The organism is Serratia sp. LSHTC3, assembly GCF_057197125.1.
The window spans coordinates 1130051-1186553 of the sequence record NZ_JBXUNP010000001.1; the positions used below are offsets into that span (position 1 = coordinate 1130051).

Below are 56503 nucleotides of genomic sequence, written 5' to 3' on the forward strand. Positions count from 1 at the left end.
AGCATGTCGCCACGGCTGACGCGGCCCGGGTTATAACGGGTCAGCAGCAGGTGTTCCTTGATAGGCGATTCGCCTTTCTCAGCGCGGCGTGATTTAGAAGAGAGAATGCCCAGGATACGGTCGGAGTCGCGTACCGAAGAGACTTCCGGGTTGGTGGTGATGATAGCTTCGTCGGCGAAATACAGCGCCATCAGCGCACCGGTTTCGATACCGGCCGGTGAGTCGCAGACCACGAAGTCAAAATCCATCTCGCCGAGATCGTTGAGGACTTTTTCAACGCCTTCACGGGTTAACGCGTCTTTGTCGCGCGTCTGCGAAGCCGGCAGGATATAGAGGTTTTCAGTGCGTTTGTCTTTGATCAACGCCTGATTCAGCGTGGCATCGCCCTGAATCACGTTCACGAAATCATAAACTACCCGACGTTCGCAGCCCATGATCAGGTCAAGATTACGCAGACCGATATCGAAATCGATCACGACGGTTTTCTTGCCTTTCTGGGCCAGGCCGGTAGCGATGGCCGCGCTCGAAGTGGTCTTGCCAACGCCCCCTTTACCCGATGTAACAACAATAATGCGTGCCATGAAATGGATTCCTTGTCAAAAGGGCTTAATTTAAAGGTTGTATGGTTAAAGCGTTATCCAACAGGCTGAGTCGTACGGCCTGCCCGACGTAATCGGACGGGATTTGGTCGCTCAACCAGTACTGCCCTGCGATAGAGACTAGCTCAGCCGCCAGGTGGGTGCAAAAAATCTGACATTGCGTGTCGCCTGACGCGCCTGCCAGTGCGCGACCGCGCATCATGCCGTAGACATGAATATTGCCGTCGGCAATCAACTCGGCGCCGGCGCTGACGCTGCTGGTCACGATTAGATCGCTGTTGCGGGCGTAAATCTGTTGGCCGGAGCGGACAGGCGTACTGATGATGCGCGTTTTGGCGGGGGCGTTATCCGCCACCACGGGCGCTGGTGCAGGCTCCGGCGCCGCCATTTTCTGGCCTTTGCCTTCGCTCAGCAGCGGCAGCCCGGCGCGGGCTATCGCGCGCTTTTGACGCTCATCTCTGCAACCGCTGATACCCACAACGCGCAGACCTGCTGCCGCGACAGCCTGTTGAAGTTCTTTCCAGTTCGCATCGCCTTCCAGCGTTGCGACGTTGATAACAACAGGGGCGTTTTTCAGAAAAGCGGGCGCTTGCTCAACTTTTTCCTGTAACGCCTGGCGTATTACCTCGGGCTGCGAATTATGCAAATGAACAACCGATAGGGTAAAACTGCTGCCTTTTAGCTCAATTGGCGATTGTGACATCTATCCTGACTCAGTCTCAGCAACTTTAAATCCCCGGAATACCACTCGGGGTGCGATATTCCGATGTACTATAAGCATGTTATAGTCAGAGTTATATCCAGGCAAGACGCTCCCTCAATTAAATAGAGTTAAAAAAATGCTTTGTGTGATCTATAGAAGCCCGAAACGCGATCAAACTTATCTTTATGTCGAAAAAAAAGACGATTTCTCTCGTGTGCCGGAAGAGCTGATGAAAAGTTTCGGCGTGCCGCAATTCGCCATGATGCTGTCGCTCGATGAGCGCAAAAAATTGGCCTCGGCGGATATCGAAAAGGTGAAGCAGGCGTTGAAAGACGAAGGCTATTATCTGCAGTTCCCGCCGCCGGTTGAAAACCTGCTCAATCAGCATCTGGCGGGCGATAAGGCCTGAGACAGTCGCCACGGCCAGGGGAGGCGCGATGACACGTTCGGCGAGAAAGACCGTATTGGCCGCCTGGTTGGCGCTGGGCGGGGTGCTGATGCCCGGCGCATCGCAGGCGGCGCAGGCGGCGCAGGAGACGACGCTGGCGGCGAGCGGCCGCGATCCGGCGCAGTTCCCGGCGTATGTCGATCAACTTAAGCGCCGGGCGCGGGAACAGGGCATCAGTCAGGCCACCCTTGATCGCGCGTTTGCGCAAATCCATTTCGTCGATCGGGTGATCAAGGCCGATCGCAATCAGCCGGAGCAGAAGGTAACCCTGGACGACTATCTACGGCGGGTGATGTCGCCCGCCAAGGTGCGCCAGGGGCGCGAACTGTATCGGCTGCGCCATGCGCAATGGTCGCGGGCCAGCGAGCGCTATCGGGTGCCAGGGCGTTATATCATCGCGCTGTGGGGGATGGAGAGCGCCTACGGCAAGATTCAGGGGCGGGAAGACGTGGTGTCTGCGCTGGCGACCTTGGCGTTTGAAGGGCGCCGTGAAGCTTTTTTCAGCCAGGAACTGATGGCGGCGCTGCAGATAGTTGAGCAGGGGCATGTCGGCGATACGCCGCTGAAAGGCTCCTGGGCCGGCGCGATGGGGCAATGCCAGTTTATGCCGAGCTCCTTCTTGCGCTATGCGGCGGATGGCGACGGCGATGGGCGCATCGATATCTGGAATAACATTGACGACGTTTTCGCGTCTACAGCCAGCTATTTGTCCAAAGAGGGTTGGCAGCCCGGCATCGGTTGGGGGCGCGAGGTCAAATTGCCCGCCGGTTTCAACCGGGCCGAACTGGGCCTGAAAGACGCGCAGGCGCGCAGCGTCAACGACTGGCAAAAACGCGGCGTGCGCCGCGCGGATGGCAGTGCGTTGCCGCATGCCGTGCAGCGCGGCTGGATTATCGCGCCGGATGATCTGCAGGGGCGGACGTTCCTGGTCTATGATAATTTCCGCACCCTTATGCACTGGAATCGCTCTTACTATTTCGCTCTCGCCGTGGGTATGATGGCAGACGCGATCGGGCATTGATCCGGCACACCAATAATCGGCTTGGCGCGCCAAGCCTCTACAGTTTGGGAGAAGCGGTATGTATCAACATAGAGACTGGCAGGGTTCGTTGCTCGATTTCCCGGTGAACAAGGTAGTCTGCGTCGGCAGCAACTATGCCGATCACATCAAGGAAATGGGCAGCGCGGTTTCCGTCGAGCCGGTGGTGTTTATCAAACCGGAAACGGCGTTGTGTGATATTCGCCAGCCGGTGGCCATCCCCAAAGAGTTCGGTGCGGTGCATCATGAGGTGGAGCTGGCGGTATTGATCGGCACACCGTTGAAACAGGCCAACGAAGATCGCGTTGCGCGGGCGATCGCCGGTTACGGTGTGGCGCTCGATCTGACGCTGCGCGATCTGCAAGCGGGCTTTAAAAAGGCCGGCCAGCCGTGGGAAAAGGCCAAGGCCTTCGACGGTTCCTGCCCGATGTCGGGATTTATCCCGGTGGCGGAATTCGGCGATCCGCAAAACGCCGAGCTGTCGTTGACCGTCAACGATCAATTGCGCCAGCAGGGCAATACGCGCGACATGATCACGCCAATCCTGCCGCTTATCAGCTACATGAGCCGCTTCTTCACGCTGCGCGCCGGTGACATCATCCTGACCGGCACGCCGCAGGGCGTGGGCCCGATGGCTTCCGGCGACATGCTGAAAATCAGCCTGAACGGCAAAACGCTCAGCACCCGGGTGATCTGATTTCTCCTTGCCGCCGGCATCGTCGGCGGCAAAGCTTGCATCTTGTGGCTAAAATGTCTATATAGTCCCCCCTCGAACCTGCTCGCAGGTGACTTATCCATTTACCGAAACCGGACGCTAACATGTCACAACTCGCTTTTTGGCAACAGAAAACGCTGGCGGAAATGTCAGAACAAGAGTGGGAATCGCTGTGCGACGGGTGCGGGCAATGCTGTTTGAATAAGCTGATCGACGAAGATACCGACGAGATTTATTTTACCAACGTAGCCTGCAACCAGCTCAACATCAAATCCTGCCAATGCCGCAACTACGAGCGGCGCTTCGAGCTGGAAGAAGACTGCATCAAACTGACGCGCGAAAATCTCACCACCTTCGATTGGCTGCCGCCGACCTGCGCCTATCGTCTGATTGGCGAAGGAAAGCCGCTGTTCCCCTGGCACCCGCTGATCAGCGGCTCCAAAGCGGCGATGCACGGCGAGCGCATCACGGTGCGGCATATCGCAGTGCGCGAGAGTGAAGTGGTGGACTGGCAGGATCATATCCTCAACAAGCCGGACTGGGCCAGATAACGCGGATACCTTGACAGATGTTGCTCGGCAACACGAGTTTTAATGCCAGAGGGCGGCGTGTTAAGACATTCCGCCCTCTTGGCTATTGAGCTTACGCGCGTGAGACTCTTGCTTCACGCTTTTTTATCTCGGCGATGCCAGTTGGCCAGATTTTTCAGCGGCTGCTTCACATACGGGCTGGCTTTGATCAGGCTGAACAGCAGTTTATTCACCGCCGTGCCCACTTTGTCCATTGGCCGGTCGATATCGAGAAACAACACCGCGCGCAGCTCGTCGGTATCATTGCGGACCTCGTGTTCATAAGAATCATCAAACAAAATCACCTTGCCTTCATCCCAGTGCAGGATCTGATCGTCGACGCGGATCCAGAGCTTGTCCCGATCCTTTGGCACGATCAATCCCAGATGCGCGCGCACCACGGCTCGCGTCGGGCCCTTGTGGGGCACGATGTGATAGTGCGGTTTGAGGATTGAAAACATGGCGGTGCGCATGCCCGGGATCTCGCTGACCGCCTCTGCTGTGCGCGGGCAGATGGCGCAGTTTTCATCAACCCGTTGCCCGTAGACAAACAGCCCGAAGGTTTTCCAGTTATCTCCTTTAGAGATGCGTTTCTGATCCGGTGATATTTGATGGAACGCGGGGATGTCCTCCGGGTGCTCCAGTAACCGATCCAACTCCTGGCGAATGGCTGGCCAACGGGCTTCCAGCGCCGTCACCCAATGGAATTCATGATTGCCGATCCGCGGCGTGGTGGAGATGAGCGAATGGCGAGTCTGAAATTCGCCGTTCCAGCGCAGGAATTTTTTCCCGGCTTTGAGCAGCATGCGCCGCAGGAAGGGGCGCTGAGACGAAGGGGGCAATGTGGTATCCGGCATAAATCGTGTCCTTGATGTCATTGGCCTACTGCTTTCAGCATAAGGAAAGAATCACGAACGATTTTAATCATTAGTGCGCGAGCGATGGCCGATGAGTGATACCGCGCAGAGTTAAATTTGAATGATTTATTTAAAGGCAGCGGGGACTGACGGTTGGGGGAGAAGGAAAAAAGCCCCTGCAAAGATGAGGGGCAAGACACACAACAACACCAGGGAAATCGGTAGTACTCACTTTGCCGATACTATAAGGATTTTATGGGTAAACTTCACCAAAATATTGTGCTCTGAATGTGACAAAGGTGCAGTCGTTCATAAGTAACGGTAATTTATTGATGCTCGAAGGCTGAAAGGAATGAGCCAGAGCGGCCAGTTTTTAGTCGCCGATATCGCAGAAGTTTAATGTTATGTAAATTACGCGCTTAATTGTGCCGGGATGCTTCTTTTTAAACGATAAGTTGGGTAATTTGGCCGTTCTCCCGCAAGTTCGAGAGTATAACAATGAAAATGATCCGCCTGTTTGCCGTAGCTGGAGCGCTGATCGTGCTCGTTTACTTCCTTACACATACCTGAGGTGGCTTTATCTCGGAATGTGGCAGCAATACCTAAAAAAACGGCGCCTTCCGGCGCCGTTTTTTGTTTGTCTGCCGATCAGCGGCCGAACAGGTCGCGGCGGCGTGGGCGAACAAACTGCGCGATCAGCACAATCAGCGCCACCAGCAGATAGGCGCCGAAGATGCCGACCAACCATTGCGGCATTTCCAACGTCAGGAATTGCCATTGACGCACGGAGCAGTCACCGGAAGCGTGGAACACCGCCGGCAGCCATTTGTCCAGCGGCAGCCAGGACGGGAAGCTGACGAAGAAATCGCAGGTATTGAATGGCGAAGGATGCAACTGGATCATGGTGTGCTTCCACGCCAGCTGTACGCCTTCCCAGGCGCTGTAGATCCACAGCAAGATCGCCGCGTAGCGCAGCGGCGTTTTCGGCGCGATGGCGCCCACCAGCGAGGCGCCGAGGATACCGAACAGCGCGCAACGCTCGTAAATGCACATCACGCACGGCTGCAGCAGCATAACGTGCTGGAAATAGAGCGCGACCAGTTCCAACACCAACGCTGTCAGGGCCATCAGCAGCCAGGCGCCGCGTCCTTGTGAACAGCGGTTAAAGAATTGCAACATATCTAGATTCTTCCATGCAGTAAGCAATTGAACCGGCAGTGTAAACCAATTCCTCTTCGCTGCCAGCCACCTGGGCCGGATTCAGCGTAAAAATAGTCGGTTCACCCTGCCGGCGCCGTCTCAGTGGCCGACGGCGTCGATGGACGGCAGCGTCAGCCAATGCCACTGCGTCAACAGTTCGGTCGCTGGCTCCAGCGTGAACTGTACGCACAGCAGGCCGACCACGGTTAATACGATCGTATAAGGCAGGGCCATCCACACCATGCGGCCATACGACAGACGCACCAGCGGCGCCAAGGCCGACGTCAACAGGAACAGGAACGCCGCCTGGCCGTTAGGGGTCGCGACCGAAGGCAGGTTGGTGCCGGTATTGATGGCGACCGCCAGCAGTTCGAACTGTTTCAGCGCAATGGCGCCGGTTTCCAGCGCGGTGCGCGCCTCGTTGATGTAAACCGTGCCGACGAACACGTTGTCGGAAACCGACGACAGCAGGCCGTTGAACAGGTAGAACAGCGAAAGCTGAGAAGCGGGCTCGGCGCGCAGCACAAACTGGATCACCGGGCTGAACAGGTGCTGCTCGATGATGACCGCGACCACGGTGAAAAACACCGTCAGCAGCGCGGTGAACGGCAGCGCTTCCTGGAACGCTTTGCCGATGGCGTGCTCGTCGTTCACGCCGCACAGGGAGGTGGCGAGAACGATGACCGACAGGCCAATCAGCCCCACTTCAGCCAGGTGGAAGGCCAGCGCCAGCACCAGCCAAACGCCGATCAGCGCTTGCATCAACAGTTTGAGCCGTTCTTGTTTGCTACGGCCCGCAGTGGCCTTGCGGTCATACTCTTTCAGCACGTCGCGTACCGCTTCCGGTAGCTGCGCGCCGTAGCCAAACAGGCGAAAACGTTCTACCAGCCAACAAACCAGCAGACCGCACACCAACACCGGCAGCGTGACCGGCGCCATTCGCAGGAAGAAATCGATAAAACCCCAGCCCGCGTTTTTGGCGATGATCAGGTTTTGCGGCTCGCCCACCATGGTCATGACCCCGCCGAGCGCAGTGCCGACGCCGGCGTGCATCAGCAGGCTGCGCAGAAAGGCGCGGAATTGCTCCAGCGTCTGTTTGCGCTCTTCGCCGGTAAAATCGCTGTCATCGCCGATGTCGCCGTCGGGGCGATTCGATGTCACGTTGTGATAGATGGAATAGAAGCCGGTGGCCACGCTGATCACCACCGCCACGACCGTCAGCGCGTCGAGGAAGGCGGAAAGAAAGGCAGCGGCCAGGCAGAACGCCAGCGACAGCAGCGTTTTCGAGCGGATGTTGAGCAGCAGCTTGGTGAACACGAACAGCAGCAGTTGCTTCATAAAGTAGATGCCGGCCACCATAAAGATCAGCAGCAGCAACACGTCCAGATTATGTTCGATTTCCTGCGAGACCTGCGCCGGGCTGGTCATGCCGATGGCCACGGCCTCGAGCGCCAGCAGGCCGCCAGGCAGCAACGGGTAACATTTCAACGCCATCGCCAGGGTAAAGATGAACTCGACCACCAGCAGCCAACCCGCGATAAACGGGCTGGCGAAAAAGAACACCAGGGGGTTGATCGCCAGAAAAATGAGAATGGTCAGTTTGTACCAGTCGGGAGATTGCCCCAGAAAATTTTTGAGCAGGGCGCTACGCAGGGTTGTTTCCATTGTGCTCTATGCATCCTTCAATCAGTCGTAGCACGTACCCTAACAACGCGGCGGGGGCGGGCGCAACCGGAGCTTGTTTTACGGCGGCAAATTTCTCAGGGCCGGTGTTTTTGCGCGTTTTTTGCCACGTTATGCACACTTTCGTTTATTGTTTTTCGCTCACGCTATGTCATGTCAGCACGATCTGGTATGATGAGCTGATTACTTTTACTGATTTTATCGTCGCAACGGAACGTCAAACACATGGTCATAAAGGCGCAGAGTCCTGCCGGTTTCGCGGAAGAGTACATTATTGAGAGTATTTGGAATAATCGCTTCCCCCCTGGCTCTATTTTGCCCGCGGAGCGTGAGCTTTCGGAGTTGATTGGCGTCACGCGCACCACGTTACGTGAAGTGTTGCAACGTCTGGCCCGCGATGGCTGGTTGACCATTCAGCATGGTAAACCGACCAAAGTGAACAATTTTTGGGAAACGTCCGGCCTCAATATCCTTGAGACGGTGGCCCGTCTCGATCACAAAAGCGTCCCTCAGCTGATCGATAACCTGCTGTCCGTGCGCACCAATATCGCGTCGATCTTTATTCGCGCTGCGGTGCGCAATCATCCTGAGCAGGCGCAGGAAGTGCTGGCGAAAGCCGCCGAGGTGGAAGATCAGGCGGATGCCTTCAATGTCCTGGACTATGAGATCTTCCGTGGTCTGGCGTTCGCTTCCGGCAACCCGATCTATGGCCTGATCTTCAACGGTCTGAAAGGGCTGTACACCCGCGTGGGCCGTTACTACTTCTCCAATCCGGAAGCGCGCAAGCTGGCGCTGGCCTTCTACAGCAAGCTGTCCACGCTGTGCCATGAGAAGCTGTACGACCAGGTGATGGATACCGTGCGCAGCTACGGTAAAGACAGCGGAGCGATTTGGCAGAGCATGCAGGGCACCATGCCGAGCGATCTGACCGAAGCGCGTCGCTGATTGCGGCTCTCATAGCAATTATTTAATAGATATTAACTCACAGTGTAATTTTTACACTGTGAGTTTTTTTTCTAATTTTCCAGGATGTCTTTATTATCAGGAGATGATGTGGTGGTTTTTAGATGAACTATTTGTTCTTTCATTACAGCTTGTTAAAGCTTTAGCTTAAAATAGGCCAGTGAAATTCATGTTAGTGGTTTTTAGGAGGTTTATTAAATTATCATGAAGGGCACCGGAAGAACCGGTGCCAAGGGTGGTTTTAAACTTCGTTATAGCCCGTGCAGAGCATATATACTGCCTAACGTAGTTAAATGCTGGTTGTCATAATAAAACGGACGATCTTTTGACTTAAACTTGCAGCCGGTATTATCGCATAAGTTATCAGCAGGGTTGAATTTTCTAATGCCTTTTTCTTGTGCAATAGAAGTCAATAAGTCGTTTACGTCCGAGTGTGGCAGTTGATAGCGATCGGTAAATTCACCTGCTGTTTTTTCTCTTGAAAGTAAACTGTTTATTAATTTGCGTAAGGGTATTTGTTGATTGTCGATGTTTTTAACTACATCGAAGTCAAGTTGGGGGACATCACTGACTATTATAACCTCCTTGCGAGCGGCTTTTAATTGGTTTACTAACTCATTAAGGCCTGAGCTTAAAGCAGATATTCCAGTTTCTGTCGTTACAGTACTTTTGTAGCTTCCACTATTATCATAGATGGCCGAGTCCCACAAAGCGGAGATAATAACAGTTTTTATTTTTTTGTTTTCACTTATAAGGTTCAATGCATTTTTATTAAACTCATCACATTCAGCACCATGTGCTGGGTAGGTATTAATGGTTCGTGTTGCGCCAACCAGCATTGGGCATGAAGCTTTATTAAGTTGATACACGACTAAATTGTTATTTTTCGCATACTTTTCAACGCCGCCTCGTAAGGCCGCTGCATGGCTATCACCCACGAGAGCAACGGCATCCTGACTGGAGTTTGGGAGGCAGGTTTCATCTCTAGAGTAGGTTTTTGCTCCATACCCTACCAGACAACGGTCAGCAACTCTCTCTAACTTGTCCTTGTCGACTTGCACGACCTCCGGACTGAGTCTTTGTGGTATACCTTTCAAGAGATAACCGAGAGCGGTCGGTAAGAGCAATGCTGCTGAAACCAAGATGTAACCAAAAATGATCTTCGGATTGGATAGGTGAACCCTTTTTCTGAATGGAGTTTCAACAAAGAGATAGGAGAGGTAAGCAATAAATAAGGCAACGGTTGATATCAGTAAGCCGGCATGTAATGACAGTCTCTCGTCGATACCTATGCGAGCAAAAGAAAGCAGAGGCCAGTGCCACAGATACCAAGAATAAGATACTAATCCAATAAATACCATCACACGGTTGCCAAGAATGATTGAGCTTAACTTACCGTTGCTTAGAATTAAAAAAATCGAACCGAGCACGGGTAAGGTGGCGGAATAACCTGGGAACTCCGTTTTTTTGTCAAAAGTTAGCGCTGCAAATAATATCATTGCGAGCCCGGCCAAAAAAAGCCATTCTTTATGTGAAGCTTTCAAACTGTTGAATCGTCCCTCTTTATGCATTATTGAAATAATTACGCCAGCACCCAACTCCCATGCCCGAGTTGGAAGCATGAAAAACGAAAAGAGAGGTGATGTTTTTGTAAGGATAATGCAAAGAATAAAAGAGGCTATCGATAGTACAGAAATAGTCTTAACTACTTTAATATTTGCCTTGACAATAATGGAGAAAATAATTGGCAGGAAAATATAAAACTGTTCTTCAACGCCTAATGACCACGTCATTAATAACGGATTTAACTCTGCACTTGGCGAAAAATAGTTTGTTTTATGCCAAAGCATTATGTTAGGAACGGATAAGATTGTCGCACTGGAAAAAAGGCTGAAGTCTTTTAGCTCTAATGCAGATAGATAGAAAAAGGCAAAGGCAGAGCATACTATCAGCATTGCAATCAAGGCCGGTGCGATTCGTTTTATTCGACGGACATAGAATTTTGAATAAGAGAATTTATTCTGTGTTGTTTCTGTATAGATAATTCCGCCAATTAAGAAGCCTGATATAACAAAGAAAACGTCGACACCGATAAAACCACCACTGAGAAAACCGACTCCCGAGTGATAGAGAACAACCAGAATTATTGCAATGGCACGTAAGCCGTCAATATCACGTCTATAGTTTTTTACTGTTTCTTTTACTACATTTTCCATTAGTCCACCTGGATACTCGCTGAGCATTAAATAATCACTGAGCGCATTGGAGTAAATACGTTGGCATAATGCAAAGGTATGTCAATTTTGTAAAGTGAAAAAGGGGGATGTCACGCTTTAGGAATTTTCCCTTGTGTCTATAGTCGTAGAGGCGCTCAATGTGCCCCTGCCACTCCCTGACTATGTTTATAGGTTGTGGCGGGGCAAGGGCGGTTACAGCGGCGTAGGCCGCGGCGGGCAGCGATCGAGCAACTCTACACTGCCGTCATCATTTTGCTGCTCGAGGATCACGTCGAAGCCCCACAGGCGATGCAGGTGCTTCAACACGTCGCGGCGGCTCTTATCCAGTGGCGCGCGTTCCTGCGGGATGTAGCGCAATGTCAGCGAGCGGTCACCGCGCAGATCCACGTTCCAGATCTGAATGTTCGGCTCATGGTTGCTCAAGTTGTATTGCGCTGACAGCTCCTGGCGGATCGCCCGGTAACCGGCTTCGTTATGGATTGCGGCAATCTCCAGATAGTTGTTGCGATCGTCGTCCAGCACGGTGAACAACCGGAAATCGCGCATCACTTTGGGTGACAGGAACTGGCTGATAAAGCTCTCGTCCTTGAAGTCGCGCATGGCGAAGTGCAATGTCTCCAGCCAGTCTTTTCCGGCGATGTCCGGGAACCAGTAGCGGTCTTCTTCGGTCGGCGACTGGCAGATGCGCTTGATGTCCTGGAACATGGCGAAGCCCAGCGCATAAGGGTTGATGCCGTTATAGTACGGGCTGTTGTACGGCGGCTGATACACCACGTTGGTGTGGCTGTGCAAAAACTCCAGCATAAACCGCTCGGTCACTCGGCCCTCGTCGTACAGATGGTTGAGGATGGTGTAATGCCAGAAGGTGGCCCAACCCTCGTTCATCACCTGAGTCTGCTTTTGCGGGTAGAAATACTGGCTGACTTTGCGCACGATGCGCAACACCTCACGCTGCCAGGGTTCCAGCAGCGGTGCATTCTTTTCGATAAAATAGAGGATATTTTCCTGCGGTTCGCTCGGATACCGGCGCGCCTGCTCCGGCGACTCTTCGCGTTCAACGCGTGGCAGGGTCTTCCATAACGTATTCACCTGGCTTTGCAGATACTCTTCGCGGCTTTTCTGGCGCGCTTTCTCTTCCACCAGGGAGATTTTCTGCGGGCGCTTGTACCTGTCGACCCCATAGTTCATCAGCGCATGGCAAGAGTCCAGCAGTCGCTCCACTTCATCGACGCCGTAGCGCTCTTCGCACTGGCTGATGTAGTGGCGGGCGAACAGCAGATAATCGACGATGGAGCTGGCGTCGGTCCAGCTGCGGAACAGATAGTTATTCTTGAAGAACGAGTTGTGGCCATAGCAGGCGTGCGCCATCACCAGCGCCTGCATGGTGATGGTGTTCTCCTCCATCAGGTAGGCGATGCAGGGATTGGAGTTGATGACGATTTCATACGCCAGCCCTTGCTGGCCCTGTTTGTAGCGCTGTTCGGTTTCGATGAACTTCTTGCCGAAGGACCAATGGGTATAGTTGATCGGCATGCCGACGCTCGAATAGGCGTCCATCATCTGCTCGGAGGTGATCACCTCGATTTGATGGGGGTAGGTGTCGAGTCGGTAATGCTTGGCGACGCGGTCGATCTGCTCCAAATACACCTGCAGCAGTTCGAACGTCCAGTCCGGTCCATCGCTCAGACGTTTATCATCCTTAACCTTTTCATGTGTTGAAGTAGTCATCAGCGCACCCTCATTATTCACGGGTCTTGCTCAAACGGCAGACCCTGTAACAAGCATAGTTCAAGTCATAATTAACCATTGCAAATCAGTGAAATAAAAATGCCGGTACGCACAGGAGCGAACGGCGGTCAATCCGGCGCCTGTCCCGGCAGAAGGCGGTGCGGCACCGCACTTCCTCTTCGAGTATAACCCTGCGGCAGGGGGGCGCAACACAATGCCTGATGCACGACAAGGATTGAAAATTGTTATGTTATATTGTAACTTTTAATTTTTCTCGATAACGGACAAGGAGCGCATTTTGGCGAGGCATTTTGGCAAACTGGCGGTGGCGCTGGCCGCGTTGTTTATCAGCGGGCAGGCATGCGCCCACGGGCATCATTCACATGGCAAGCCGCTGACGGAGGCGGAAAAAAAGGCGGAGGGAGGCGTGTTCGACGATAAGGACGTCAAAGATCGCGATCTGGCCGACTGGGAGGGCGTATGGCAATCCGTGTATCCCTATCTGCTCAATGGGGATCTTGACCCGGTGTTCAAGAAGAAAGCGGCGCAGGATAAGAGCAAAACCTTCGCAGAGGTGAAGGCGTATTACCGCAAAGGGTATGCCACCGATGTGGATACCATCGGCATTGAAAACGGCATCATGGAATTTCACCGCGGTGACCAATCCAGCGCCTGTCAGTATAAGTACGCCGGGCATAAGATCCTGACGTATGTTTCCGGTAAAAAGGGCGTGCGTTATCTGTTTGAATGCCAGGATGCCGGCAGCCTGGCGCCGAAATTCGTGCAGTTCAGCGATCACATTATCGGCCCGCGCAAATCGGCGCATTTCCATATCTTTATGGGCAACACGTCGCAGGAAGCGTTGCTGAAAGAGATGGATAACTGGCCGACTTACTACCCATTCCAACTGCAAACCAAAGAAGTCGTGGATGAGATGCTGCATCATTAATGCTGCTCGTTCCCGCAACCACAAGCCCGCCTGTGTGGGCTTGTGCTCAGTCAAACGGTCTGATTTGCAGGTAATCGTCCGTCACTTCCATTTCAAATAGCGTTTTATCTGCCAACAAGGTCGCACGCATTCGTTCCCGGGCTTGCAGGTAGCGTTCATCCAACTGAATATCACCGGCGCTTTCCCATGCGACTCGGCTTGGCCATTGCGCATAGCCGATAAACTGCCCGCCCACATCCCGATGCAGGCGCGAGCCAAGGCTGCCGCGCTGCAGATAGATACCTTGGGTCAACGCCAGCCAAGCCTGGCGAAAGTCGTGCTCGTGTCCGGGTTTGACTGAAAACTGGTAGATGGCGATGAACATAAGACGTTCTCCACAATAGCGACAGTGTGAACTTTAGGCGCTGCTTCTGGCTTTAACGTTCATATCGTGCTGCAGCGTTCAACATAAACGGCGGGCCAAGGGCTCGGGTGTTTTATTCCGGCACTGAAGGCAAGGTTAACGGCAGCTGAAATTTTGCGCGATTTTTCTGCTGCGGAGGGAGGGGGCTCTCTTTGTTTGTTATGTTGGTATTTTTTATTTTATTAGATTTTTATTCTACTTAAGTGTTGGCTGGTATTTTTATATTCTGTTAAATCAATGTTGCTTATTACGCCTTTTTTGAGTGCTATCATTGATAGCGTTGATGTCAATTCAGTGGCGGTATGACGCCATAATCCCTTCTAAACCGCATCTTATCGCTATTTGCAGACGGCTATTGCAAATACATGGCCCATCGACGATAAATTAATTGTGAATATTGTCACGTTTGATGACGAAGTTGTTGGACGGATTTTTTCACTGAGTTAATTTCCTGTAAGCAGAAGATTATGCTTTGTGAAGCCTTGGGCTGGAGTCAGCGATGCGAGTGGTAATTTTAGGTAGTGGAGTGGTGGGCGTAGCCAGTGCCTGGTATTTGGCGAAGGCGGGGCATGAGGTGACGGTGATCGATCGTCAGCCAGGCCCCGCACTGGAAACCAGCGCGGCGAACGCCGGGCAGATTTCACCGGGTTATGCTGCCCCCTGGGCGGCGCCGGGCGTGCCGCTGAAGGCCATCAAGTGGATGTTCCAGCGCCATGCGCCGTTGGCCATCCGCCTCGACGGCAGCAGCTTCCAGCTGAGCTGGATGTGGCAGATGTTGAAAAACTGCAACACCGAACACTACATGACCAACAAAGGCCGCATGGTGCGCCTGGCGGAATACAGCCGCGATTGTATCAAGGCGCTGCGTCAGGAAACCGGCATCCAGTACGAAGGTCGTCAGGGCGGCACGCTGCAGCTGTTTCGCACTCAACAACAGTTCGAAAACGCCGCGAAAGACATTGCGGTATTGGAAGATGCCGGTGTGCCTTACAGATTGCTGGAAGCCGGCCAGCTCGGCAGCGTCGAGCCGGCGCTGGCGCAGGTGGCGCACAAGCTGACCGGTGGCCTGCAGTTGCCGAACGACGAAACCGGCGATTGCCAGCTGTTTACGCAACAGTTGGCGAAGATGGCAGATCAGGCGGGCGTCACCTTCCTGTTCAACCGCAGCGTCGATCGTCTGCTGGTGGAGGGCGACAAGATCGCCGGCGTGCAGTGCGGCGAGGAAGTGTTCAAGGCCGACAGCTATGTGGTGGCGTTCGGCTCATACTCCACGGCACTGCTGCGCGGCCTGGTGTCCATTCCGGTTTACCCGCTGAAGGGCTATTCGTTGACCATTCCTATCACCGACGAAGCGGCGGCGCCGTTCTCTACGGTATTGGATGAGACGTATAAAATCGCCATCACACGCTTCGACCAGCGCATTCGCGTTGGCGGCATGGCGGAGATCGTCGGTTTCAATACGCAGCTGGAGCAAAAACGGCGCGAAACGCTGGAAATGGTGGTGCGCGATCTCTACCCGAACGGCGGCCGAGTGGAAGAGGCAACGTTCTGGACCGGCCTGCGGCCGATGACGCCGGACGGTACGCCAATTGTCGGCCGCACCTCGCTGAAGAACCTGTATCTCAATACCGGGCATGGCACGTTGGGCTGGACGATGGCCTGTGGCTCCGGGCAGTTGTTGTCCGATCTGATGTCCGGCATTACGCCGGCGATCCCTTCCGATGACCTGGCGGTGGCGCGTTACAGCGCCGGGTTTCGTCAGCAACACGCGGTTCCGCTGAACGACGTGCATCCCGCACGTTAATCGTAGACTCTGTCATAGACTTTCCCGGCCACGCGCAGGCGCGCGTGGCCGCCGTACGCTGCCCCAAGGAGAAGCGATGCCCCGTCCCATAACCGCCACGATGCATCTCGGCGCGATTGAAAATAACCTGCAGGTGGTGCGCAGTTTCGCCCCCGGCGCCAAAGTCTGGGCGGTGGTCAAGGCTAACGCCTATGGCCACGGCATCAAACACGTTTGGCGCAGCATGGCGCAAACCGACGGCTTCGCCATGCTGGATCTGGCCGAAGCGGTGCTGCTGCGCGAGTCGGGTTGGCAAGGGCCTATCCTGTTGTTGGAAGGCTTCTTCCAGCCGCAGGATCTGGCGTTGCTTGACCGTTATCGCCTGACGACGGCGGTGCACAGCGACTGGCAACTGGCGGCGATCGCCGACGCCACGCTGAACTCGCCGCTCAATGTCTATCTGAAAGTGAACAGTGGCATGAATCGGCTGGGGTTCACACCCGAGCGGCTGCATGAGGTGTGGCGCAGGGCGCAGGCGGTAGCCAACATTGCCGAGCTTACGCTGATGAGCCATTTCGCCACCGCCGACGGCCCCGAAGGCGTGACGCAGCAGATGGCCACCATCGAGGCGGCGGCTAACGATATACCGTTGCCGCGCTGCTTGGCCAACTCGGCCGCCACGCTGTGGCACCCTTCGACCCACGGCAGTTGGATCCGTCCTGGGATCGTTCTCTATGGCGCTTCGCCGAGCGGTTGCTGGAATGACATTGCGGCGACGGGGCTGCAGCCCGCGATGACGCTGAGCAGTGAAATCATCGGCATTCAGCAGCTGAAGTCTGGCGATCGTGTGGGTTACGGTGGCCGTTACAGCGCCGCAGGCGCACAGCGTATCGGTGTGGTGGCCTGCGGTTACGCCGACGGCTATCCGCGTCATGCGCCGACCGGTACGCCGGTATGGGTTGGCGGCGTGCTGACGCGCACCCTGGGAACGGTATCGATGGATATGCTGGCGGTGGATCTGACGCCCTGTCCGCAAGTCGAACTGGGCGCCGAAGTCGAGCTGTGGGGGAAACGCCTGCCGGTGGATGAGGTGGCCACGGCGGCAGGGACGTTAGGCTATGAACTGCTGTCGGCGTTAGCGGCGCGAGTGCCGGTCGCCATCGAAGCCTGAGCCGGGGCTCAGGCGACTTTTCTGATCTGCCCTTTAATCTGCTTGCTGAGCCGCCGCGCGTGCAGCGCCAGCAGGCAGCCCGCCAGCATCACCAGCGCCAGCGACAGCTTGGGTTGCAGCGGCAACGCCATCGCCACCAGACCCAGCGCGGCGCCGCCCGCCATCTGCACGAAACCGACCAGCGCGGACGCGACGCCGGCCTCATTGGAGTAGGGTTCCAACGCGTAGCTGGTGGCCGGGCCCATCACGAATGCCAACCCGGCGCAGGCGCTGGCGACTGGCAGCATATACGTCAGCCAGTGCGTTTGCGCCGTCGCGGGCAGCAGCATGACGCCCAGCAGCAGGCCCAGACAGCCCAGTCCCATCAACATGCCGCCGGTCGCCAGACAAACCGGGCGGCCGACCTTGTGGATGATGCGGTTGGCGAAGAAGCTGACCAGCATGATCCAGAAACCGTTGGCGCCGAACACCAGCGAGAATTGCAGCGGCGTCAGGCCGGCGGTGCCCATCAGCACGTTCGGTGCCAGAGAAACGTAGGTCAGCGCCATGCCCATCGCCCCGGAGTTCACCACCGCAAAAGAGAGGAAACGCCGTTCGCTGAGGATGCGCGCGTATTGACGCACCGGCAACCCCTTGACCGGCACGGTGTCGGCGGGGCGAGTTTCCGGCAGGCGCAGCGCGATGAGCGCCAACACCAGCAGCGCGTAGCCGACCAGGAACCAGAAGGGCGCGCGCCAGCCGAAGGCTTCGGCGAGCAGGCCGCCGAGCAGCGGCGCCAGCGCCGGGATGATGTTCAGCGTGCCGTTAAGAAAGCCGAAAGCGCGGGCGGCGTCATCGCCATTCAGGCGATCGCGCACGCCGCTGAAGGCGACGACGGCGGTGCAGCAAACTGCCACCCCTTGCAGCAGACGCGAAGCGATGAAAATCGTCGGGCTGGTGGCCAGCGCCGCCATCGCGGCGCCGATCATGTAGAGGATAATGCCGGCCAGCGCCACCGGTTTGCGGCCATAGTTATCCACCAGCGGGCCGGCGATGACCTGGCCGAGGCCAAGTACCAGAATAAATAGCGATATGGTGGATTGGATCAACGCTTCGCTGCTGCCCAGACCGACGGCAATAGCGGGAATAGTCGGCAGATAAAGATCGATGCCTAATGGGCCGAGCAGCACCAGGCTGAGAAGCATAAACAGAAACTTTTGCATAACAGAAAAGGCACGTCCGAGTGACAAAGAGGGCTAGAGTAGAGACTCTGGCGGCAAATGAAAAGGGGCAAAGCGGGTCAGCGCTGCGCCCCCTGACGATAATAGAGCGCCGAGACGGTATCGGCCACATAACGGGCCTGGTGGCGAGCATCATCCAGCGCACGATGCGGCATACCTTCGAACGGGCGAGCCTTTTTCGGGTTAAAGCCATGCAGTTCCGCCAGCGTGATCACCGTGCGCACGTCCTGAGTATCCCAAAACTTCCACGGGCAGGGCATTTCCAACTGCTGGAAGGCGTGTTCGAGGATCGCGCAGTCGAACTCTTTGCCGTTCCCCCAGACCTTTACCGTATCGGTGCTGTTCATATGGATAAAGCGGCTGAGGCTGCTCAGCACGCGCTTTAGGCTCTCGGTGCCGCCGAAGGCCTGTTTGCGTGCTTCATCGGACTGTTTCGCCCACCAGGCGACCGTGTCCAGACTGATGGTACGGCCCGGTTGGTCTTTCTGACTGCTGACGGCGGCCTCGAATTCGGCGCCGAGTTCCCCGGTCCGGGGATCGAAAAACACCGCCGCAACCACCAGAATGACGGCGCTGGGTTTTATATCCAGGGTTTCAATGTCTAACATCAGATGGTGCATCGGCGTTTCCGGTGGTGGGCGTGGTGGCTTAATGTTACTACAGAACGTGCGCCGATGCGGCCGGTGCGCACATGAAATCCTTTTAAAGCGCCTCGTTCAGGTTATGATGCTCGTGATACTCTTGTCAGGTTGGTCGCTATCGGTGAGAACGCTTATCTTTATTCTGTGCATGGTCGGCTACTTGCTGTTGCTGGGCTACCTTAGCATGTTCGTCACGGACAAGATCTGTGAGAAGGCGGGTAACTACACCAAAATATGCCGCGTCGTAGACATTTCCGAACCTCATATTCCCAAATAGCCCCCAGTTTATCCCAGATAGTCGGTGGTAATCAGCGGTGTCAGGATGGCCGCCAGCGCCGTGAGTGCCCCCCATTGCCGCCAGCCCAGCCGCGCCAGCCAGTCATGCCGCTGCGGCGGCGTGGCCAGTTGCCCGACGGCTACGGCGCCGGTCAGCAGCAGCGTCAGAATCAGCAGCACCAGGCAACGGCTCACCAGCGTGAACTCAACATGCAGCACATTGGCGTAATACAGGCGCATCAGAATAAAATAGCTCAGCAAGATCCAGGCGAAAACGACGTTCTTCTTGAGCACCTGCTGCAGCATCAACGCGAGAAACAGGCTGTGAAACAGCGACAGCAGCGGGGCCTCGATCGGGTGCCGAACGCAGACGTTGTAGACCGCCATATAAATGTTGAAAACCAGCAGGATATAGATCACATAAATATACCAGCCGTAGATGACCTTGAGCTTTTTCGGGGTCGGCGGCAGGGAGAGTGCGTCCGGTTTCATTAATGCCTCCTGATGATGCCATGTAAACGCTGTGCTTGAAGACGGCGCGGCGACATCGTAATTTAAAATCCACAGGGTATATATCACCCGAGCGCTAAATGACAATTAAACGCGGGATCGGCTTTATTTCCGCGTTGGCCTGGAACTCTTTTGCGCCCGCGGGGTCGATTGGCGTACGAATGCCTGGCGGTTTTTGCACTATGATGACAGATATAATTTATTGATATGAAAGATTATAAAAACACTTCGGGCACAAAAATCCTGCTGCTGTTCAGCCTGGCGTTTTATACGCTGTTGCCACCGTTGCTGACGGCGGTCGTGTTCAACCGTTTCAATCTTAATCCGTTCGCGATCGTCAAATTTTTTCACTTCAACCCGTTTTTGGCCGATCGGGGCATACCCGGCTATCAGACTTTCTTCTACTTGCTGATGCTATGGTTGGGGTTGAACGCTTTGCTCTGGCTGCTGGTGTGGGGGGCGGGGCGATTGTATCAGCGCTGGCGATCGCCGCGCGGCTGATAGTTTCTCAAGGGGGAAAGTTGCCTGGGGAAATGACTTTGTATTCAATAATGAGACGTATTATCATTTTATTCACCAGTGAGGGGAAAAGGGTTGTCTCCTTCTGAGCCCCCCGATCCGGCACGACATTGCTCACATTGCTTCCCGTTTTCATGCCAGCCTTGCGCTGGCACTTTTTTATCCCACGCCAAAAACCATGACGCCGGTGGTCAGCCTCTTTTCATTAATATGACTGTTTAAAAGCCAGCGCGCGGCATTGGGGCGTTAGAACAGCGAAAACAGCAACACCACCGGCAGGCTCAACGGCCAGGTTAACCCGATGGTCAGTGCGCTGATACAGCGAATTTTGACGGTGTCCCGGCTAACCAGGTAGGTGAAAACCATAGAAACTAACAGACCAATAAAATAACAGTATTGCGTTGCGACCCACAGCGGCGACATGAAACCCGATCCCAGTTGTATTTTTACGCGCGAATTCTAGGAGCTTGGCGGGTGATAATCAATGACCAAAGGCCCTTTATTCAAACCTTTATCCATAAGTATGCATAATTTATTTCTATAAAGAACGTAGGGTTATTAGCGGCCTTATGTTTATTGCCAAAAGAAATCAACAGCATAGTTACCGGTAACATTTTGCGTCAGGCGAGCCATCCTTCTGGAGTGAACTCCGCTGAGTAGTAAAAGAGTCGGTGAAGGGGGAAACGCGGTGGGGTTATGACTCATAAAGATTAATGATGTATTTGCGGACAGCAAGGTTAAGGTGAGGTGGCGTCGGGTTTGGCGGTACGTGAACCCTTCAGGCGCCGGTTTTAGCGCATCAGTCGCGATACGCCGCTTGCCTGCCAGGGAGGGGGATGGTTGTCGTTATGGGTTTAATGAATGTTAAGACCGTAGACGAACAGCCACGAAAACAGCAGCGCTAGCAGGCATGCCATAAAAACGATGGAGATCATTTCCTTCACAACTTCATTCCTTTTCCCGGTGAGCCAAATTTACTTCTCTTTGTTTTTGCGCGAAATTTTAGATCGGTATGGGTAAAAATCCTAGTTTTAATCCTTTTTTTTCCCGGCCGTGCGGCGTAAGCCGCTTCGATAAGCCGTGGCGGCGGTGGAAAATCGGGGACGTTAACTCGTCGTAGCTATTGCTGAACGCCATGAGGCTGACTATATAAAAGGGGGACTGCGTGGCGTCGAAGGCAGCCAGGCTCGCCCCTTGCGGGGGCGTTCATCTGCCTGCGGCGCTTTCCTATGAGATGAAGGAGTCGGCAATGAGCACAAAACCAACTATCGTGCTGGTACACGGATTCTGGGGCGGCGCCGCGCACTGGAGTAAGGTCATCATCGAGTTGTCGCGCAGGGGATATACGGCGATTCATGCGGTGGAAATGCCGTTGACGTCGCTGGCTGAGGATGCGGAACGTACGCGCAAGATGGTCGCGCAGCAAGCGGGACCGGTATTGTTGGTCGGGCACTCTTACGGCGGTGCCGTGATCACGGAAATGGGCAACCAGCCTAACGTGGTTGGCCTGGTCTACATCGCCGCGTTTGCGCCGGATGCCGGTGAAAGTGCCGGCGGTATTACGCAAGCGCATCCTCCTGCGGCAGTCGAGAATCTGGCCTCGGACAGCGACGGTTATCTGTGGATTAAAACCGACAAGTTTCACGAAAGCTTTTGCCAGGATCTGACCGCCGACGAGGCATTGGTGATGGCGGTGGCGCAGAAGGCCCCGCTGGCCGAGACCTTTGGCAACACCATCGGCGAGCCCGCCTGGAAACATAAGCCGTCATGGTATCAACTTTCCAGCGACGATCGCATGATCGCGCCGGAGAATCAGCGGCGCATGGCGCAGCGGCTGCAGGCCAAGAAAGTGATGGTGCTGAATGCCAGCCATGCCTCGCTGGTTTCCCATGCCGATGAGGTGGCGGGTTTGATTGACGAAGCGGCCGGTTTGAAATAAAGCAGGGGCAGGAAGGCTCGACATTCTGCGGCAGATTATCCCTTCGCTGATATCGTTATAACAGCATCATCAACACGATGGCGACGGCAATAATGGCGTAGAGGTCTGCCTTACGCATATCGCCTTAGCGTCCGTTAACGCCGATCATTTCTATTGCCGCGCGATGCAGCCGCTGAAAATAATCATCGGGCTGCTTTTCTATCTCCTGGATAAGGCTGGCGAGCAGGTTCTGTTTGGTTATCGGCTTGTTGGCGGTCAACACCAGCAGCACGTTTTTGCCGAGCAGGCAACATATTTGCTTATGGTATTCATCAACATCGTGCTTGTTGAGGCCATAGAGGGTGTAGTCGATCATGATGTCTAACCTGCTGACAGGTAAATGCCCGCCGCAGCGGGCTGAGAAGCCATAGAAAAATAAAATGAGGCAAATTTCGCTTAGGAAGAGACTTAAGCGATGGGGTAACGATAACTGAATGGGAATATTCCTATCAAGCCGTGCGGGGGGAGCGGCGGATGTTTAGGAATAACCTCAGAAGAACAAATAATAGAGAGGACCGTTCTGGGGAATCTGACTTATTATTGTTGTTGTCATTGTTTAAAAAATAAACATGGGTTTTGCAAATATATAATGCGAAAAAGAAACAGCCGGAAAACGGTGCTTTCCGGCTGTGGTGACATTCACGCGGCGTTATTCACACGGTCTGCTTACGGAACAGTTCGCGGAATACCGGATAGATATCGTCCGGTTCGCGGATATGCTGCATGGCGAAGTTGTCGAATTTCGCCTGCAGATCCTCGTATTCGCGCCACAGCGTTTGGTGAGCGCGGCGAGTGATTTCTATGTAGCTGTAATAACGCACCATCGGCAGGATCTTTTTCGCCAACAGCTCATGACACAGCGGTGAATCGTCGGCCCAGTTGTCGCCGTCCGACGCTTGCGCGGCATAGATATTCCATTGTGCCGGGTCATAACGCTCTTCGACTACGTCATTCATTAACTTCAGCGCGCTGGAAACGATGGTGCCGCCGGTTTCCTGCGAATAGAAGAACTCCTGTTCGTCCACCTCTTTCGCCTGGGTGTGATGGCGAATGTAGACCACCTCGACGTTTTTATAGGTTCGGCTCAGGAACAAATAGAGCAGAATGTAAAAACGCTTGGCCATGTCTTTGGTCGCCTGGTCCATCGAGCCGGACACGTCCATCAGGCAGAACATCACCGCCTGGCTGGAGGGCTCCGGCCGGCGCTCATAGTTTTTGTAGCGCAGGTCGAAGGTATCGATAAACGGCACGCTTTCGATTTTCTTGCGCAGTTCGGCAATTTCCTTGCGCAGCCGCTCCTCTTCCAGCAATTGCACCGGCTCGGTATTTTCCAACTGGGTCAGCGCATCTTCCAGCTCGTGCAACGCGCGTCTTTTACCGGCGGTCATGGCGGTTCGTCGCGCCAGCGAGTTCTGCAGCGAACGCACGACGCTGATGTTGGCCGGCACGCCATTGGCGGTATAGCCGGCACGATGGGTTTTGAACTCGGTTAACTGCTTGTACTGATTCTTTTTCAGATTGGGCAGGGCGAGATCCTCGAACAAAAGATCGAGGTACTCGTCTTTGGAGATCTGGAAGACGAATTCATCCTGGCCTTCACCGTCCTGGCTGGCGTTGCCCTGGCCGCCGCCACCGCCTGCGCCGCCCTGAGGCCGCTCAACGCGATCGTTCTGTACGAAGTGGTCATTGCCTGGGTGAACGCGATGGCGTGTGCCGCCGCGCCCCTGATGAAACATCGGTTCGTTGATATCGTCAGTGGGGATGGAGACCGACTCCCCGCTGTCTACGTCGGTGACCGAACGCTTGTTGATGGCTTCGGCAATCGACTGTTTGATTTGCGACTTGTAACGGCGCAAGAAGCGCTGGCGGTTCACCATGCTCTTGTTTTTGCCGTTCAGCCGTCGGTCAATGAAATAGGCCATACTTCCCCCAAACGACGTTGCCAACTCTTCATGTCCCGGTCGCGACAGCGCAATGTGTAAGCCCCTCCTTGGGCTGCGCTGCAACGTCCATGACTGTGGACATGGCCCTGATAATGCCGCTTACCTGAGGCGTTATGAGGATTTTCTGACCCGCAGATACCATTCACACAACAGGCGCACCTGCTTGCGGGTATAGCCTTTCTCCATCATGCGGTCGACGAAGTCGTCGTGTTTTTTCTGCTCGTCCGTCGAGGTTTTGGCGTTAAACGAAATCACCGGCAACAGCTCTTCGGTATTGGAGAACATTTTCTTCTCGATCACGGTGCGCAGCTTCTCGTAGCTGGTCCAGTTCGGATTGCGGCCGTTGTTGTTGGCGCGGGCGCGCAGCACGAAGTTCACGATTTCGTTGCGGAAATCTTTCGGGTTGCTGATACCGGCCGGTTTTTCAATTTTCTCCAGTTCGGCGTTCAAAGACTCGCGGTCGAACAGCTGACCGGTGTCGGGGTCGCGATACTCCTGATCCTGGATCCAGAAGTCCGCGTAGGTCACGTAACGGTCAAAAATGTTCTGTCCGTATTCCGAGTAGGATTCCAGATAGGCGGTCTGGATCTCTTTGCCGATAAACTCGGCGTATTTCGGGATCAGATAGCCTTTCAGATGTTCGAGGTATTTCTCGGCCAAATCCTGCGGGAACTGTTCGCGTTCGATCTGCTGCTCCAGCACATAGAACAGGTGCACCGGGTTGGCTGCCACCTCGGCGTGATCGAAGTTGAATACCCGCGAGAGGATTTTAAAGGCGAAACGGGTGGAGAGGCCGTTCATGCCTTCGTCAACCCCGGCGTAGTCGCGGTACTCCTGATAGGACTTGGCTTTCGGATCGGTATCCTTGAGGCTTTCGCCGTCATACACGCGCATTTTCGAGTAAATGCTCGAGTTTTCCGGCTCTTTCAGCCGCGACAGCACGCTAAAGCGCGCCAGCGTTTCGAGGGTGCCCGGCGCGCAGGGCGCGTGAGTCAGCTCGCTGTGATCCAGCAGCTTGTCGTAAATCTTGATCTCTTCCGACACGCGCAGGCAGTAAGGCACCTTGACGATGTACACGCGGTCGAGGAACGCTTCGTTGTTCTTGTTGTTACGGAAGGTCACCCACTCGGATTCGTTGGAGTGCGCCAGAATAATACCGTTGAACGGCAGGGCGGAGATGCCCTCGGTGCCGTTGTAGTTACCTTCCTGAGTCGCCGTCAGCAACGGATGCAGCACTTTGATCGGCGCTTTGAACATCTCGACGAATTCCATAATCCCCTGGTTGGCGCGGCACAGTGCGCCGGAATAGCCGTAGGCGTCCGGATCGTTCTGCGCGTGGTTCTCCAGCTTACGGATGTCCACTTTACCGACCAGCGCCGAGATGTCCTGGTTGTTCTCATCGCCCGGTTCGGTTTTGGCGATGGCGATCTGCTCCAGGATGGAAGGGCGCACCTTCACGACTTTAAACTTGGTGATATCGCCGCCGAACTCGTGCAGGCGCTTCGCCGCCCACGGCGACATGATGGTGCCGAGATAGCGACTTGGGATGTTGAACTCTTTTTCCAGGATTGAGGCATCTTCCTGAGGGTTGAACAGGCACAGCGGATGATCGTTGACCGGGCTGCGTTCGCCGTTGGCGCTGAGGGTGTAGATGGGCACGCGCTGCATCAACGCTTTAAGGCGTTCTGCCAGCGAGGATTTACCGCCGCCCACCGGGCCCAGCAGGTAAAGGATCTGTTTCTTCTCTTCCAGGCCCTGCGCGGCGTGCTTCAGGTAAGAGACGATCTGTTCGATGGCCTCTTCCATACCGTAGAATTCTTCGAAGGCCGGATAGCGTGCGATCACGCGGTTGGAGAACAGGCGCGACAGGCGTGATTCTAGCGCAGTGTCGACCATCACAGGTTCACCGATAGCCATCAGCAGACGTTCGGCCGCGTTGGCATAGGCACTGCGATCTTGCCGGCAAATGGTAAGAAATTCCTGCAGTGTGAACTCTTCGTCCTTGGCAGCTTCGTAGCGCTGGCGATAGTGGTCAAATATGTTCATGATGCCCGTCCTTTCGTTATTAGCACAGGTTAAAGAGAGCGTGTGATAGTGTTCTGGCTCCCGAAAGATGAGAATACGCCTGAGTACAGCAACCCGTATGCCAACTTGGTGCGCTTATTATCGCGAGTTGCGCTGTATGCCACTGGGCCCAGGATAAATTCACCTTCTGATTTAAGCTTAGTTTGCTTGCCGGAAAATTTCCTGCCGCAGAAAAAGCTTTTTTTAAGTCATATCAATGACTCAGTTATTGCCGGGATAACCAAATGCCTTGTCTGGCGCGGCCTGCGGGATAAAACGTCATCGTTCCGCCATGATTAATTCATAATTCCGCTATAAGTTATTCGATCTTGGTCGTTTTCCTTTGTAAAGATTAGGCACGCAACTAAATTTTCACATAAACTATCGCGGCTATTAACCCTGTAATTTATGGAAAAAGAACCAGTGAAGATTTCAAAACTCAAAACGCTAGCAATTATCGCTTCCGCAATGGTTTGTGCGCAAAGTGCTCAGGCGGGGACCTGGTCACTCGGTGCTGCCGCGCTGGTTAGTCCGGACGCGTATCGCGGTTATCAGGACCGCGTTTATCCGGTGCCCGTCATCGACTATGAAGGTGACGACTTCTACTTCCGTACTCTGACCGCCGGTTACTACCTGTGGAAAGATCAAGAAAACCAGCTGAGCATCATGGGTTACTACACGCCATGGGGCTACCGTCCGGGCGACAGCGACGACGATCGCATGAAGCGCCTCGACAAGCGTCGCGGCACGCTGATGGCCGGCCTGGCCTATTCGCACAACGCGGAATGGGGCACCCTTCGTACCACGTTCACCGGCGACACGCTGAACAACAGCAACGGGCTGGTGGGCGATGTTGCTTATCTGTACAAGTTTGATCTGGACGCGCTGACGCTGGTCCCGGGCGTGGGCGTGATGTGGAACAGCAAGAACCAGAACAAATATTACTACGGCGTCAGCGCCAATGAATCACGTCGCAGCGGCCTGGACAGCTACACCCCTGGCGATAGCTGGGCTCCGTATCTCGAGCTGAGCGCCAATTATCAGATCAACAAAAGCTGGAACGCCTTCTTCGTCGGCCGCTATGTGAAGTTGTCGGATGAAGTGAAAGACAGCCCGATGGTGGATAAATCTTACACCGGTTTGTTGATGACAGGTGTGAGCTACACCTTCTAATCACGCATTGCACAACTATCGTGCATGTCGTGCATCAAAAAGGGGCGCTGGCGCCCCTTTTGCACATCTGTAGTGCGCTTCCGCGCACGGTTCCTCAGGCCTTCTTACGACTGCGGAAGGTGACACCCAAACGGGCGGGTTGCTCGCCGGCAGCGACCAGCGGTTTGCTGACGCGCCCGGTCTCGATGCAGACCATGGTCTTGTAACCGTCGTTCGGCATATCCCCCATGCTGCAGGAGAGTTCCACGCCGGGGTTCCAGGCGATGACGTCGCTCATATGATGGTGGTGAACCTCGATGGTGCGAGCGAGTGCCGGATCGCGGATCTGGCTGAAAGCTTCCGGGCGGGTATAGACGCGGTCGGTTTGGCCGATGAATGTCACTTCACCCGTCTGATGCGCCTCTGCGCCGCCCGCCACCTTGTCGATATAAGGCTCGCCCAGGCCCGCCACGCTGACCCGATCGATGTCGCCGACCTGGAAGTAACTGTGCAGCGCCGCCGTGGCTTGATAATCGCCGTGCGATTCCAGCTCGATCTCGCACTCTTCACCCAGCTTGAAGCGAGCAATCAGCGTGAAGGCGTGCGGCCACAGTTTGCGGGTCTGCTCATTGTCTTTCAGCGTAAAGGTCAGGATGACGCCGTTCTCATCTTCATCGTGCGCCGTCAGGCTCCAGGGCTGGTTGCGGGCAAAGCCGTGGGAGGGTTGCGCCACCGGGCCGAACCACGGCCAGCAGATCGGCACGCCACCGCGGATGGCCTTGCCTGTGGCGAAAGGCGTGTTGTTGCTGAGCCAAATCACCGGCTGCTCACCGCTGGGCTGCCAGGCCAGCAAATGCGCGCCTTGCAGCGCGACGGCCGCGCGCACTTTCGGGTGCGACACCACAACCACGCCCAGCTCATCGAGTTGCCGCTGACTGATATAAGGAGAAATTTGTTCGGAAACGGGCAGGGTGAAAATTTTCTCGTTCATTTCATGACCTATTGTTTGCCGGAGATACAAATAAAAAAGGGCGACAAAAATGTCGCCCTCATTATCAGCTTAACATCATGCCATTACTTGGAGATGTGAGCGATCAGATCCAGAACCTTGTTAGAGTAGCCGGTTTCGTTGTCGTACCAGGAAACCAGTTTCACGAAGTTGTCGTTCAGTGCGATACCGGCTTTGGCATCGAACACGGAAGTCAGCACTTCGCCGTTGAAGTCGGTGGAAACCACGTCGTCTTCAACATAGCCCAGAACGCCTTTCATAGAGCCTTCAGCGGCGTCTTTGATGGCTTTCTTGATTTCTTCGTAGGTAGCCGCTTTTTCCAGACGCACGGTCAGGTCAACAACGGACACGTTAGGGGTCGGTACGCGGAACGCCATGCCGGTCAGTTTGCCTTTCAGCTCTGGCAGAACCACGCCAACCGCTTTCGCTGCGCCGGTAGAAGAAGGGATGATGTTCTGGGATGCGCCGCGGCCGCCGCGCCAGTCTTTGTGAGACGGGCCATCAACGGTTTTTTGAGTAGCGGTGGTGGCGTGAACGGTGGTCATCAGGCCTTCAACGATACCGAAGTTGTCGTTGATGACTTTAGCCAGTGGCGCCAGGCAGTTGGTGGTGCAAGAGGCGTTGGACACGATGTCCTGGCCGGCATATTTGTCAAAGTTGGCGCCGCGAACGAACATTGGGGTCGCATCTTTGGATGGGCCAGTCAGAACCACTTTTTTAGCGCCGGCGGTGATGTGTTTACGCGCGGTTTCGTCGGTCAGGAAGATACCGGTCGCTTCAGCAACCACATCAACACCCACTTCGTTCCACTTCAGGTTAGCCGGGTCTTTCTCTGCGGTAACACGGATGGTTTTGCCATTAACAACCAGGTGGCCGTCTTTAACTTCTACCGTACCGTTGAAACGGCCGTGAGTAGAGTCATACTTCAGCATGTAAGCCATGTACTCTGCGTCCAACAGGTCGTTGATTGCAACGATCTCGATGTCAGAACGCTCTTGAGCAGCACGGAAAACAATGCGACCGATACGGCCAAAACCGTTGATACCTACTTTGATAGTCATATATTCCACCAGCTATTTGTTAGTGAATAAAAGGTTGGTTGTAAAATTACAAAAACCTTACCCAGCGTCAAGCGGAATCGTGTCAATACTTGCGGCAAGTCAAACCGGAAGGGTGGTTTTGCACGCTTATTGCACAGTCCATTTGCGCTCGGCCTCATCCGTTATATGGGGACAAGCCGCCAAGTATAAAGTCAGCATACGCAAGATGTGTGATCGTTATCACATATCATCGTGACGTGGCCTTTATGGGCTACAGTTTAGGCCAAAAACCCCTGCAGCGGTGTTAATTTTTTGTTATTATTAATCATTGTTTTCGTTGACATTATCCACATTCAGAGATAAGCACAAATGGCTAAAGAGACAACCCCCGGTCATCCGGTCACGGAACTGAATGAAATCCAACGTTATGTGACGCAACAGCGTGGCACCGAAGCGCCGTTCAGCGGCAAATTGCTGCACAACAAGCGCGAGGGCGTGTACCATTGCCTGTGCTGTAACCAGCCGCTGTTCTATTCCGAAACCAAATACGATTCCGGCTGCGGCTGGCCGAGCTTTTATGAGCCGGTTTCCGCCGATGCAATCCGTTATCTTGATGATAATTCACATAATATGCATCGTGTTGAAATCCGCTGCGGCCACTGCGACGCGCATCTGGGGCACGTTTTCCCTGATGGCCCGCAGCCGACTGGCGACCGCTACTGCGTCAACTCCGCCTCGCTGAGTTTCACCGATGGCGAAAATGGCGACCAAACGGCTGGTTAAGTGGTAATTTAATCAACAAAATCGATTCAGCTAATTATTCATCTGTAAGCGAGAAGGGCTCTGATGGACGTGAAAGATCTGATTGCGGCGATGACGCCCGAGATATACCAGCGCCTGGTGCAGGCGGTTGAGCTGGGCAAGTGGCCGGATGGCGTGGCGCTGACGCCTGAGCAGAAGGAAAACAGCCTGCAGGCGGTGATGCTGTGGCAGTCGATGAACAACGTCGATCCGCAGCACATGAGCATCGGCACCGACGGGCAGATCGTGATGAAGAGCAAGCAAGAACTGAAGCAGCAGTTTGTTGCCGAGCCGCTGGTCAAACTTAAACCGCAGTAAGCTGTCCCTAAAGCGGGGCGATGTCGCCATCGCCCCCCGTCGATTTACCGTTTCTCGCCTTTTATTCCCAGCGACTCCGCCAGCTGTTGCGCCAGCCGGTTATTGTCGTCCGCGCCGTACTCCCAGAACATCGCTCCCCCCAATCCCTGGCTTTTGATGTACTCGGCTTTGATAGCCACCGAACGCGGGTTCTCGTAGGAGATGGCGAACAGCGGTTTGCCTTCGGCGGATTGCAGCGTCAGGTATGGCACTTTGGCGTCGTCATCCCAGTGTTCGCGAAAACGCTGCTGCGGATCGTTGAGCAATTTGCTGACGATATCGTGGTATTTAAAGTAAGTGTCTTTGCTGAGATCCAACCCCAGCGTGCGGAACAGAGCGGTTTCTCGCGCACTGAAATAAGGCTGCGTCACCGGATGTTTGGCGGCGTCCGGCTTGTCCCAGTCGATGCCCGGCTCGGTCGCTCGTTTCGGCACCCGGCCGTAGAAACCGATACCCAGGTTCATCTGCGCCGGTTTTAATCCGGCGGCCAGATAATGTTTTACCACGGAATCGGCGCTGTAGCGGTCGGCGGCGGCTACGGTTGGCCAGCGCTTTGAATCGTACAGGTTGGCATTGAAGTACTGCGTGCCGTAAGCCATGTCGTAGGTCATCAGATTGATGTAGTTGAGGTAAGGGGCAATGCTTTTCACATCGACCCATTCCTGCGGGCTTTTGACGTTGGCCCCGACGGCGATGGTTAACAGCTTGCCTTTACCCAGCGCCTGATGAAGCTCTCTCAGCAGCAGGGTGAAGTTGTCGCGGTCTGCCGGTTGGCTTTCCACCAAACCCCAGGCGCCGTTTACCGGGTATTCCCAGTCCAGATCGATCCCATCCAGCCCGTACTGCTCGATCACCTGCACCGCGGAGCGAATGAAAATCGCCCGGTTTCCCGCGGTGGCGGCAGCGCCGGAGAAACCGCGTGCGCCCCAGCCGCCGATCGACAATAGCACTTTCAGCTCGGGGTTCTGTTTGCGCAGCACCGGCAGCCGTTGCAAATCGGCCGTGACTTTCGGCGACAGGTAGATCTGGTGGCGGCGAGCGGGGTCTTTCAGCGCCGCATTGGTTTCGTCTTTCTCGTCGTTGTAGATCAGGCCAAACGAATAGTTGAGATGGGTGATTTGCGTCACGTCCAGCTTGTCGATGTCACCACCGGGGCCGGCGGTAACGTCGCCGCCGCCGTTGAAGTAGCCGACGGAGAGATAGGCCGCCTGGGCCGTGCTTGCGCCGGCCATAGCCAATTGCACCGCCGCCAGCAAAGGCAGCAGTTTTCGGGTTATTTTCATGTCTGTCTCCTTGTGGTCGGCAAGGCCGACCGTACCGCCAGGGGCGGGCACAATAAAGCCGGGCTCAGTGGGCCCCGGATGCGTATAACCGATTGACGCCAAACGCGTCGCAGTCATAACAGCAAAAGCGCCTGCCGGTCACAAGCCGTTGGGGAAGAAGAAAGGTGGTATTGTGAGCGGCGTCGATAATTTCGCCGCTGCGTAGAGAGGGCGCCGGTGGCGCCCGAGAGGATTTAGTTGGCGAGAAACTGTGACAGGGTAACTAGCTGTGCGCCGGCGCGCGCCATGTCCTGCAGCGCTTGCTCACTGTCGCCCGGCTGCAGATTCACGCCGCGGCAGCCGTCGACGATCACCTGCGTCGGATAGCCGGCAGCCAGTGCATCCAGCACGCTGAACTTCACGCAGTAGTCGGTCGCCAGGCCCATGATCGCCAGCCGCCGGACGCCCTGCGATTGCAGCCAATCGTGCAGTTCGGTCTGCGCCCGGTGGCCGTTATCGAAGAACGCGCTGTAGCTGTCGATGCTCGTATCCTGCCCTTTGCGAAAAACGGCATCGATGTGTTGCCGCTGCAATTGAGAATGAAAATCGGCGCCGTGGCTCCCTTGCACGCAGTGCACCGGCCACCACACCTGCGGCAGACCTTCCAGCTCGCCGAGGGTGCCGACCTGCGCATGGGAGTTCACCGCAAAGCTGCGGTGATTGGCGGGATGCCAGTCCTGGCTGGCCACCACCGGCTCGCCCCGCGCCAGGCAGGCGGCGATCGCCTGATTGGCGACCGGAATGACGGCGTCGCCCTCCGTGACCGCCAGCGCGCCGCCGGGGCAGAAATCGTTTTGCAGATCGATCAACAACAGGGCCGTTTTCATCGCCGCTCCAGAGTTCAGTAGGTTAACCGTTGATGCTCAGCTCGCCGCGCAGATCTTGCTGCATCAGGGCGCGGATTTGTTCCGGCGTCAGCGGCTGGCTCAACAGATAGTGCAGCTTGGTCAGGGCGGCTTCCACCGTCATGTCGAAACCGCTGATCACCCCGGCATGCGCCAGCGCGTTGCCGGTGGCGTAGCCTTCCATATTGACGCGCCCGGAGATGCACTGCGTCAGGTTGACCACCACGATGCCGCGTTCAGAGGCCGCACGCAACTCGTCGATCAGCTCGGCCTTTTGCGGCGCGTTACCGACGCCGTAGGAGCGCAGGATCAGCGCCTTGACCGGCTGCAACAGGAAATTACGCACCACCGCGCCGGAAATGCCCGGATAGATGGTGACCACGCCGATCGGCTGCGGCGTGATGTCATGCACCTGCAACGCGCCGTTGCAAGCCGGGCTGTCGATGCCTTGCTGGCGGCGAATATGGATGCCGGCTTCCAGCAGCGGCGGCAGATTGGGGGAAGCGAAGGCGTCGAAGCCGTCGGCGTGCGCTTTGGTGGTGCGGTTGCCGCGGAACAGCTTGTTGTTGAAGAACAGGCTGACTTCATTCACCGGATGGTTGGCCGCCAGAAACAGCGCGTTGAGCAGGTTGGTTTGGCCATCGGAGCGCAGCTCCGCCAGCGGGATCTGCGAGCCGGTGACGATCACCGGTTTGGCCAGGTTTTCCAGCATGAAGGAAAGCGCCGAGGCGGTGAACGCCATGGTGTCGGTGCCGTGCAGGATCACGAAGCCGTCGTAGCGATCGTAGTTCTGCTTGATGTCGTCGGCGATGTGCTGCCAGTCTTCCGGCGTCATGTCTGAAGAGTCAATCAATGGCGCGTATTCATGAATGGTGAAATCCGGCATCTCCGGCCGATGGAATTCGGGCATCAGCGCCAGCTGGCGCTGCAGGTGGCCGGAAACCGGGATGTAGCCGTGATCGGAACGCTGCATGCCGATGGTGCCGCCGGTGTAGGCGACGTAAATGGATTTCTTTTGCATGGTTATGATTTTAACAAAGATAAGATGGGCTGAATTATAGGGACATGGCGGCAGAAAAAAAGCCCGGCGGTGGCCGGGCTGCAGAATTATTTGTTAGCGGACTTCTCCGCAGGTGAGACAGATCGCATAACGGTTTTGCGGATCGTTCAGGTTATTGAACAAGCCAGGTTGTTCTTTCACCGCGTTGGCGACCGAAGCCAGCGGGGCGGGCAGCATGGCCTGAATCGCGGCCGGCAGCATGGCGTGAATGGAAACGCCAAACTGGCTGAGCACCATATCGCTCAGGCTTGGGGTATCGACGAACCAGTCGAGCTGCCACTGCTGCAGCTTTGCCAGCTCGGCGGCTTTCTTCACCGCGTCGTCGAAATCACCCAACTGATCGACCAGGCCGTTGGCCTTGGCGTCGCTGCCGAGCCAGACGTGACCCTGTGCGATTTGGTCAACCTGCTGCGGGGTCATCTTGCGTGATTTGGCGACCAGATCGAGGAAGTTCTTATACCCGTTTTCGATATTCAGCTGCATCATCTGCGAGAACTCCTGCGGCAGCGCCTTGGTGACCGCGATATCGGCCAGCGGCGAGGTCGCCACGCCGTCGGTGTGCACACCCAGCGTATCCAGGGTTTTCTCGTAGGTATTGATGATGCCGAAAATGCCGATAGAACCGGTCAGGGTGCTCGGGCTGGCGATGATATAGTCGGCCGGCGTCGAGACCCAGTAGCCGCCCGACGCGGCCATGCCGCCCATCGACACCACCACCGGTTTGCCGGCGGCGCGCACGGCGGCCAGCTCGGAGCGGATCACTTCGGACGCGCTGACGCTGCCGCCTGGGCTGTTGACGCGGAACACCACGGCCTTGACGGCCGGATCCAGACGCGCCTGGCGCAGCTCGGCGGCGGTGGTGTCCCCCCCGACGTTGCCCGGTGTCTGCTGGCCGTCCATGATGGCGCCGTTGGCGAACACCACGGCGATCTTGCCGCCCTGGTTGGCGTCCGGCTTCGGCTGATAGTCGTAGATGCTGATGGCGTTGAAATCGTTCGCCTGTTTGTCCCAGCCGAAGGTCTTGACCAGCTGATTTTCGATCGCGGTGCGCGACGCCAGCTCGTCCACCAGCTTATTGTCCAGCGCATAGCGGGCGGTGTCGCCACCGGCCGCCTGCAGGCCGCTCAGCACGCCGGCTGCGCCCGGGAACAGCTGCTGCGGCGTCAGTTGGCGGTTGGCGGCCACGGTCTCCAGGTAGTTCTGCCACAGGCCGCCGATCCAACGGCTGTCCGCTTCGCGCGCCGCCGGGGACATATCGTCGCGGATCAGCGGTTCGACCGCCGATTTATAGGTGCCGACGCGGAAGATATTGGTGGTGACCTTGAGCATGTCCAGCAACGACTTGTAATACAGGTTGTTGGTGGCGAAACCGTGCAGATCGACCGCGCCCTGCGGCGACAGGAAGACCTTGTTGGCGTAGCTGGCCAGGTAGTATTGCGTTTGGTTGTAGCTGTCGCCGATGGCGAAGATCGGTTTGCCGCTGTCGCGGAACTCGCGCAGCGCTTTGCCGATATAGCGCAGCGACGGCTGATCGGCGCCGGCGAAGTCATTCAGCTGCAACACCATGCCGGTAATGTTTTTGTCGTCTTTGGCCTTGCGGATGCTGTCCACCACGTCGAACAGCGAGTTCTCCTGCAGGCGGCTGCTGGAGGCGCCCAACAGTTCACGCCCCCATTGCCGCACCCGGTTGTTTACCGAAGGCTGATCGACCACCACGCCGCTTAAATCGACCAACAGCGCGCCGCGCGCCGGGGCCGTCGAGGTGGAGGAACTTTGGAAGGACAGATAGATGCCGACCCCAACCAGGATCAGCAGGACCAGGAACAGGTTAAGGATCAGTTCCCTGATAAAATTCAGCAGACGCCATGTCCACCGGAAAATGCCGGCAATAATTTGCCACAATGTGCGCATGTGCTCTCCAACAAGAGTCGAGAATGTTCCGCTATCCTAATGAGCGGCCGGGTAAATGTCAGCTTTAAATCGTGGCACACAGACGCTATCGCCGAGGCTGTAACTCGCCGTTTAGCTATGTTAACGTGGCCGGAATGAAAATTGTTATCAGGAGTTTACGATGGATGCTCTGGATCTTTTATTGAATCGTCGCTCGGCTTCGCGCCTGGCGGAACCGGCGCCGGCGGGGGAAGTGCGCCAAAACATCATCAACGCGGGCCTGCGTGCGCCCGATCACGGTGCGCTGCAGCCGTGGCGTTTCGTGATGATCGAGAATCAGGGCCTGGAGCGCTTCAGTCAGTTGCTGCAGGCGGCGGCGAAGCAGGATCAGTTGGATGAAGCGGCGATCGAAAAAGCCACCAAGGCGCCGTTCCGCGCACCGCTGATCATCACCGTCATCGCGCATTGCACTGAAGAGACCAAGGTGCCGCGCTGGGAGCAGGTGGTTTCCGCCGGTTGCGCCGTGCAGGCGATGCAGATGGCGGCGCTGGCGCAGGGCTTTAACGGCATCTGGCGCACCGGCGCCTGGACCGAGCATGCGCTGGTGCGTGAAGCCTTCGGTTGCCGCGAGCAGGACGAGATCGTCGGTTTCCTCTATCTGGGCACGCCGCAGCTGAAGGCCGCCACTAAAGTGACGCCGCCGGACAGCACGCCTTTCGTCAGCTATTTCTAAGTATTATCCAACGGGGCGCGGCGAAAATGCGCCAAACCCCGCAAAATTGCATGGTTTCTGAGCAGGCCGTTCGCTTATCGGCGGCCCGCTCTTATCAATCCCCTCGGCAAGCGCTACCCTATGTTATCTTGAGTGCCGTTATCGAAGGGAGTGGACTATGACATCGCCAGCGATCCGTTTAACCCAGTACAGCCATGGCGCTGGCTGCGGCTGCAAAATCTCACCGAAAGTTCTCGAAACCATCCTGCACAGCGAGCGGGAGAAATTTGTCGATCCGCGTCTGTTGGTCGGCAATGAAACCCGCGACGACGCGGCGGTGTATGACATCGGCAACGGCGTCGGCATCATCAGCACTACCGACTTCTTCATGCCGATCGTCGACGATCCGTTTGATTTCGGCCGTATCGCCGCCGCTAACGCCATCAGCGACGTGTACGCCATGGGCGGCAAACCGATCATGGCGATCGCCATTCTCGGCTGGCCAATCGCCAAACTGCCGCCGGAGGTGGCGCAGCAGGTGATCGACGGCGGACGTTTCGCTTGCCAGCAGGCGGGGATCGCGCTGGCCGGCGGCCATTCCATCGATGCGCCGGAACCTATCTTCGGCCTGGCGGTCACCGGCGTGGTCAATACCGAGCGAGTGAAAAAGAACAGCGCCGCACAGGCCGGGGCGCAACTCTATCTGACCAAGCCGCTGGGCATTGGCGTGCTGACGACCGCCGAGAAGCAAAGCAAGCTGCGCCCTGAACATCAAGGGCTGGCGACGGACGTGATGTGTCGTCTTAACAAGCCGGGCGCCGACTTTGCCGAAGTGGCGGGCGTCACGGCGATGACCGACATCACTGGCTTTGGCCTGTTGGGCCACCTGAGCGAGGTTTGTCAGGGCTCCGGTCTGCAGGCGACGGTCTGGTTCGATCGGGTGCCGAAACTGCCGGATGTCGAGGCGTACATCGCCGAGGGCTGCGTGCCGGGCGGCACCGGGCGCAACTTCGACAGCTACGGCCATCTGGTGGGCGAGATGAGCGATTTGCAGCGTCAGCTGCTGTGCGATCCGCAAACCTCCGGCGGTTTGCTGTTGGCGGTATTGCCGGAGGCGCAGGCGCAGGTGCTGGCGATTGCCGAGCAGCACGGCATCACGCTCAATCCTATCGGTGAGCTGCATGCCGCACAGGCAGGTAAACCGCTGATCGAGGTTGTGTAGTGTCCAAGATGCAAGGCAGGCCGGACAGCGCCGATTATCAACGCATTTTTCTGCACGACGTGCCGCTGATTGACGTGCGTGCGCCGATCGAGTTTCAGCAGGGCGCCTTCGCTCAGGCGGTGAACCTGCCGCTGATGGTCGACAGCGAGCGGCAGGCGGTGGGCACTTGCTATAAGCAGCATGGTCAGCAAGCGGCGATTGCGCTCGGCCACAGCCTGGTGAACGGCAAACTGCGCGAACAGCGCACCGCCGCATGGCTGGCGGCCTGTGCGCAGCGACCCGAAGGTTATATTTACTGCTTCCGTGGTGGGCTGCGCTCACAGCTGGTGCAGCAATGGCTGCATGAGGCCGGCGTCGAGTACCCACGTATCACTGGCGGTTATAAGGCGCTGCGCAATTATCTGCTCGGCGTGTTGGCGCAAAGCGCGGCATTGCCGATGGCCCTGGTGGGCGGCAATACCGGCAGCGGCAAGACGCTGCTGGTCAACGAACTGGCCGACGGCGTCGATCTGGAAGGCGCGGCGCGCCATCGCGGTTCATCTTTTGGCCGAACGCTGGCGGGGCAAAGCTCACAGATCGATTTTGAGAATCGTCTGGCTGTGTTATTGCTGAAAAAACAGCATGGTGGCAGCCGCCGTTGGGTGCTGGAAGACGAAGGGCGGATCATCGGCAGCAACAATCTGCCGTTGCCGTTGTTCAACGGCATGCAGCAGGCGCCGGTGGCGGTGATCGACGATCCGTTTGATATTCGCCTGGCACGCCTGCAGGCCGAATATATCGACGGGATGCGCGCACAGTTCGAACAGGCCTATGGCGTGGAAGAAGGCTGGCGGCAGTACGACGACTATCTGCATCACGGCCTGTTCGCCATTCGCCGCCGGTTGGGCCTGGAGCGCTTCCAGCAGCTGACGCAGCGGCTGGAAGCGGCGTTGCGGGCACAGCGTCTCAGCGGCCAGGGTGACGCGCACAGCGAGTGGTTGGCGCCCTTGTTGCAGCAGTACTACGATCCGATGTATTGCTATCAGTTGGAAAAGAAAGCCCAGCGGATCGTCTTCCGTGGGAACTATGCAGAAGTAAGAGAATTCTTGATGACGTTCAGCCAGAAAAACGGTGAATAATGCGACTGTTCATAGCCGAGAAACCGAGTTTGGCGCGCGCCATTGCCGACGTATTGCCCAAGCCGCATCGCCGCGGCGACGGGTATATCGCCTGCGGCAACAATGATGTGGTGACCTGGTGCGTCGGCCACCTGTTGGAGCAGGCTCAGCCTGACGCCTATGACAGCCGCTATGCGCGCTGGTCGTTGGCAGACCTGCCGATAATTCCCGAAAAATGGCGGTTGCAGCCGCGGCCTTCGGTCAGCAAACAGCTCAACGCCATTAAAAAGTTGCTGCTCGAAGCCGATGAAGTGGTTCACGCCGGCGACCCGGATCGCGAAGGGCAACTGCTGGTGGATGAGGTGCTGGACTACCTGGATTTGACGGCGGAAAAGCGCCAGAACGTGCGCCGCTGTCTGATCAACGATCTCAACCCGCAGGCGGTGGAGCGCGCGGTTGAACGCCTGCGCGACAACCGTGACTTCATCCCATTGTGCGTGTCCGCCCTTGCGCGCTCACGCGCCGACTGGCTGTACGGCATCAATATGACCCGCGCTTATACGCTGCTGGGCCGCAACGCCGGTTATGACGGCGTGTTGTCGGTGGGCAGGGTGCAGACGCCGGTGCTGGGGTTGGTGGTGCGGCGCGATGAAGAGATCGAAAACTTCGTGCCGAAAGACTTCTTTGAGGTCAAGGCGCACATCGTCACGCCGAAAGAAGAGCGTTTCGTGGCGCTGTGGCAGCCCAGCGAGTCGTGCGAGCCTTATCAGGACGAAGAGGGGCGTTTGCTGCACCGGCCGTTGGCGGAGCATGTGGTCAAGCGCATTGAAGGCCAGCCGGCTCTGGTCACGTCTTATAACGATAAACGGGAATCGGATACCGCGCCGCTGCCGTTTTCGCTCTCCACGCTGCAAATCGAAGCGGCCCGGCGTTATAACCTCAGCGCGCAACAGGTGCTGGACGTTTGCCAGCGGCTGTACGAAACCCACAAGTTGATTACCTATCCGCGTTCCGACTGTCGCTACCTGCCGGAAGAGCATTTCGCCGGCCGCTACGCGGTGCTGAACGCCATCAGCGTGCACCAGCCCGAGCTGTACCCGCAGCCGGTGATCGACAGCGATCGCCGCAACCGTTGCTGGGACGATAAAAAGGTCGACGCGCACCACGCCATCATTCCCACCGCCCGCGCCGGCAAGATTAATCTGACGCAGGATGAGCGGAACGTGTATGGGCTGGTGGCGCGCCAGTATCTGATGCAGTTCTGTCCGGATGCGGTATTCCGCAAATGCGTGATCGAGCTGGATATCGCCGGCGGCAAATTTATCGCCAAGGCGCGATTCCTGGCGGAAGCCGGCTGGCGTACGCTGCTGGGCAGCAAGGAGCGCGACGAGGAGAACGAAGGTGCGCCGCTGCCGGTGGTGGCTAAAGATGATGAGCTGTTGTGCGAGCGCGGTGAAGTGGTGGAGCGCCAGACGCAGCCGCCGCGGCCGTTTACTGACGCCAGCCTGTTGTCGGCCATGACCGGCATCGCGCGGTTCGTACAAGATAAAGCGCTAAAGAAAATCCTGCGGGCGACCGATGGTTTAGGTACGGAAGCGACGCGAGCGGGGATCATCGAATTGCTGTTCAAGCGGGCGTTTCTGTACAAGAAGGGACGCTATATTCACTCCAGCGAAACCGGGCGCGCATTGATTCACTCGCTGCCGGATCTTGCTGCGCGCCCTGATATGACGGCCAACTGGGAAGCCACGCTGACGCAAATCAGCGAGAAATCCTGCCGCTATCAGGACTTTATGCAGCCGTTGGTCGGCACGCTGCAAGAGCTGATTTATCAGGCCAAGCAGAGCCGGGCGAGCATGGCGTTTCGTGGATTGCCGCCGCCGCCCTCCAGCGGAGGCAAAAAACGCAGGAAAAGCGCCGGCAAGGCGCAGGAGAAGAGTGAATGAAGCGTGGACTCACTGGTGTATTGGCTGCCGCGGCCCTGATGTTTTCCGGCCTGGCCGCCGCCAATCGCGGCGATGTGGACGTGGTGCTACCGGTTTCGCCGGAGATCTGGGGCGCGGCCAAAAGCGGCGACAATCCGCCGTCGGCGCAGCCCTGCAGCCGTTGTTGCGTCTACCAGAATCAGAACTATTCCGAGGGGGCGGTGCTCAAAGTCGAAGGGGAAGTGCTGCAGTGCGTGCGTGAGCCTAATACTATCGGCACCAACCCCTTGATTTGGGTACGATTGAAGAAGTGACGATGTAACCTGTCACCGCGCTCAGCGCGCCTCGCCTTGCGCGGCGAGATAATCCGCCAACAGTGGAACGTCAGCGGGCGCCAGGGGGTATTCCTGCGCCTGTTGCGGCGTGACCCAGACCAGCGCCGAATGGCAGCGCTGTTGCAGTTCACCGGAGAACTCCGCGACTCGCCAGGCATGCAGTCGGATGATGCGTTCGCCTTGCCGCCACTGGTTGCTGCCCACATAGTTGCCGATACGGGCGCTAATCCCCAATTCTTCATCCAGCTCGCGCGTCAGCGCCTCCGGCTGGCTTTCGCCGGTTTCTACCTTGCCGCCGGGAAACTCCCACAGGCCGGCTTGATCGCTGCCTGCGCCGCGCTGGGCCAGCAAAATACGCCCATTTTGTTCCAGAATGGCGGCTACTACGTCGATAATTTTCATCGGCTTCACAGAATAAAACCCCGGCGAGCACCGGGGGATGGGGTTACAGCGTGAATTCCGCCCAGACCGGCGCATGGTCGGAAGGTTTCTCCATGCCGCGGGTTTGGTAATCGATGCCGGTGGCGATGCAGCGCGAAGCCAGCGGGGTGCTGGCCAGCAGCAGATCGATACGCAGGCCGCGATTGTCGTCGAACCCTTTGGAGCGGTAGTCGAACCATGAAAACTCGTCGTTGCGCCCCGGGTTGGCGTGGCGATAGGTATCTACCAGGCCCCAGTTCAGCAGGCGATCCATCCATTCGCGCTCTTCCGGCAGGAAGGAGCACTTGCCGGTGCGCAGCCAGCGTTTGCGGTTGTCTTCGCCGATGCCGATATCGTAATCACTCGGGCTGATATTCATGTCGCCCATGATCAGCACCGGGGATTCCGCCGACAGCTGCTGCTCCAGGTAGTTTTGCAGATCCTGATAAAAGCGTGTTTTAGCCGGGAATTTGATCGGATGGTCGCGGCTTTCACCTTGCGGGAAGTAGCCGTTGATCACCGTCAGCGTGCCCTGCGGCGTAGCCAGATCGGCCATGATGATGCGACGCTGCGCGTCTTCTTCATCGGTTGGGAAACCGCGGCGCACGGCCAGGGGCTCCGCTTTGGTCAGCAGCGCCACGCCGTAATGGCCTTTTTGCCCGTGATAGAACACGTGATAGCCGTGCTGGCTGACTTCTTCCAATGGGAACATGTCATCGTGAACTTTGGTTTCCTGCAGACCGATCACGTCGGGCTGGTGCTGTTCGATAATTGCCGCCAGCTGATGCGGACGCGCGCGCAGTCCATTGATATTAAAAGAGACAAACTTCATGAGCGGTGCCGTTTTCACGAGAAAAATGTGCTGTGATAGTAGCAGAGTTTGGCGGGAAATGTAACGCAGACAGCGGCAGGACCGCTGACTGCGCCGCGGGTTTATTTCGCCCAGCGGTCGTAATTTTTAGGTTGATAGTCGTCAAACTGTTGCAGCAGCGTCTGTGCCGATTCGCTGATGTGCAGGGTGCCGAGATAGTCGTGACGCATAAAACCCTGATCGGCGACGTGCTCGAGGAACTGGCTCAGCGGGCGGTAGAATCCGTTGACGTTCAGCAGGCCGACCGGCTTATTGTGATAGCCGATTTGCCCCCAGGTCCAGATTTCAAACAGCTCTTCCAGCGTGCCGATGCCGCCGGGCAGGGCGATAAAACTGTCCGCCAGCGCTGCCATACGGGCTTTGCGCGTATGCATGTCTGGCACCACTTCCAATTCAGTCAGGCCGCGATGCGCCGTTTCCGCTTCAACCAGGCGCTCGGGGATAATGCCGACCGCTTCACCGCCTGCGGCCAACACCGCGTCTGCCACGATCCCCATCAATCCTTTTTTGCCGCCGCCATAGATTAAACGGCTCCCCTGTGCGGCCAGCAGTTGCCCCAGTTGACGAGCCTGCTCGGCATAAGCGGGATTGACGCCTTCGCTGGCGCCACAAAAAACGCAAATATTGTTTCGCATCCACCTGTTCCTTACTGCACTAAAGAAGCCAGTGGTATAGCGAATTGTCGGCCGGAGTTCAAGTTACGGCTGGGAGTGAGGAACAAAACGGCTGGATGAAAGCGGTTAATAAGGGGAGATAACTTGATTTATTGATACGAGAACATTGGATGCACGTGTTGGATGCGATGTGCTTTAAGTGGGTTTTGGGATTTTCTGCAAGAGATGGTGGTGGGGGAAGGATGATTCGTCGCTGCGCGACTCACCTGCGGGCCGCGCTGAAGCGCGTTGTCTCACTGCGTGAGACTCGAACCTTGGTCGAAGCTTCTCATCCTTCCCCGATTCGGAACATTATGGAGGCGATGTGCTTTTAACTCAGTTTTGGGATTTTCTGCAAGAGATGGTGGTGGGGGAAGGATTCGAACCTTCGAAGTCTGTGACGGCAGATTTACAGTCTGCTCCCTTTGGCCGCTCGGGAACCCCACCATGGTATTCATGGATTTACAAATTGTTGTTCCGGTTTTACCCGGAAGAAACCTGGCCGGTTTCTTTACTGCGTCTTCGCTCCTGGCAGAGAGAAGATGGTGGTGGGGGAAGGATTCGAACCTTCGAAGTCAGTGACGGCAGATTTACAGTCTGCTCCCTTTGGCCGCTCGGGAACCCCACCATATACATGGCTATTTAACTGGCCTTGCTTGCGAGAGCGCTGTCTCGGTAAGCGGGGCGCATCATATCAAATGAAGCGGATGTGTAAAGCATTGAAATGCAGAAAATGAATCGTTTGCCGTTTTTTTATTCTTGGCGGTGCATCCCTGAACGAAATGCACCGATTTATTGAACGATTACAGAATAACGGTGCGATTGCCGTAGACGAAGACGCGCTGCGCCAACACCTGATACAGGGCTCGGCTGAGCACGTTTTTCTCCACGTCGCGGCCGGCGCGCATCATATCCTCGGCGGAATAGGTGTGATCGACGTGGATCACGTCCTGCATGATGATCGGGCCTTCGTCGAGATTGTCGTTAACGTAATGGGCAGTGGCGCCGATGATTTTTACCCCGCGCTCGTAGGCCTGGTGATAAGGTCGTGCGCCGATAAACGCCGGCAGGAACGAATGGTGAATGTTGATTACCTGATTCGGATAATGTTGCACGAAGGCCGGGGTCAGCACGCGCATATATTTGGCCAGCACCACGTAATCCGGCTGATATTGATCGATCTTGGCCGTCATTTCGCGGTCGTGCTGTTCGCGCGTCAAGCCTTCGTGGCTCACCAGATGGAAAGGAATATCGAAACGCTCCACCAGCGTTTGCAGCGTGTCGTGGTTGCCGATTACGGCGGCGATCTCAACATCGAGGCCGCCATAGGCGCTTTTCATCAACAGATCGCCCAGGCAGTGCGCCTCTTTGGTGACCAGCACCACGATGCGCCGGCGCCCGGTGCTGTGCAGTTCACGCAGTGAACCTTCCGGCAGGGCGCTGTCCAGATCGGCCAGCAGCGTGTTGTCGTTGAAAATGCCTTCCAGTTCGGTGCGCATGAAGAAACGCCCGGTGCGGTGATCGACGAACTCATTGTTCTGGACGATATTGAGTTCGTGCTTGTAACAGATGTTGGTGATCTTGGCGATCAGCCCTTTGGCGTCCGGGCAGATGGTGCGTAACACTTTCCGTTGTACATTTTGGTGTGGCATGGGTTTGAGGATCCTGTCTGATACTGAATGGCCTGTCTGCGCAGGCGTAAACGTGAAGCGCCGGCCGGTTAGCGCCCGCAGCACTTCTTGTATTTTTTCCCTGAGCCACAGGGACACATCGCATTTCGGCCGGGCTGGGGTTTGGTGCCGTCGATATAATACCAACGTTGATCGCGACGAAGGAAGCGCGAGCGCTCATGCATCGCCTGCGGCTCGCCGCTTTCGCCATCGGTGAAACGGGCGATGAATTCGACGAAGCCTTCATCCGGCTCATGACCGGCTTTCTCTTCCACGATCGTCAGGCCCAGCCACTCGGTATTCTTAAAACTGTCGACGATGGCATTGCGCCACGCTTCGGCGCCGCAGTCGGGGTGCCAGGTGGCGATCAGATAGTCGACGTTATGATTCACGTAGGCGGTGAAGCGTGAACGCATCAGTTGGCCGGGCGTCGGCGCCGGTTGACTGCCGCTGATAAAAGGGGCGCAGCACGCGTTATACGCCAGTCCGCTGCCGCATGGGCATGATTCGGGCAAAATGACTCCTGAGAAAACGAGGCTGAAAATGAATTTAGCGCATATGTTACCTAACAATATTCGTCAGTGACAATCTACCCTGAAAGCAGAGAACACCGTTTACCGAGAGGATGACGCGATGCGGCAAATCAAGATCGGACTGGCGCTGGGAGCGGGCTCGGCTAAAGGCTGGGCGCACATCGGCGTGATCAATGCGTTAAAGAAGCTGGGGATTGAGATCGATATCGTTGCCGGCTGCTCTGTCGGCGCGTTGGTGGGCGCCGCGTTCGCCAGCCATCGCCTGCCGGCGATGGAGCAGTGGGTGCGATCGTTCAGCTATTGGGACGTGATTCGCCTGATGGATTTTTCCTGGCAGCGCGGCGGCCTGTTGCGCGGCGAGCGGGTGTTTAACGCCGTTGGACAGCTGCTGAAGATCAATGATATCGCCGATTGTGCGTTGAAGTTCGGTGCCGTGACGACCAATCTCAGTACCGGCCGTGAGCTGTGGCTGACCGAAGGCGATATTCATCAGGCGATACGCGCCTCCTGCAGCATGCCCGGCCTGTTGGCGCCGGTATGGGCCGACGGCTATTGGCTGGTGGATGGCGCGGTGGTCAATCCGGTGCCGGTGTCGCTTTGCCGCGCCATGGGCGCCGATATCGTCATTGCGGTCGATCTGCAGCATGACGCGCACCTGATGCAGCAGGATCTGTTCTCGATACGTATCGAGGAAGAAAGCCCGGACGATGCGCCTGCGGCTACCTGGCGCGGGCGTCTTCGGGAACGCGTCGGCAGAATGCGCAAGCGCAAACCGGCTACGGCGCCGACGGCGATGGAGATTATGAGCACATCGATTCAAATGCTGGAGAATCGCCTGAAGCGCAACCGGATGGCGAGCGATCCGCCGGATGTCTTGATCCAGCCTTTTTGCCCGCAAATCTCAACGCTGGATTTCCACCGCGCCGATGAAGCGATCGAGGCGGGGTTGCTGGCGGTTGAAAAACAACTGGATCGGTTGTTGCCGTTGATAAAAAATAGATAATTCTCGGTTCTTGGTTGGCAATGCGCAGTTGGTCTGTTTCAGACGAGCATAAGTGACCTTTTTGAGCCACTATTACACTATGGAAAGGGACGAGGCTCGGCTGATGGCATTACCACTCACTCACAAGCGCATCTTGATCGTTGAGGACGAACAGGTTTTTCGTTCCGTGCTGGTCGGTTATCTGACCTCGCTGGGCGCTGAAACCGGCGAGGCGACCAACGGTTTACAGGCGCTGAGTGCCGTCGATGACTTCAAGCCGGATCTGATTCTGTGCGATCTCGCGATGCCGGAAATGGGCGGTATCGAATTCGTTGAACACCTGCGTTTGCAGGGGCTGCAGATCCCGGTGCTGGTGATCTCGGCCACCGACAAGATGGCGGACATCGCCAAGGTGCTGCGGTTGGGCGTGCAGGATGTGCTGCTCAAGCCGCTGACCGATCTCAATCGCCTGCGTGAAGCGGTGCTGGCGTGCTTATACCCCAATATGTTCACCTCCCAGGCGATTGAAGAGGTTGAACTGTTTCAGGATTGGGATGCGTTGAGCAAAAATCCTTCCGAAGCCGTCAAACTGCTTAAGCAACTGCAGCCGCCGGTACAGCAGACCATTGCGCATTGCCGGATCAACTATCGGCAGTTAACCACCGGCGAAAATCCCGGCCTGGTGCTGGATATCGCCGCCTTGTCAGAAAAGGATCTGGCATTCTATTGTCTGGACGTCACGCGCGCCGGCGATAATGGCGTATTGGCGGCGCTGCTGTTGCGCGCATTATTTAATGGGCTGCTGCAGGACCATCTGGCTAATCAACAGCATCGTTTGCCGCAAATGTCGGCATTGTTAAAGCAGGTTAATCAATTATTGCGGCAGGGGAAATTGGACGGTCAATTCCCTCTGTTGTTGGGATATTATCACGCCGAAAATAAAAACCTGATTCTGGTTTCCGCCGGGCTGCATGCCAACGTCAATACCGGTGACAATCAAATCCAGCTGAGCAACGGCGTGCCACTGGGGACGCTGGGGGCTACCTACATGAATCAGATCAGCCAGCGTTGTACCGCCTGGCAATGTCAGGTATGGGGCAGCGGTGGCCGATTGCGACTGATGCTCAGCGCTGAATAGCAGGCAGCGATCGGCGCGATCTCAAGCTATTTACTTATCTGTAATTAAACCGTTTATTTATTCTCCGGATTATCCGAACGGGTAATAGTCCTAAATGTTTTCTATTTGTGTTCTGGTTAATGCTCGGCGCGCATAAGCTGGTATACTCCGAAGGTTTTTTTATATCGAGCCCACGCTCATAAAATGAGCGCTTTAGCTTTAAGAGAGGAAATAATGCCTGCTGTAAATCGCAAAGTCAGAAAAGCCGTGATCCCGGTTGCAGGCTTGGGTACGCGGATGTTGCCGGCCACCAAAGCCATTCCGAAAGAAATGCTGCCGCTGGTTGATAAACCTCTGATCCAATACGTCGTCAATGAGTGCATTGCGGCGGGGATTAACGAGATTGTGCTGGTCACCCACTCCTCCAAGAACTCGATCGAAAACCATTTTGATACCAGTTTCGAACTCGAAGCGATGCTGGAAAAACGCGTCAAGCGCCAATTGCTGGACGAAGTGCAGTCGATCTGCCCGAAAGGCGTTACCGTGATGCAGGTTCGTCAGGGTAATGCCAAAGGCCTGGGGCACGCGATTATGTGTGCCTACCCGATGGTGGGCGATGAACCGGTCGCGGTGGTGCTTCCGGACGTGATCCTCGACGAATACAGCGCCGATCCGAAAAAAGACAACCTGCACGAAATGCTGCAGCGCTTCGAAGCCACCGGCGTCAGCCAGATCATGGTTGAACCCGTGCCGCATAAGGATGTCGGAAACTACGGCGTAGCCGACTGTAAGGGCGTTGATTTGCAACCGGGCGAAAGCGCGCCGATGGTCAGCGTGGTTGAGAAACCGTCGCCGGATAAAGCCCCTTCCAACCTGGCGATTGTCGGTCGTTATGTGTTGTCCGCCGATATTTGGCCGCTGTTGGCGAAAACGCCTCCAGGCGCCGGCGATGAAATTCAGCTGACTGACAGCATCGAAATGCTGATGCAGCAGGAAACGGTGGAAGCGTATCACCTGAAAGGCGTGAGCCATGACTGCGGTAACAAACTGGGTTACATGCAGGCCTTCGTGGAGTACGGCATGCGTCATGCCAGCCTGGGCAAAGAGTTTTCTCAGTGGCTGCAACAGGTTGTTGCCGCTGACAAGAAGTAATTTGATCTTTCGTCTTAATTTGAAAAACTAGGATTTTCACATGAAAGTAACAGTTTTTGGTATTGGTTATGTGGGGCTGGTACAGGCCGCCGTGCTGGCTGAAGTTGGCCATGATGTTATGTGCATCGATGTTGACGAACGAAAAGTCGAGAACCTGAAAAAAGGGAATATCCCGATTTTTGAACCGGGCCTGACGCCGCTGGTACAGCAAAACTATGAGGCTGGGCGCCTGCATTTCACCACCGATGCCAAAGCGGGCGTGGCGCACGGGAATATCCAGTTTATCGCCGTCGGTACGCCGCCGGATGAGGACGGTTCCGCCGATCTGAAATATGTCACCGCGGTGGCGCGCACCATCGCCGAGCACATGACCGATCGCAAAGTGGTGATCGACAAATCTACCGTGCCGGTCGGTACGGCGGACAAAGTGCGTCAGGTGATGGCGGAAACGCTGGCAAAACGCGGCAGCAACGTGCCGTTCGACGTGGTGTCCAACCCTGAATTCCTGAAGGAAGGCGCTGCAGTGGCTGACTGCATGCGCCCTGAGCGCATCGTGATCGGCACCGATAATAAAGAGGTGATCGAGCCTATTCGCGAGCTGTACGAGCCGTTTAACCGCAATCACGATCGTATGATCATGATGGATATCCGCAGCGCGGAGCTGACCAAATATGCCGCCAACTGCATGCTGGCGACCAAAATCAGCTTTATGAACGAAATGTCCAACCTGGCGGAAATGTTGGGCGCGGACATCGAGAAAGTGCGTCAGGGCATCGGTTCCGATTCACGCATCGGTTATCACTTCATCTATCCTGGCTGTGGCTACGGTGGTTCTTGCTTCCCGAAAGATGTTCAGGCGCTGATCCGCACGGCGGAGCAGATCGGTTACCAACCGAAGCTGTTGCAGGCGGTAGAGCAGGTCAACTACCAACAAAAAGACAAGCTGAACAGCTTTATCAAAGACTATTTCGGCAGCGATTTGAAGGGCAAAACCTTCGCACTGTGGGGTCTGGCGTTCAAGCCGAATACCGATGACATGCGTGAAGCGTCCAGCCGTGTGCTGATGGAGCAGCTGTGGGCTGCCGGCGCCACCGTTCAGGCCTACGATCCGGAAGCGATGAACGAAGTTCAGCGCATCTATGGCCAGCGCGACGACTTGAAGCTGATGGGTACCAAAGAGGCTGCGTTGCACGGCGCCGATGCTCTGGTGATCTGCACCGAATGGCAGAATTTCCGCGCACCGGACTTTGATGTGATCAAGGGCGCGTTGAAGCAGCCGGTGATCTTCGATGGACGTAACCTGTACGATCCTGAGCGTTTGGCGAATCGCGGCTTTACCTACTATGCGATTGGCCGCGGTGCCTCGATTAAACCGGTTATTTAAGGAGTGGGCATGAAATTCCTGGTTACAGGCGCCGCAGGGTTTATTGGTTATCACGTTGCAGAGCGTTTGTTGACCGCCGGGCATCAGGTTGTCGGCATCGATAACCTGAATGACTATTATGACGTGGGCCTGAAAATGGCCCGTCTGGACAGACTGGCGGATAAGCCGGGATTCCGCTTCATCAAGTTGGATTTGGCCGATCGTGAAGGCATGGCGACATTGTTCGCCGAGCATCAGTTCCAACGAGTCATTCATTTGGGTGCCCAAGCCGGCGTGCGTTACTCGCTGGTCAACCCGTTGGCTTATGCGGACGCTAACCTGATCGGTCATTTGAACGTTCTGGAAGGCTGCCGTCATAATAAGGTCGAGCATTTACTTTACGCTTCCTCCAGTTCTGTTTATGGCCTCAATCGCAAGTTGCCGTTTGCTACCGAAGATTCGGTCGACCACCCTGTGTCACTGTATGCGGCAACCAAAAAAGCCAATGAGCTGATGTCACACAGTTACGCTCATTTATACGGTCTCCCGACGACGGGGCTACGCTTCTTTACCGTATATGGTCCCTGGGGGCGTCCGGATATGGCGCTGTTCAAGTTTACCAAGGCCATATTGGCGGGGGAGAGTATCGATGTATATAACCACGGTGAAATGCACCGTGACTTTACTTACATTGATGATATCACCGAGGCGATTGTGCGGCTGCAGGCGGTTATTCCGCAGGCAGATCCGTCATGGACCGTTGAACAGGGATCGCCGGCGACCAGTTCCGCGCCGTATCATGTTTATAATATCGGCAATAACACCCCCGTTAAACTGATGGAATATATCACGGCGTTGGAGCAGGCTTTGGGGCTAACTGCCCGCAAGAATATGTTGCCAATGCAACCTGGCGACGTGATGGATACCAGCGCGGATACCGCGGAGCTTTATCGTGACATTGGTTTTAAGCCGGAAACCAGCGTTGAAGAAGGGGTGAAGCGCTTTGTTGATTGGTATAAGGCATTCTACCAGGTTCAATAATTGAACGAGGGTATATGCGACAAAGGGGCCTTAGGGCCCTTTTTTATCGCTGGAACCTCATGCAAGGAACAAAATGCGAATTAGGATATTTACTAAAAGGAAAGGGATGAGGCAGGATCGCGGCGATAAGCTTTAAAATGAAAAGGCCCCCCGCAGGGAGCCTTTCAGATACGGGCCGAATCGCTATTACAGCAGGAAATCGTCCAGAGATTTACCTTGCTCTTCGATAGCTTTCTTAATCACCGCTGGAGTACGGCCTTGGCCGGTCCAGGTTTTCAATTCGCCGTTTTCGTCTTTATATTGGTATTTAGCAGGACGTGCTGCGCGTTTTGCTTTACCGGCAGCCTTGTTGGCAGCCATGGTTTGCAGCAGTTCATTCGGATCGATACCGTCAGCAATCAGCATTTCGCGGTATTGCTGCAGTTTACGGGTGCGTTCTTCGATTTCTGCTTGAGCCTGGCTGTCTTCTTCGCGACGTTCGTTCACAACAACTTCCAGTTTCTCGAGCATTTCTTCCAGCGTTTCCAGTGTGCATTCTCTTGCCTGGGCGCGCAGAGTGCGGATGTTGTTCAAAATCTTTAATGCTTCGCTCATTGTCCTAGTCTCAAATTATATTGGTGGGGGGCGTCTCGATAATAATAGAGTGCTATTTTCTTTTCTGCAATAGCCAAATTGACTTGAATACTCAAATTTACCTTTTAAAAATCCGTTAATCGGATCTGTCCGACTAATATAGGAAGGGCTGTTAACTATTACCCTTGTCGCACTTAAGTCAAAATTTCAGCAGGCATGCTTTAAAAGGCGCGTGTCGCAAGGCTTTCATCGATAAGTTATCGCCGTAATTTATATCAATATTACAATGGGTTCTGTGGGCTTAATCACGTCATGGCAAGGCAGACATTGTAAACAATAGGGGTATATAGGTAAAGATTGCGTCAGGAAACGTCGGGGACAGCGGAGGTGATTAAATGCCCTGTATTGGCCCCGTGTATAATAGACTGGCGCGCCGTTGCGGTTGCGGCACCCGCCGCGGCGAAAGGGTGATTATGCATTAATGGGCAAATGATCGCGGTTAACCATTAGCAAGAATTAATAGTGATGACAGGCATACATTATCCTGTAAATAGCTGTAAAAAGAACGGGCCGACAGAACGATATGTTTCGCTTGAAAGCGCATTATTACGGCGAACGCAATATTCGTTCGCTTTGGGCTGAGCCTGGGGGGCGGCTTATGGTACACTTACCGTCCTAATCGACATTTGAATATTTCTTATACCATCGGAGTTACGGGGCCATGGCTCAACTTTATTTTTATTACTCTGCGATGAATGCCGGCAAGTCCACCGCGCTGCTACAGTCTTCATATAACTATCAAGAACGTGGTATGCGCACGCTGGTGTTCACTGCGGAGATCGATCACCGCTTTGGCGTAGGTAAGGTCAGCTCGCGCATCGGTTTATCCTCGCAGGCCCAGCTCTATAACAACGACTCGATGCTGTACGCCATGATTCAGCAAGAGCATCAACAGCAGCCGGTGCATTGTGTACTGCTGGATGAAAGCCAGTTCCTGACCAAGGCGCAGGTTGAGCAATTGTGTGATGTGGTGGACCAACTGGACATTCCCGTATTGTGCTACGGCCTGCGTACCGATTTTCTCGGTGAGCTGTTTACCGGCAGCCAATATTTGCTGGCCTGGGCCGATAAGCTGGTGGAATTGAAAACCATCTGTCACTGTGGGCGCAAAGCCAATATGGTGTTGCGGTTGGATGAAAACGGCCAGGCGATGCACGCCGGTGAGCAGGTGGTGATTGGCGGTAACGAGAGCTATGTCTCCGTCTGCCGCAAGCATTATAAAGAGGCGATTCACTCCCTGGAGTAGGGGAGAAAACGCCGCCAAAGCCCGCTGAGGCGTTTTGGCGGCGTGAGTCGAAATGCAGCGCCTCCGGCGCAATAAAAAACCCGCCGTTTGGCGGGTTTTTTTATCGGTTCACGAAACCGTTATTTCTTGGACTTCTTTACCGCGGCTTTGGCTGCAGCCGGAGCTGTCGCTTCCTCTTCGACTGTTTCGCTGAATTCGCGGCCGTAGAAGGTATCCAGCATGATTTGCTTCAGTTCGGCAATCAGCGGATAGCGTGGGTTGGCGCCGGTGCATTGGTCGTCGAACGCGTCTTCCGACAGCTTGTCGACTTTCGCCAGGAAGTCCGCCTCCTGCACACCCGCCTCACGGATGGAGGTTGGGATGCCCAGCTCGGTTTTCAGCTCGTCCAGCCAGGCCAGCAGTTTCTCAATCTTCTGCGCGGTGCGGTCGCCCGGTGCGCTCAGGCCGAGGTGGTCGGCGATTTCAGCGTAGCGGCGGCGCGCCTGAGGGCGGTCGTACTGGCTGAAGGCCGTCTGCTTGGTCGGGTTGTCGTTCGCGTTGTAGCGAATGACGTTGGAAATCAGCATCGCGTTGGCCAGGCCGTGCGGAATGTGGAACTCCGAACCCAGTTTGTGTGCCATGGAGTGACAAACCCCGAGGAAGGCGTTGGCGAAAGCGATACCGGCGATGGTGGCGGCGTTGTGCACGCGTTCACGGGCAACCGGGTTTTTCGCGCCTTCTTTGTAGCTGGCCGGCAGATACTCTTTCAACAGTTTCAGCGCCTGCAGCGCCTGGCCGTCGGAGTATTCGTTCGCCAGCACCGAGACGTAGGCTTCCAGCGCGTGGGTCACCGCATCCAGGCCACCGAAGGCGCACAGGGATTTCGGCATGTTCATCACCAGGTTGGCGTCGACAATCGCCATGTCCGGGGTCAGCGCATAGTCGGCCAGCGGGTATTTCTGCCCGGTGGCGTCGTCGGTCACGACCGCGAACGGCGTGACTTCTGAACCGGTACCTGAGGTTGTGGTGATGGCGATCATTTTCGCTTTCACGCCCATTTTCGGGAATTTGTAGATACGCTTGCGGATGTCCATGAAGCGCAGCGCCAGATCCTCGAAGTGGGTTTCAGGATGTTCGTACAGCACCCACATGATTTTCGCGGCGTCCATCGGCGAACCGCCGCCCAGCGCGATGATGACGTCCGGTTTGAAGGAGTTCATCTGCTCGGCGCCTTTACGCACGATGCTCAGCGTCGGATCGGCTTCCACTTCGAAGAACACTTCGGTTTCGATGCCGTGAGACTTCAGAACCTTGGTGATCTGGTCAGCATAGCCGTTGTTGAACAGGAAACGGTCGGTCACGATGAAGGCGCGTTTCGCCCCGTCGGTCGCCACTTCTTCCAGCGCGATAGGCAGCGAGCCACGGCGGAAGTAGATCGATTTCGGAAGTTTGTGCCACAACATGTTTTCTGCTCGCTTCGCTACAGTTTTCTTGTTGATCAGGTGTTTAGGTCCGACGTTTTCAGAGATGGAGTTGCCACCCCAGGAACCGCAACCCAGCGTCAGCGAAGGCGCGAGTTTGAAGTTGTACAGGTCGCCGATACCGCCCTGAGAAGCCGGGGTGTTGATCAGGATGCGAGCCGTTTTCATTTTATCGCCGAAGTAGGCGATGCGAGCCGTTTGGTTATCCTGGTCGGTGTACAGGCAGGAGGTGTGGCCGATACCGCCCATGGCGACCAGTTTTTCGGCTTTGGCGACCGCGTCTTCGAAGTCTTTGGCACGGTACATCGCCAGGGTAGGCGACAGTTTTTCATGTGCGAAAGGTTCGGACTCGTCGACCAGCTTCACTTCACCGATCAGCACTTTGGTGTTGGCCGGTACTTTGATGCCTGCCATTTCGGCGATTTTCGGTGCGGATTGCCCGACGATGGCCGCATTCAGACCGCCGTTTTTCAGGATGATGTCCTGCACCGCTTTCAGTTCTTTACCCTGCAGCAGATAGCCGCCGTGGGAAGCGAAGCGTTCGCGTACCGCATCATAGATAGCGTCAACGACGATGACCGACTGTTCGGAAGCGCAGATAACGCCGCTGTCGAAGGTTTTGGACATCAGGATAGAGGCGACCACGCGCTTGATGTCTGCGGTTTCGTCTACCACGACCGGCGTATTACCGGCGCCGACGCCGATGGCCGGTTTGCCGGAGCTGTAGGCGGCTTTCACCATGCCCGGGCCACCGGTGGCCAGGATCAGGTTGATGTCAGGGTGGTGCATCAGCTGGTTGGACAGTTCGACGGTAGGTTGGTCGATCCAACCGATGATGTCTTTTGGCGCGCCGGCGGCGATAGCGGCTTGCAGCACGATATCGGCGGCTTTATTGGTGGCATTTTTCGCACGCGGGTGCGGCGAGAAGATGATGCCGTTACGGGTTTTCAGGCTGATCAGCGCTTTGAAGATCGCGGTAGAAGTTGGGTTGGTGGTAGGGACGATACCGCAAATCAGGCCGATAGGTTCGGCGATGGTGATGGTACCGAAAGTGTCATCTTCAGACAGGATGCCACAGGTTTTTTCATCTTTATAGGCGTTGTAGATGTACTCGGAAGCGAAGTGGTTTTTGATCACTTTGTCTTCGACGATACCCATTCCGGATTCTTCCACGGCCATTTTGGCCAACGGGATACGGGCATCAGCAGCGGCGAGGGCGGCAGCGCGGAAGATTTTATCCACTTGCTCTTGAGTGAAGTTGGCATATTCGCGCTGGGCTTTTTTGACACGTGCGACAAGCTCGTTCAGTTCAGCGACATTCGTTACAGCCATAATGCTCTCCTGATAATGTTAAACTCTTTCAGTAAATAAGCCGTGCGAGCCACTAGTATAGTCATAACGGGAATAAACGGTGATTCGAATACCGGGGGTTTCCCGCGTTATTTCTTCGCATGCTGCTGATTTGCTTAAAGAGCTTTACCCTGCGCCAACCGGAGGGGCAGGCAGTGAAGAGAACGGAACCGGCTGGATTGCCACCGACTTTGTTCTACTCCCTGACTACGACTAAGAGCTTACCCACTGTTGGGTAGTTGATTTGTGATCTAAATCATGAAAAGTGCAAGCTGACACCTTTCAGCTTGACGGTGTTGAGAGTGATTATCAATAACTGTGATCGATGACTCTTTTTTCAACATAAAAAATCAAAAGGCCATACATCACTTTAACAAAGGGCATTTGTTTTGCTGCCTAACTTGCTGGTAGTCAAAAATGCTGCTCTGGCCGGATGGATTACCCGCGGCAATTCCATTACATTAGCGCGCATAGGCAGCACACCTTTTTATAGCACTTAACGCGGAGCCATCTGTGGGCCAATCTCTGTTGGATCTTTCCGGCTTTATCAAGTTCTTTGTCGGTCTGTTTGCGCTGGTCAACCCGGTGGGCATCTTGCCGGTGTTTATCAGCATGACCAGCTACCAGGCGGAAGCAGGGCGCAATAAAACCAACCTGACCGCCAACCTGTCGGTCGCCATTATTCTGTGGACATCGCTGTTCCTGGGCGAAGGGATCTTGCGGATGTTCGGCATCTCCATCGATTCGTTCCGCATCGCCGGCGGTATTCTGGTGGTGACCATCGCCATGTCGATGATCAGCGGCAAGCTGGGAGAAGACAAACAGAACAAACAGGAAAAATCGGAGAGCGCGATCCGCGAGAGCATCGGCGTGGTGCCGTTAGCGCTGCCGCTGATGGCGGGGCCGGGGGCGATCAGTTCCACCATCGTGTGGAGTTCCCGTTATCACAACTGGCAAAGCCTGCTCGGCTTTACGGTCGCGATCGCCTTGTTCGCCTTTTGCTGTTGGTTGTTGTTCCGCGCCGCGCCGCTGTTGGTGCGTTTGCTT

At 55.8% G+C, this 56503-nt stretch carries 53 protein-coding genes, 2 tRNA genes and 1 other RNA gene (2 of these 56 cut by a window edge); 25 read left to right on the top strand and 31 right to left on the bottom strand.

Going from position 1 to position 56503, the window contains the following annotated elements:
- Nucleotides 1–581 carry the 5' portion of a septum site-determining protein MinD gene (gene minD / locus AC2CGI_RS05430; RefSeq protein ID WP_004932300.1) on the bottom strand. It extends 232 nt beyond the left edge of the window, so 581 of the gene's 813 nt are visible here — the first part of the coding sequence; it begins with the start codon at nucleotides 579–581; the stop codon falls past the left edge of the window.
- A gap of 25 nt (nucleotides 582–606) precedes the next feature.
- Entirely contained in the window at nucleotides 607–1302 is a 696-nt protein-coding gene (minC, locus tag AC2CGI_RS05435; RefSeq protein WP_004932297.1) for a septum site-determining protein MinC, read from the bottom strand.
- Between the two features lie 136 nt (nucleotides 1303–1438).
- Here minC and AC2CGI_RS05440 point away from each other — a divergent pair, with 136 nt between their 5' ends.
- From AC2CGI_RS05440 to AC2CGI_RS05455, 4 genes are all read left to right on the top strand, one after another.
- Nucleotides 1439–1711 carry a YcgL domain-containing protein gene (locus AC2CGI_RS05440; protein WP_004932294.1) on the top strand — a complete coding sequence of 91 codons (273 nt, stop codon included), beginning with the start codon at nucleotides 1439–1441 and terminating at the stop codon, nucleotides 1709–1711.
- A gap of 28 nt (nucleotides 1712–1739) precedes the next feature.
- A complete protein-coding gene (locus tag AC2CGI_RS05445) occupies nucleotides 1740–2771 on the top strand; it encodes a lytic murein transglycosylase (protein WP_076740760.1) in 1032 nt (343 codons plus the stop codon).
- Between the two features lie 58 nt (nucleotides 2772–2829).
- Complete coding sequence (locus tag AC2CGI_RS05450) at nucleotides 2830–3486, top strand: fumarylacetoacetate hydrolase family protein (RefSeq protein ID WP_004932286.1); 657 nt, start codon at nucleotides 2830–2832, stop codon at nucleotides 3484–3486.
- A 122-nt stretch (nucleotides 3487–3608) separates the two neighbouring features.
- Nucleotides 3609–4055 (top strand): YcgN family cysteine cluster protein, encoded by a 447-nt coding sequence (locus tag AC2CGI_RS05455; RefSeq protein WP_004932284.1) that lies wholly within the window; start codon nucleotides 3609–3611, stop codon nucleotides 4053–4055.
- Nucleotides 4056–4168: 113 nt separating this feature from the next.
- Here the strand turns inward: AC2CGI_RS05455 and AC2CGI_RS05460 are convergent, their stop codons facing one another.
- From AC2CGI_RS05460 to nhaB, 3 genes are all read right to left on the bottom strand, one after another.
- A complete protein-coding gene (locus AC2CGI_RS05460) occupies nucleotides 4169–4930 on the bottom strand; it encodes an aspartyl/asparaginyl beta-hydroxylase domain-containing protein (protein WP_076740761.1) in 762 nt (253 codons plus the stop codon).
- A gap of 648 nt (nucleotides 4931–5578) precedes the next feature.
- Nucleotides 5579–6109 carry a disulfide bond formation protein DsbB gene (gene dsbB, locus AC2CGI_RS05465; RefSeq protein ID WP_004932277.1) on the bottom strand — a complete coding sequence of 177 codons (531 nt, stop codon included), beginning with the start codon at nucleotides 6107–6109 and terminating at the stop codon, nucleotides 5579–5581.
- 120 nt (nucleotides 6110–6229) lie between these two features.
- Nucleotides 6230–7795: a sodium/proton antiporter NhaB gene (nhaB, locus tag AC2CGI_RS05470; protein WP_076740762.1), complete on the bottom strand. Its 1566-nt coding sequence runs from the start codon at nucleotides 7793–7795 to the stop codon at nucleotides 6230–6232.
- Nucleotides 7796–8038: 243 nt separating this feature from the next.
- Here nhaB and fadR point away from each other — a divergent pair, with 243 nt between their 5' ends.
- Nucleotides 8039–8758, top strand: a complete 720-nt coding sequence (gene fadR / locus AC2CGI_RS05475; RefSeq protein ID WP_015378117.1) for a fatty acid metabolism transcriptional regulator FadR — start codon at nucleotides 8039–8041, stop codon at nucleotides 8756–8758.
- A 269-nt stretch (nucleotides 8759–9027) separates the two neighbouring features.
- Here fadR and AC2CGI_RS05480 read toward each other — a convergent pair whose 3' ends face one another.
- Nucleotides 9028–10992 carry an acyltransferase family protein gene (locus AC2CGI_RS05480; RefSeq protein WP_076740794.1) on the bottom strand — a complete coding sequence of 655 codons (1965 nt, stop codon included), beginning with the start codon at nucleotides 10990–10992 and terminating at the stop codon, nucleotides 9028–9030.
- Nucleotides 10993–11205: 213 nt separating this feature from the next.
- On the bottom strand, nucleotides 11206–12741 hold the full coding sequence (locus tag AC2CGI_RS05485; protein ID WP_015378115.1) for a SpoVR family protein: 1536 nt from the start codon (nucleotides 12739–12741) through the stop codon (nucleotides 11206–11208).
- Nucleotides 12742–13039: 298 nt separating this feature from the next.
- Here AC2CGI_RS05485 and zinT point away from each other — a divergent pair, with 298 nt between their 5' ends.
- Complete coding sequence (zinT, locus tag AC2CGI_RS05490) at nucleotides 13040–13690, top strand: metal-binding protein ZinT (protein ID WP_021503861.1); 651 nt, start codon at nucleotides 13040–13042, stop codon at nucleotides 13688–13690.
- Nucleotides 13691–13736: 46 nt separating this feature from the next.
- Here the strand turns inward: zinT and AC2CGI_RS05495 are convergent, their stop codons facing one another.
- Nucleotides 13737–14054 carry an antibiotic biosynthesis monooxygenase family protein gene (locus AC2CGI_RS05495; protein WP_076740763.1) on the bottom strand — a complete coding sequence of 106 codons (318 nt, stop codon included), beginning with the start codon at nucleotides 14052–14054 and terminating at the stop codon, nucleotides 13737–13739.
- A 538-nt stretch (nucleotides 14055–14592) separates the two neighbouring features.
- Here AC2CGI_RS05495 and AC2CGI_RS05500 point away from each other — a divergent pair.
- Nucleotides 14593–15897 (top strand): D-amino acid dehydrogenase, encoded by a 1305-nt coding sequence (locus AC2CGI_RS05500; RefSeq protein ID WP_076740764.1) that lies wholly within the window; start codon nucleotides 14593–14595, stop codon nucleotides 15895–15897.
- Nucleotides 15898–15973: 76 nt separating this feature from the next.
- On the top strand, nucleotides 15974–17047 hold the full coding sequence (gene dadX, locus AC2CGI_RS05505; RefSeq protein WP_076740765.1) for a catabolic alanine racemase DadX: 1074 nt from the start codon (nucleotides 15974–15976) through the stop codon (nucleotides 17045–17047).
- Between the two features lie 8 nt (nucleotides 17048–17055).
- On the opposite strand, the gene AC2CGI_RS05510 is transcribed toward dadX, so the two are convergent.
- The 3 genes from AC2CGI_RS05510 to AC2CGI_RS05520 form a co-directional block, all read right to left on the bottom strand.
- Complete coding sequence (locus AC2CGI_RS05510; protein WP_015378110.1) at nucleotides 17056–18249, bottom strand: multidrug effflux MFS transporter; 1194 nt, start codon at nucleotides 18247–18249, stop codon at nucleotides 17056–17058.
- Nucleotides 18250–18326: 77 nt separating this feature from the next.
- Complete coding sequence (locus tag AC2CGI_RS05515; protein WP_004932251.1) at nucleotides 18327–18887, bottom strand: 3'-5' exonuclease; 561 nt, start codon at nucleotides 18885–18887, stop codon at nucleotides 18327–18329.
- Nucleotides 18888–19193: 306 nt separating this feature from the next.
- The gene (locus AC2CGI_RS05520) at nucleotides 19194–19676 is read right to left on the bottom strand and encodes a hypothetical protein (RefSeq protein WP_015378108.1); all 483 of its coding nucleotides are present in this window, start codon (nucleotides 19674–19676) and stop codon (nucleotides 19194–19196) included.
- A 225-nt stretch (nucleotides 19677–19901) separates the two neighbouring features.
- Here AC2CGI_RS05520 and AC2CGI_RS05525 point away from each other — a divergent pair, with 225 nt between their 5' ends.
- Complete coding sequence (locus AC2CGI_RS05525) at nucleotides 19902–20195, top strand: hypothetical protein (protein ID WP_015378107.1); 294 nt, start codon at nucleotides 19902–19904, stop codon at nucleotides 20193–20195.
- 264 nt (nucleotides 20196–20459) lie between these two features.
- On the opposite strand, the gene AC2CGI_RS05530 is transcribed toward AC2CGI_RS05525, so the two are convergent.
- Complete coding sequence (locus AC2CGI_RS05530; RefSeq protein ID WP_015378105.1) at nucleotides 20460–20636, bottom strand: GhoT/OrtT family toxin; 177 nt, start codon at nucleotides 20634–20636, stop codon at nucleotides 20460–20462.
- Between the two features lie 826 nt (nucleotides 20637–21462).
- Between AC2CGI_RS05530 and AC2CGI_RS05535 the strand changes: the two genes are divergently transcribed.
- Nucleotides 21463–22152, top strand: a complete 690-nt coding sequence (locus AC2CGI_RS05535; protein WP_015378104.1) for an alpha/beta hydrolase — start codon at nucleotides 21463–21465, stop codon at nucleotides 22150–22152.
- A 124-nt stretch (nucleotides 22153–22276) separates the two neighbouring features.
- Here AC2CGI_RS05535 and AC2CGI_RS05540 read toward each other — a convergent pair whose 3' ends face one another.
- The 3 genes from AC2CGI_RS05540 to yeaG form a co-directional block, all read right to left on the bottom strand.
- Complete coding sequence (locus AC2CGI_RS05540) at nucleotides 22277–22507, bottom strand: hypothetical protein (protein WP_004932237.1); 231 nt, start codon at nucleotides 22505–22507, stop codon at nucleotides 22277–22279.
- Between the two features lie 337 nt (nucleotides 22508–22844).
- On the bottom strand, nucleotides 22845–24113 hold the full coding sequence (locus AC2CGI_RS05545) for a YeaH/YhbH family protein (RefSeq protein ID WP_004932234.1): 1269 nt from the start codon (nucleotides 24111–24113) through the stop codon (nucleotides 22845–22847).
- Between the two features lie 132 nt (nucleotides 24114–24245).
- Nucleotides 24246–26180, bottom strand: a complete 1935-nt coding sequence (gene yeaG / locus AC2CGI_RS05550) for a protein kinase YeaG (RefSeq protein ID WP_004932230.1) — start codon at nucleotides 26178–26180, stop codon at nucleotides 24246–24248.
- A 426-nt stretch (nucleotides 26181–26606) separates the two neighbouring features.
- On the opposite strand from yeaG, the gene AC2CGI_RS05555 reads away from it, so the two are divergent.
- On the top strand, nucleotides 26607–27371 hold the full coding sequence (locus AC2CGI_RS05555) for a MipA/OmpV family protein (protein WP_015378103.1): 765 nt from the start codon (nucleotides 26607–26609) through the stop codon (nucleotides 27369–27371).
- A 94-nt stretch (nucleotides 27372–27465) separates the two neighbouring features.
- Here AC2CGI_RS05555 and AC2CGI_RS05560 read toward each other — a convergent pair whose 3' ends face one another.
- Entirely contained in the window at nucleotides 27466–28341 is an 876-nt protein-coding gene (locus AC2CGI_RS05560; protein ID WP_021503854.1) for a D-hexose-6-phosphate mutarotase, read from the bottom strand.
- A gap of 83 nt (nucleotides 28342–28424) precedes the next feature.
- Entirely contained in the window at nucleotides 28425–29420 is a 996-nt protein-coding gene (gene gapA / locus AC2CGI_RS05565) for a glyceraldehyde-3-phosphate dehydrogenase (RefSeq protein WP_004932222.1), read from the bottom strand.
- A 348-nt stretch (nucleotides 29421–29768) separates the two neighbouring features.
- Here gapA and msrB point away from each other — a divergent pair, with 348 nt between their 5' ends.
- On the top strand, nucleotides 29769–30182 hold the full coding sequence (gene msrB, locus AC2CGI_RS05570) for a peptide-methionine (R)-S-oxide reductase MsrB (RefSeq protein WP_004932219.1): 414 nt from the start codon (nucleotides 29769–29771) through the stop codon (nucleotides 30180–30182).
- Between the two features lie 63 nt (nucleotides 30183–30245).
- Nucleotides 30246–30518, top strand: coding sequence for a YeaC family protein (locus AC2CGI_RS05575; RefSeq protein ID WP_004932218.1), 273 nt, complete (start codon nucleotides 30246–30248; stop codon nucleotides 30516–30518).
- Between the two features lie 44 nt (nucleotides 30519–30562).
- On the opposite strand, the gene chiD is transcribed toward AC2CGI_RS05575, so the two are convergent.
- The 4 genes from chiD to sppA all read right to left on the bottom strand — a co-directional run bounded on the left by chiD (nucleotide 30563) and on the right by sppA (nucleotide 35695).
- The gene (gene chiD, locus AC2CGI_RS05580; protein ID WP_015378101.1) at nucleotides 30563–31840 is read right to left on the bottom strand and encodes a chitinase ChiD; all 1278 of its coding nucleotides are present in this window, start codon (nucleotides 31838–31840) and stop codon (nucleotides 30563–30565) included.
- A gap of 233 nt (nucleotides 31841–32073) precedes the next feature.
- Entirely contained in the window at nucleotides 32074–32706 is a 633-nt protein-coding gene (gene pncA / locus AC2CGI_RS05585) for a bifunctional nicotinamidase/pyrazinamidase (RefSeq protein WP_015378100.1), read from the bottom strand.
- Nucleotides 32707–32728: 22 nt separating this feature from the next.
- The gene (gene ansA / locus AC2CGI_RS05590; RefSeq protein WP_076740766.1) at nucleotides 32729–33745 is read right to left on the bottom strand and encodes an asparaginase; all 1017 of its coding nucleotides are present in this window, start codon (nucleotides 33743–33745) and stop codon (nucleotides 32729–32731) included.
- Nucleotides 33746–33838: 93 nt separating this feature from the next.
- Complete coding sequence (gene sppA / locus AC2CGI_RS05595) at nucleotides 33839–35695, bottom strand: signal peptide peptidase SppA (protein ID WP_004932207.1); 1857 nt, start codon at nucleotides 35693–35695, stop codon at nucleotides 33839–33841.
- A 160-nt stretch (nucleotides 35696–35855) separates the two neighbouring features.
- Between sppA and AC2CGI_RS05600 the strand changes: the two genes are divergently transcribed.
- The 5 genes from AC2CGI_RS05600 (at nucleotide 35856) to AC2CGI_RS05620 (ending at nucleotide 40944) form a co-directional block, all read left to right on the top strand.
- The gene (locus AC2CGI_RS05600) at nucleotides 35856–36407 is read left to right on the top strand and encodes an NAD(P)H nitroreductase (protein ID WP_004932204.1); all 552 of its coding nucleotides are present in this window, start codon (nucleotides 35856–35858) and stop codon (nucleotides 36405–36407) included.
- Between the two features lie 157 nt (nucleotides 36408–36564).
- The gene (selD, locus tag AC2CGI_RS05605) at nucleotides 36565–37608 is read left to right on the top strand and encodes a selenide, water dikinase SelD (RefSeq protein ID WP_004932201.1); all 1044 of its coding nucleotides are present in this window, start codon (nucleotides 36565–36567) and stop codon (nucleotides 37606–37608) included.
- An 8-nt stretch (nucleotides 37609–37616) separates the two neighbouring features.
- Nucleotides 37617–38726, top strand: a complete 1110-nt coding sequence (mnmH, locus tag AC2CGI_RS05610) for a tRNA 2-selenouridine(34) synthase MnmH (protein ID WP_076740795.1) — start codon at nucleotides 37617–37619, stop codon at nucleotides 38724–38726.
- Nucleotides 38726–40651: a DNA topoisomerase III gene (locus AC2CGI_RS05615; protein ID WP_076740768.1), complete on the top strand. Its 1926-nt coding sequence runs from the start codon at nucleotides 38726–38728 to the stop codon at nucleotides 40649–40651. Before mnmH ends, AC2CGI_RS05615 begins: the two co-directional genes overlap by 1 nt.
- Nucleotides 40648–40944, top strand: coding sequence for a YnjH family protein (locus AC2CGI_RS05620; protein ID WP_004932195.1), 297 nt, complete (start codon nucleotides 40648–40650; stop codon nucleotides 40942–40944). The genes AC2CGI_RS05615 and AC2CGI_RS05620 overlap by 4 nt, the downstream gene beginning before the upstream one ends.
- 21 nt (nucleotides 40945–40965) lie before the next feature.
- On the opposite strand, the gene AC2CGI_RS05625 is transcribed toward AC2CGI_RS05620, so the two are convergent.
- From AC2CGI_RS05625 to AC2CGI_RS05660, 8 genes are all read right to left on the bottom strand, one after another.
- Nucleotides 40966–41367, bottom strand: coding sequence for a pyrimidine (deoxy)nucleoside triphosphate diphosphatase (locus tag AC2CGI_RS05625; protein WP_021503849.1), 402 nt, complete (start codon nucleotides 41365–41367; stop codon nucleotides 40966–40968).
- Nucleotides 41368–41410: 43 nt separating this feature from the next.
- On the bottom strand, nucleotides 41411–42217 hold the full coding sequence (gene xthA / locus AC2CGI_RS05630; protein WP_004932192.1) for an exodeoxyribonuclease III: 807 nt from the start codon (nucleotides 42215–42217) through the stop codon (nucleotides 41411–41413).
- A 101-nt stretch (nucleotides 42218–42318) separates the two neighbouring features.
- Complete coding sequence (locus AC2CGI_RS05635; protein ID WP_076740769.1) at nucleotides 42319–42891, bottom strand: LOG family protein; 573 nt, start codon at nucleotides 42889–42891, stop codon at nucleotides 42319–42321.
- Nucleotides 42892–43096: 205 nt separating this feature from the next.
- Nucleotides 43097–43223: non-coding RNA, RtT sRNA (locus AC2CGI_RS05640), on the bottom strand.
- A gap of 48 nt (nucleotides 43224–43271) precedes the next feature.
- Nucleotides 43272–43356: transfer RNA gene (locus AC2CGI_RS05645), tRNA-Tyr, on the bottom strand.
- 96 nt (nucleotides 43357–43452) lie between these two features.
- A tRNA-Tyr gene (locus tag AC2CGI_RS05650) sits at nucleotides 43453–43537 on the bottom strand.
- Between the two features lie 175 nt (nucleotides 43538–43712).
- On the bottom strand, nucleotides 43713–44561 hold the full coding sequence (gene purU, locus AC2CGI_RS05655; RefSeq protein WP_004932187.1) for a formyltetrahydrofolate deformylase: 849 nt from the start codon (nucleotides 44559–44561) through the stop codon (nucleotides 43713–43715).
- Between the two features lie 68 nt (nucleotides 44562–44629).
- Complete coding sequence (locus AC2CGI_RS05660; RefSeq protein ID WP_016927486.1) at nucleotides 44630–45094, bottom strand: YchJ family protein; 465 nt, start codon at nucleotides 45092–45094, stop codon at nucleotides 44630–44632.
- Nucleotides 45095–45212: 118 nt separating this feature from the next.
- On the opposite strand from AC2CGI_RS05660, the gene rssA reads away from it, so the two are divergent.
- The 5 genes from rssA (at nucleotide 45213) to AC2CGI_RS05685 (ending at nucleotide 50767) form a co-directional block, all read left to right on the top strand.
- Nucleotides 45213–46115: a patatin-like phospholipase RssA gene (gene rssA, locus AC2CGI_RS05665; protein WP_004932181.1), complete on the top strand. Its 903-nt coding sequence runs from the start codon at nucleotides 45213–45215 to the stop codon at nucleotides 46113–46115.
- Nucleotides 46116–46218: 103 nt separating this feature from the next.
- Nucleotides 46219–47232, top strand: a complete 1014-nt coding sequence (gene rssB / locus AC2CGI_RS05670; RefSeq protein WP_004932178.1) for a two-component system response regulator RssB — start codon at nucleotides 46219–46221, stop codon at nucleotides 47230–47232.
- A gap of 213 nt (nucleotides 47233–47445) precedes the next feature.
- On the top strand, nucleotides 47446–48363 hold the full coding sequence (gene galU / locus AC2CGI_RS05675; RefSeq protein WP_015378094.1) for a UTP--glucose-1-phosphate uridylyltransferase GalU: 918 nt from the start codon (nucleotides 47446–47448) through the stop codon (nucleotides 48361–48363).
- A 40-nt stretch (nucleotides 48364–48403) separates the two neighbouring features.
- A complete protein-coding gene (locus AC2CGI_RS05680) occupies nucleotides 48404–49747 on the top strand; it encodes a UDP-glucose dehydrogenase family protein (protein WP_004932175.1) in 1344 nt (447 codons plus the stop codon).
- 9 nt (nucleotides 49748–49756) lie between these two features.
- Nucleotides 49757–50767: an NAD-dependent epimerase gene (locus AC2CGI_RS05685; protein ID WP_015378092.1), complete on the top strand. Its 1011-nt coding sequence runs from the start codon at nucleotides 49757–49759 to the stop codon at nucleotides 50765–50767.
- Nucleotides 50768–50953: 186 nt separating this feature from the next.
- Here AC2CGI_RS05685 and hns read toward each other — a convergent pair whose 3' ends face one another.
- Nucleotides 50954–51361, bottom strand: coding sequence for a histone-like nucleoid-structuring protein H-NS (gene hns / locus AC2CGI_RS05690; RefSeq protein WP_004932170.1), 408 nt, complete (start codon nucleotides 51359–51361; stop codon nucleotides 50954–50956).
- Nucleotides 51362–52061: 700 nt separating this feature from the next.
- On the opposite strand from hns, the gene AC2CGI_RS05695 reads away from it, so the two are divergent.
- A complete protein-coding gene (locus tag AC2CGI_RS05695; RefSeq protein ID WP_015378091.1) occupies nucleotides 52062–52646 on the top strand; it encodes a thymidine kinase in 585 nt (194 codons plus the stop codon).
- A gap of 119 nt (nucleotides 52647–52765) precedes the next feature.
- On the opposite strand, the gene adhE is transcribed toward AC2CGI_RS05695, so the two are convergent.
- Nucleotides 52766–55438 (bottom strand): bifunctional acetaldehyde-CoA/alcohol dehydrogenase, encoded by a 2673-nt coding sequence (adhE, locus tag AC2CGI_RS05700; protein WP_044031103.1) that lies wholly within the window; start codon nucleotides 55436–55438, stop codon nucleotides 52766–52768.
- A 531-nt stretch (nucleotides 55439–55969) separates the two neighbouring features.
- On the opposite strand from adhE, the gene AC2CGI_RS05705 reads away from it, so the two are divergent.
- On the top strand, nucleotides 55970–56503 hold the 5' portion of the coding sequence (locus AC2CGI_RS05705; protein ID WP_015378089.1) for a YchE family NAAT transporter. The gene runs 111 nt beyond the window's last position; only the first 534 of its 645 coding nucleotides appear in the window; its start codon is at nucleotides 55970–55972; the stop codon falls past the right edge of the window.

Bases quoted from the DNA above. Each gene is read 5' to 3' on its own strand.
- minC (WP_004932297.1), bottom strand. From the start codon at position 1,302: ATGTCACAATCGCCAATTGAGCTAAAAGGCAGCAGTTTTACCCTATCG.
- AC2CGI_RS05440 (WP_004932294.1), top strand. From the start codon at position 1,439: ATGCTTTGTGTGATCTATAGAAGCCCGAAACGCGATCAAACTTATCTT.
- AC2CGI_RS05445 (WP_076740760.1), top strand. From the start codon at position 1,740: ATGACACGTTCGGCGAGAAAGACCGTATTGGCCGCCTGGTTGGCGCTG.
- AC2CGI_RS05450 (WP_004932286.1), top strand. From the start codon at position 2,830: ATGTATCAACATAGAGACTGGCAGGGTTCGTTGCTCGATTTCCCGGTG.
- AC2CGI_RS05455 (WP_004932284.1), top strand. From the start codon at position 3,609: ATGTCACAACTCGCTTTTTGGCAACAGAAAACGCTGGCGGAAATGTCA.
- AC2CGI_RS05460 (WP_076740761.1), bottom strand. From the start codon at position 4,930: ATGCCGGATACCACATTGCCCCCTTCGTCTCAGCGCCCCTTCCTGCGG.
- dsbB (WP_004932277.1), bottom strand. From the start codon at position 6,109: ATGTTGCAATTCTTTAACCGCTGTTCACAAGGACGCGGCGCCTGGCTG.
- nhaB (WP_076740762.1), bottom strand. From the start codon at position 7,795: ATGGAAACAACCCTGCGTAGCGCCCTGCTCAAAAATTTTCTGGGGCAA.
- fadR (WP_015378117.1), top strand. From the start codon at position 8,039: ATGGTCATAAAGGCGCAGAGTCCTGCCGGTTTCGCGGAAGAGTACATT.
- AC2CGI_RS05480 (WP_076740794.1), bottom strand. From the start codon at position 10,992: ATGGAAAATGTAGTAAAAGAAACAGTAAAAAACTATAGACGTGATATT.
- AC2CGI_RS05485 (WP_015378115.1), bottom strand. From the start codon at position 12,741: ATGACTACTTCAACACATGAAAAGGTTAAGGATGATAAACGTCTGAGC.
- AC2CGI_RS05495 (WP_076740763.1), bottom strand. From the start codon at position 14,054: ATGTTCATCGCCATCTACCAGTTTTCAGTCAAACCCGGACACGAGCAC.
- AC2CGI_RS05500 (WP_076740764.1), top strand. From the start codon at position 14,593: ATGCGAGTGGTAATTTTAGGTAGTGGAGTGGTGGGCGTAGCCAGTGCC.
- dadX (WP_076740765.1), top strand. From the start codon at position 15,974: ATGCCCCGTCCCATAACCGCCACGATGCATCTCGGCGCGATTGAAAAT.
- AC2CGI_RS05510 (WP_015378110.1), bottom strand. From the start codon at position 18,249: ATGCAAAAGTTTCTGTTTATGCTTCTCAGCCTGGTGCTGCTCGGCCCA.
- AC2CGI_RS05515 (WP_004932251.1), bottom strand. From the start codon at position 18,887: ATGCACCATCTGATGTTAGACATTGAAACCCTGGATATAAAACCCAGC.
- AC2CGI_RS05520 (WP_015378108.1), bottom strand. From the start codon at position 19,676: ATGAAACCGGACGCACTCTCCCTGCCGCCGACCCCGAAAAAGCTCAAG.
- AC2CGI_RS05525 (WP_015378107.1), top strand. From the start codon at position 19,902: ATGAAAGATTATAAAAACACTTCGGGCACAAAAATCCTGCTGCTGTTC.
- AC2CGI_RS05530 (WP_015378105.1), bottom strand. From the start codon at position 20,636: ATGTCGCCGCTGTGGGTCGCAACGCAATACTGTTATTTTATTGGTCTG.
- AC2CGI_RS05535 (WP_015378104.1), top strand. From the start codon at position 21,463: ATGAGCACAAAACCAACTATCGTGCTGGTACACGGATTCTGGGGCGGC.
- AC2CGI_RS05540 (WP_004932237.1), bottom strand. From the start codon at position 22,507: ATGATCGACTACACCCTCTATGGCCTCAACAAGCACGATGTTGATGAA.
- AC2CGI_RS05545 (WP_004932234.1), bottom strand. From the start codon at position 24,113: ATGGCCTATTTCATTGACCGACGGCTGAACGGCAAAAACAAGAGCATG.
- yeaG (WP_004932230.1), bottom strand. From the start codon at position 26,180: ATGAACATATTTGACCACTATCGCCAGCGCTACGAAGCTGCCAAGGAC.
- AC2CGI_RS05555 (WP_015378103.1), top strand. From the start codon at position 26,607: ATGGAAAAAGAACCAGTGAAGATTTCAAAACTCAAAACGCTAGCAATT.
- AC2CGI_RS05560 (WP_021503854.1), bottom strand. From the start codon at position 28,341: ATGAACGAGAAAATTTTCACCCTGCCCGTTTCCGAACAAATTTCTCCT.
- gapA (WP_004932222.1), bottom strand. From the start codon at position 29,420: ATGACTATCAAAGTAGGTATCAACGGTTTTGGCCGTATCGGTCGCATT.
- msrB (WP_004932219.1), top strand. From the start codon at position 29,769: ATGGCTAAAGAGACAACCCCCGGTCATCCGGTCACGGAACTGAATGAA.
- AC2CGI_RS05575 (WP_004932218.1), top strand. From the start codon at position 30,246: ATGGACGTGAAAGATCTGATTGCGGCGATGACGCCCGAGATATACCAG.
- chiD (WP_015378101.1), bottom strand. From the start codon at position 31,840: ATGAAAATAACCCGAAAACTGCTGCCTTTGCTGGCGGCGGTGCAATTG.
- pncA (WP_015378100.1), bottom strand. From the start codon at position 32,706: ATGAAAACGGCCCTGTTGTTGATCGATCTGCAAAACGATTTCTGCCCC.
- ansA (WP_076740766.1), bottom strand. From the start codon at position 33,745: ATGCAAAAGAAATCCATTTACGTCGCCTACACCGGCGGCACCATCGGC.
- sppA (WP_004932207.1), bottom strand. From the start codon at position 35,695: ATGCGCACATTGTGGCAAATTATTGCCGGCATTTTCCGGTGGACATGG.
- AC2CGI_RS05600 (WP_004932204.1), top strand. From the start codon at position 35,856: ATGGATGCTCTGGATCTTTTATTGAATCGTCGCTCGGCTTCGCGCCTG.
- selD (WP_004932201.1), top strand. From the start codon at position 36,565: ATGACATCGCCAGCGATCCGTTTAACCCAGTACAGCCATGGCGCTGGC.
- mnmH (WP_076740795.1), top strand. From the start codon at position 37,617: ATGCAAGGCAGGCCGGACAGCGCCGATTATCAACGCATTTTTCTGCAC.
- AC2CGI_RS05615 (WP_076740768.1), top strand. From the start codon at position 38,726: ATGCGACTGTTCATAGCCGAGAAACCGAGTTTGGCGCGCGCCATTGCC.
- AC2CGI_RS05620 (WP_004932195.1), top strand. From the start codon at position 40,648: ATGAAGCGTGGACTCACTGGTGTATTGGCTGCCGCGGCCCTGATGTTT.
- AC2CGI_RS05625 (WP_021503849.1), bottom strand. From the start codon at position 41,367: ATGAAAATTATCGACGTAGTAGCCGCCATTCTGGAACAAAATGGGCGT.
- xthA (WP_004932192.1), bottom strand. From the start codon at position 42,217: ATGAAGTTTGTCTCTTTTAATATCAATGGACTGCGCGCGCGTCCGCAT.
- AC2CGI_RS05635 (WP_076740769.1), bottom strand. From the start codon at position 42,891: ATGCGAAACAATATTTGCGTTTTTTGTGGCGCCAGCGAAGGCGTCAAT.
- purU (WP_004932187.1), bottom strand. From the start codon at position 44,561: ATGCCACACCAAAATGTACAACGGAAAGTGTTACGCACCATCTGCCCG.
- rssA (WP_004932181.1), top strand. From the start codon at position 45,213: ATGCGGCAAATCAAGATCGGACTGGCGCTGGGAGCGGGCTCGGCTAAA.
- rssB (WP_004932178.1), top strand. From the start codon at position 46,219: ATGGCATTACCACTCACTCACAAGCGCATCTTGATCGTTGAGGACGAA.
- galU (WP_015378094.1), top strand. From the start codon at position 47,446: ATGCCTGCTGTAAATCGCAAAGTCAGAAAAGCCGTGATCCCGGTTGCA.
- AC2CGI_RS05680 (WP_004932175.1), top strand. From the start codon at position 48,404: ATGAAAGTAACAGTTTTTGGTATTGGTTATGTGGGGCTGGTACAGGCC.
- AC2CGI_RS05685 (WP_015378092.1), top strand. From the start codon at position 49,757: ATGAAATTCCTGGTTACAGGCGCCGCAGGGTTTATTGGTTATCACGTT.
- hns (WP_004932170.1), bottom strand. From the start codon at position 51,361: ATGAGCGAAGCATTAAAGATTTTGAACAACATCCGCACTCTGCGCGCC.
- AC2CGI_RS05695 (WP_015378091.1), top strand. From the start codon at position 52,062: ATGGCTCAACTTTATTTTTATTACTCTGCGATGAATGCCGGCAAGTCC.
- adhE (WP_044031103.1), bottom strand. From the start codon at position 55,438: ATGGCTGTAACGAATGTCGCTGAACTGAACGAGCTTGTCGCACGTGTC.